The 57,671-nt window shown below is 64.1% G+C and carries 51 protein-coding genes, 1 tRNA gene, 1 pseudogene and 1 riboswitch (1 of these 54 running past the window's edge); of the genes and pseudogenes, 24 read left to right on the top strand and 29 right to left on the bottom strand.

All coding sequences use genetic code 11. From position 1 onward, the window contains the following. Together ACIPPQ_RS18340 and ACIPPQ_RS18335 are read left to right on the top strand one after the other, a co-directional pair. Window positions 1-391: the 3' portion of an SDR family NAD(P)-dependent oxidoreductase gene (locus ACIPPQ_RS18340; protein WP_446545501.1), read on the top strand. It extends 344 nt beyond the left edge of the window; 391 of the gene's 735 nt are visible here — the last part of the coding sequence; its start codon lies beyond the left edge, outside the window; the stop codon is at window positions 389-391. Window positions 392-451: 60 nt separating this feature from the next. After that, a complete protein-coding gene (locus tag ACIPPQ_RS18335; protein WP_446545500.1) occupies window positions 452-838 on the top strand; it encodes a hypothetical protein in 387 nt (128 codons plus the stop codon). 41 nt (window positions 839-879) lie between these two features. Here the strand turns inward: ACIPPQ_RS18335 and ACIPPQ_RS18330 are convergent, their stop codons facing one another. The 5 genes from ACIPPQ_RS18330 to ACIPPQ_RS18310 form a co-directional block, all read right to left on the bottom strand. Then, a complete protein-coding gene (locus ACIPPQ_RS18330) occupies window positions 880-2,055 on the bottom strand; it encodes a serine hydrolase domain-containing protein (RefSeq protein WP_446545499.1) in 1,176 nt (391 codons plus the stop codon). A gap of 19 nt (window positions 2,056-2,074) precedes the next feature. Then, on the bottom strand, window positions 2,075-3,355 hold the full coding sequence (locus tag ACIPPQ_RS18325) for a class I SAM-dependent methyltransferase (RefSeq protein WP_446545498.1): 1,281 nt from the start codon (window positions 3,353-3,355) through the stop codon (window positions 2,075-2,077). A 76-nt stretch (window positions 3,356-3,431) separates the two neighbouring features. Continuing rightward, a complete protein-coding gene (locus ACIPPQ_RS18320; RefSeq protein ID WP_446545497.1) occupies window positions 3,432-4,385 on the bottom strand; it encodes a metal-dependent hydrolase in 954 nt (317 codons plus the stop codon). Between the two features lie 12 nt (window positions 4,386-4,397). Then, window positions 4,398-5,435 carry a 2-oxoacid:ferredoxin oxidoreductase subunit beta gene (locus tag ACIPPQ_RS18315; RefSeq protein WP_327454321.1) on the bottom strand — a complete coding sequence of 346 codons (1,038 nt, stop codon included), beginning with the start codon at window positions 5,433-5,435 and terminating at the stop codon, window positions 4,398-4,400. After that, entirely contained in the window at window positions 5,432-7,294 is a 1,863-nt protein-coding gene (locus tag ACIPPQ_RS18310) for a 2-oxoacid:acceptor oxidoreductase subunit alpha (RefSeq protein ID WP_446545496.1), read from the bottom strand. Before ACIPPQ_RS18310 ends, ACIPPQ_RS18315 begins: the two co-directional genes overlap by 4 nt. A 185-nt stretch (window positions 7,295-7,479) precedes the next feature. On the opposite strand from ACIPPQ_RS18310, the gene ACIPPQ_RS18305 reads away from it, so the two are divergent. Then, on the top strand, window positions 7,480-8,427 hold the full coding sequence (locus ACIPPQ_RS18305; RefSeq protein WP_446545495.1) for an alpha/beta hydrolase: 948 nt from the start codon (window positions 7,480-7,482) through the stop codon (window positions 8,425-8,427). Further along, complete coding sequence (locus ACIPPQ_RS18300; RefSeq protein ID WP_446545494.1) at window positions 8,424-8,900, top strand: RNA pyrophosphohydrolase; 477 nt, start codon at window positions 8,424-8,426, stop codon at window positions 8,898-8,900. The genes ACIPPQ_RS18305 and ACIPPQ_RS18300 overlap by 4 nt, the downstream gene beginning before the upstream one ends. On the opposite strand, the gene ACIPPQ_RS18295 is transcribed toward ACIPPQ_RS18300, so the two are convergent. After that, a complete protein-coding gene (locus ACIPPQ_RS18295) occupies window positions 8,861-9,550 on the bottom strand; it encodes a uracil-DNA glycosylase (protein WP_446545493.1) in 690 nt (229 codons plus the stop codon). The genes ACIPPQ_RS18300 and ACIPPQ_RS18295 overlap by 40 nt on opposite strands. A gap of 23 nt (window positions 9,551-9,573) precedes the next feature. On the opposite strand from ACIPPQ_RS18295, the gene folK reads away from it, so the two are divergent. The 3 genes from folK (at window position 9,574) to galE (ending at window position 11,361) form a co-directional block, all read left to right on the top strand. Next, window positions 9,574-10,095: a 2-amino-4-hydroxy-6-hydroxymethyldihydropteridine diphosphokinase gene (gene folK, locus ACIPPQ_RS18290; protein WP_446545492.1), complete on the top strand. Its 522-nt coding sequence runs from the start codon at window positions 9,574-9,576 to the stop codon at window positions 10,093-10,095. Window positions 10,096-10,137: 42 nt separating this feature from the next. Beyond that, window positions 10,138-10,213, top strand: a tRNA-Lys gene (locus tag ACIPPQ_RS18285). A gap of 131 nt (window positions 10,214-10,344) precedes the next feature. Then, the gene (galE, locus tag ACIPPQ_RS18280) at window positions 10,345-11,361 is read left to right on the top strand and encodes a UDP-glucose 4-epimerase GalE (protein WP_446545491.1); all 1,017 of its coding nucleotides are present in this window, start codon (window positions 10,345-10,347) and stop codon (window positions 11,359-11,361) included. Here galE and ACIPPQ_RS18275 read toward each other — a convergent pair. From ACIPPQ_RS18275 to ACIPPQ_RS18245, 7 genes are all read right to left on the bottom strand, one after another. Then, window positions 11,358-11,930, bottom strand: a complete 573-nt coding sequence (locus tag ACIPPQ_RS18275; RefSeq protein ID WP_446545490.1) for a TMEM165/GDT1 family protein — start codon at window positions 11,928-11,930, stop codon at window positions 11,358-11,360. The genes galE and ACIPPQ_RS18275 overlap by 4 nt on opposite strands. An 11-nt stretch (window positions 11,931-11,941) precedes the next feature. After that, window positions 11,942-12,124: riboswitch (yybP-ykoY riboswitch) on the bottom strand. Further along, window positions 12,103-12,318: a hypothetical protein gene (locus ACIPPQ_RS18270; RefSeq protein ID WP_446545489.1), complete on the bottom strand. Its 216-nt coding sequence runs from the start codon at window positions 12,316-12,318 to the stop codon at window positions 12,103-12,105. It overlaps the preceding riboswitch by 22 nt. Beyond that, window positions 12,318-16,547: a translocation/assembly module TamB domain-containing protein gene (locus tag ACIPPQ_RS18265; RefSeq protein ID WP_446545488.1), complete on the bottom strand. Its 4,230-nt coding sequence runs from the start codon at window positions 16,545-16,547 to the stop codon at window positions 12,318-12,320. The genes ACIPPQ_RS18270 and ACIPPQ_RS18265 overlap by 1 nt, the downstream gene beginning before the upstream one ends. Beyond that, window positions 16,547-18,829: an autotransporter assembly complex protein TamA gene (locus tag ACIPPQ_RS18260; RefSeq protein ID WP_446545487.1), complete on the bottom strand. Its 2,283-nt coding sequence runs from the start codon at window positions 18,827-18,829 to the stop codon at window positions 16,547-16,549. Before ACIPPQ_RS18260 ends, ACIPPQ_RS18265 begins: the two co-directional genes overlap by 1 nt. Window positions 18,830-19,012: 183 nt before the next feature. Further along, a complete protein-coding gene (locus tag ACIPPQ_RS18255) occupies window positions 19,013-20,182 on the bottom strand; it encodes a nucleotide sugar dehydrogenase (protein WP_446545591.1) in 1,170 nt (389 codons plus the stop codon). A 115-nt stretch (window positions 20,183-20,297) separates the two neighbouring features. Further along, window positions 20,298-21,761 (bottom strand): protein adenylyltransferase SelO, encoded by a 1,464-nt coding sequence (locus ACIPPQ_RS18250; protein WP_446545486.1) that lies wholly within the window; start codon window positions 21,759-21,761, stop codon window positions 20,298-20,300. A 91-nt stretch (window positions 21,762-21,852) separates the two neighbouring features. Continuing rightward, entirely contained in the window at window positions 21,853-22,506 is a 654-nt protein-coding gene (locus ACIPPQ_RS18245; protein WP_446545485.1) for an acetyltransferase, read from the bottom strand. 233 nt (window positions 22,507-22,739) lie between these two features. Here ACIPPQ_RS18245 and rfbC point away from each other — a divergent pair, with 233 nt between their 5' ends. The 8 genes from rfbC to ACIPPQ_RS18205 are packed head-to-tail and all read left to right on the top strand — an operon-like array spanning window position 22,740 to window position 30,369. Beyond that, complete coding sequence (rfbC, locus tag ACIPPQ_RS18240; RefSeq protein WP_446545484.1) at window positions 22,740-23,312, top strand: dTDP-4-dehydrorhamnose 3,5-epimerase; 573 nt, start codon at window positions 22,740-22,742, stop codon at window positions 23,310-23,312. Between the two features lie 16 nt (window positions 23,313-23,328). Further along, window positions 23,329-24,402 (top strand): dTDP-glucose 4,6-dehydratase, encoded by a 1,074-nt coding sequence (gene rfbB, locus ACIPPQ_RS18235; RefSeq protein WP_446545483.1) that lies wholly within the window; start codon window positions 23,329-23,331, stop codon window positions 24,400-24,402. Continuing rightward, window positions 24,399-25,292 (top strand): dTDP-4-dehydrorhamnose reductase, encoded by an 894-nt coding sequence (rfbD, locus tag ACIPPQ_RS18230; RefSeq protein WP_446545482.1) that lies wholly within the window; start codon window positions 24,399-24,401, stop codon window positions 25,290-25,292. The genes rfbB and rfbD overlap by 4 nt, the downstream gene beginning before the upstream one ends. Continuing rightward, a complete protein-coding gene (gene rfbA / locus ACIPPQ_RS18225) occupies window positions 25,292-26,161 on the top strand; it encodes a glucose-1-phosphate thymidylyltransferase RfbA (RefSeq protein ID WP_446545481.1) in 870 nt (289 codons plus the stop codon). The genes rfbD and rfbA overlap by 1 nt, the downstream gene beginning before the upstream one ends. 33 nt (window positions 26,162-26,194) lie before the next feature. Further along, a complete protein-coding gene (locus ACIPPQ_RS18220; protein ID WP_446545480.1) occupies window positions 26,195-27,223 on the top strand; it encodes a polysaccharide biosynthesis protein in 1,029 nt (342 codons plus the stop codon). Beyond that, complete coding sequence (locus tag ACIPPQ_RS18215) at window positions 27,220-28,365, top strand: polysaccharide biosynthesis C-terminal domain-containing protein (RefSeq protein ID WP_446545479.1); 1,146 nt, start codon at window positions 27,220-27,222, stop codon at window positions 28,363-28,365. The genes ACIPPQ_RS18220 and ACIPPQ_RS18215 overlap by 4 nt, the downstream gene beginning before the upstream one ends. Further along, entirely contained in the window at window positions 28,362-29,516 is a 1,155-nt protein-coding gene (gene wecB / locus ACIPPQ_RS18210) for a non-hydrolyzing UDP-N-acetylglucosamine 2-epimerase (protein WP_446545478.1), read from the top strand. The genes ACIPPQ_RS18215 and wecB (ACIPPQ_RS18210) overlap by 4 nt, the downstream gene beginning before the upstream one ends. Window positions 29,517-29,529: 13 nt before the next feature. Further along, entirely contained in the window at window positions 29,530-30,369 is an 840-nt protein-coding gene (locus tag ACIPPQ_RS18205; protein WP_446545477.1) for a glycosyltransferase family 2 protein, read from the top strand. 29 nt (window positions 30,370-30,398) lie between these two features. Here the strand turns inward: ACIPPQ_RS18205 and ACIPPQ_RS18200 are convergent, their stop codons facing one another. From ACIPPQ_RS18200 to ACIPPQ_RS18185, 4 genes are all read right to left on the bottom strand, one after another. Then, window positions 30,399-31,625 (bottom strand): hypothetical protein, encoded by a 1,227-nt coding sequence (locus tag ACIPPQ_RS18200; protein ID WP_446545476.1) that lies wholly within the window; start codon window positions 31,623-31,625, stop codon window positions 30,399-30,401. Window positions 31,626-31,790: 165 nt separating this feature from the next. After that, a complete protein-coding gene (locus ACIPPQ_RS18195) occupies window positions 31,791-32,798 on the bottom strand; it encodes a class I SAM-dependent methyltransferase (RefSeq protein ID WP_446545475.1) in 1,008 nt (335 codons plus the stop codon). Continuing rightward, the gene (locus tag ACIPPQ_RS18190) at window positions 32,795-34,153 is read right to left on the bottom strand and encodes a hypothetical protein (RefSeq protein ID WP_446545474.1); all 1,359 of its coding nucleotides are present in this window, start codon (window positions 34,151-34,153) and stop codon (window positions 32,795-32,797) included. The genes ACIPPQ_RS18195 and ACIPPQ_RS18190 overlap by 4 nt, the downstream gene beginning before the upstream one ends. Continuing rightward, on the bottom strand, window positions 34,150-35,166 hold the full coding sequence (locus ACIPPQ_RS18185; protein WP_446545473.1) for a glycosyltransferase family 4 protein: 1,017 nt from the start codon (window positions 35,164-35,166) through the stop codon (window positions 34,150-34,152). Before ACIPPQ_RS18185 ends, ACIPPQ_RS18190 begins: the two co-directional genes overlap by 4 nt. A 211-nt stretch (window positions 35,167-35,377) precedes the next feature. On the opposite strand from ACIPPQ_RS18185, the gene ACIPPQ_RS18180 reads away from it, so the two are divergent. Beyond that, window positions 35,378-36,598 carry a glycosyltransferase family 4 protein gene (locus tag ACIPPQ_RS18180; RefSeq protein WP_446545472.1) on the top strand — a complete coding sequence of 407 codons (1,221 nt, stop codon included), beginning with the start codon at window positions 35,378-35,380 and terminating at the stop codon, window positions 36,596-36,598. 55 nt (window positions 36,599-36,653) lie between these two features. Continuing rightward, complete coding sequence (locus ACIPPQ_RS18175) at window positions 36,654-37,832, top strand: DegT/DnrJ/EryC1/StrS family aminotransferase (protein WP_446545471.1); 1,179 nt, start codon at window positions 36,654-36,656, stop codon at window positions 37,830-37,832. Between the two features lie 12 nt (window positions 37,833-37,844). Here ACIPPQ_RS18175 and ACIPPQ_RS18170 read toward each other — a convergent pair whose 3' ends face one another. From ACIPPQ_RS18170 to ACIPPQ_RS18145, 6 genes are all read right to left on the bottom strand, one after another. Next, complete coding sequence (locus ACIPPQ_RS18170) at window positions 37,845-38,465, bottom strand: sugar transferase (protein WP_446545470.1); 621 nt, start codon at window positions 38,463-38,465, stop codon at window positions 37,845-37,847. 1 nt (window position 38,466) lies between these two features. After that, window positions 38,467-39,735: a tetratricopeptide repeat protein gene (locus ACIPPQ_RS18165; protein ID WP_446545469.1), complete on the bottom strand. Its 1,269-nt coding sequence runs from the start codon at window positions 39,733-39,735 to the stop codon at window positions 38,467-38,469. Next, window positions 39,735-41,945 carry a GumC family protein gene (locus tag ACIPPQ_RS18160; RefSeq protein WP_446545468.1) on the bottom strand — a complete coding sequence of 737 codons (2,211 nt, stop codon included), beginning with the start codon at window positions 41,943-41,945 and terminating at the stop codon, window positions 39,735-39,737. Before ACIPPQ_RS18160 ends, ACIPPQ_RS18165 begins: the two co-directional genes overlap by 1 nt. 38 nt (window positions 41,946-41,983) lie before the next feature. Continuing rightward, on the bottom strand, window positions 41,984-42,754 hold the full coding sequence (locus ACIPPQ_RS18155) for a polysaccharide biosynthesis/export family protein (RefSeq protein ID WP_446545467.1): 771 nt from the start codon (window positions 42,752-42,754) through the stop codon (window positions 41,984-41,986). Then, a complete protein-coding gene (locus ACIPPQ_RS18150; protein ID WP_446545590.1) occupies window positions 42,751-44,088 on the bottom strand; it encodes an O-antigen ligase family protein in 1,338 nt (445 codons plus the stop codon). Before ACIPPQ_RS18150 ends, ACIPPQ_RS18155 begins: the two co-directional genes overlap by 4 nt. Before the next feature lie 74 nt (window positions 44,089-44,162). After that, window positions 44,163-46,145, bottom strand: a complete 1,983-nt coding sequence (locus ACIPPQ_RS18145) for a polysaccharide biosynthesis protein (RefSeq protein WP_446545466.1) — start codon at window positions 46,143-46,145, stop codon at window positions 44,163-44,165. A 327-nt stretch (window positions 46,146-46,472) separates the two neighbouring features. On the opposite strand from ACIPPQ_RS18145, the gene ACIPPQ_RS18140 reads away from it, so the two are divergent. Continuing rightward, window positions 46,473-47,477, top strand: a complete 1,005-nt coding sequence (locus ACIPPQ_RS18140; protein ID WP_446545465.1) for an NAD-dependent epimerase — start codon at window positions 46,473-46,475, stop codon at window positions 47,475-47,477. Between the two features lie 6 nt (window positions 47,478-47,483). Here ACIPPQ_RS18140 and ACIPPQ_RS18135 read toward each other — a convergent pair whose 3' ends face one another. Continuing rightward, complete coding sequence (locus tag ACIPPQ_RS18135) at window positions 47,484-48,263, bottom strand: metallophosphoesterase family protein (RefSeq protein ID WP_446545464.1); 780 nt, start codon at window positions 48,261-48,263, stop codon at window positions 47,484-47,486. A 253-nt stretch (window positions 48,264-48,516) separates the two neighbouring features. Here ACIPPQ_RS18135 and wecB (ACIPPQ_RS18130) point away from each other — a divergent pair, with 253 nt between their 5' ends. Genes wecB (ACIPPQ_RS18130) through hslU form a run of 5 tightly spaced genes read left to right on the top strand, consistent with a single transcriptional unit; the run spans window position 48,517 to window position 53,693 of the window. Then, window positions 48,517-49,632 carry a non-hydrolyzing UDP-N-acetylglucosamine 2-epimerase gene (wecB, locus tag ACIPPQ_RS18130; RefSeq protein WP_446545463.1) on the top strand — a complete coding sequence of 372 codons (1,116 nt, stop codon included), beginning with the start codon at window positions 48,517-48,519 and terminating at the stop codon, window positions 49,630-49,632. After that, window positions 49,622-50,917: a UDP-N-acetyl-D-mannosamine dehydrogenase gene (gene wecC / locus ACIPPQ_RS18125; RefSeq protein ID WP_446545462.1), complete on the top strand. Its 1,296-nt coding sequence runs from the start codon at window positions 49,622-49,624 to the stop codon at window positions 50,915-50,917. The genes wecB (ACIPPQ_RS18130) and wecC overlap by 11 nt, the downstream gene beginning before the upstream one ends. A gap of 45 nt (window positions 50,918-50,962) precedes the next feature. Continuing rightward, entirely contained in the window at window positions 50,963-51,769 is an 807-nt protein-coding gene (locus ACIPPQ_RS18120; protein ID WP_446545461.1) for a class I mannose-6-phosphate isomerase, read from the top strand. Between the two features lie 51 nt (window positions 51,770-51,820). Further along, window positions 51,821-52,387 carry an ATP-dependent protease subunit HslV gene (hslV, locus tag ACIPPQ_RS18115; RefSeq protein WP_446545460.1) on the top strand — a complete coding sequence of 189 codons (567 nt, stop codon included), beginning with the start codon at window positions 51,821-51,823 and terminating at the stop codon, window positions 52,385-52,387. 4 nt (window positions 52,388-52,391) lie between these two features. After that, on the top strand, window positions 52,392-53,693 hold the full coding sequence (hslU, locus tag ACIPPQ_RS18110) for an ATP-dependent protease ATPase subunit HslU (protein WP_446545459.1): 1,302 nt from the start codon (window positions 52,392-52,394) through the stop codon (window positions 53,691-53,693). Window positions 53,694-54,441: 748 nt separating this feature from the next. On the opposite strand, the gene ACIPPQ_RS18105 is transcribed toward hslU, so the two are convergent. The 5 genes from ACIPPQ_RS18105 to ACIPPQ_RS18085 form a co-directional block, all read right to left on the bottom strand. Beyond that, window positions 54,442-54,972, bottom strand: coding sequence for an antitoxin Xre/MbcA/ParS toxin-binding domain-containing protein (locus ACIPPQ_RS18105; protein ID WP_446545458.1), 531 nt, complete (start codon window positions 54,970-54,972; stop codon window positions 54,442-54,444). Between the two features lie 4 nt (window positions 54,973-54,976). After that, window positions 54,977-55,339 carry a hypothetical protein gene (locus ACIPPQ_RS18100; protein WP_446545457.1) on the bottom strand — a complete coding sequence of 121 codons (363 nt, stop codon included), beginning with the start codon at window positions 55,337-55,339 and terminating at the stop codon, window positions 54,977-54,979. Next, window positions 55,330-55,797: a hypothetical protein gene (locus ACIPPQ_RS18095; RefSeq protein ID WP_446545456.1), complete on the bottom strand. Its 468-nt coding sequence runs from the start codon at window positions 55,795-55,797 to the stop codon at window positions 55,330-55,332. Before ACIPPQ_RS18095 ends, ACIPPQ_RS18100 begins: the two co-directional genes overlap by 10 nt. Window positions 55,798-55,929: 132 nt before the next feature. After that, window positions 55,930-56,547, bottom strand: a complete 618-nt coding sequence (locus ACIPPQ_RS18090) for a hypothetical protein (protein WP_446545455.1) — start codon at window positions 56,545-56,547, stop codon at window positions 55,930-55,932. After that, entirely contained in the window at window positions 56,538-57,137 is a 600-nt protein-coding gene (locus ACIPPQ_RS18085) for a hypothetical protein (protein ID WP_446545454.1), read from the bottom strand. The genes ACIPPQ_RS18090 and ACIPPQ_RS18085 overlap by 10 nt, the downstream gene beginning before the upstream one ends. Window positions 57,138-57,543: 406 nt before the next feature. Between ACIPPQ_RS18085 and ACIPPQ_RS18080 the strand changes: the two are divergent. Beyond that, window positions 57,544-57,671: pseudogene (locus tag ACIPPQ_RS18080) on the top strand (ATPase); the annotation flags it as partial.

The raw sequence follows: 57,671 nt of genomic DNA, 5'->3' as shown, positions 1-57,671 counted from the left end.
GCTGACGCTGAACCTGATCGCGCAGCAGGCCCTGATCGCCAATTTCGACCCGCTGCTCCGCCGCGCAGCGAACGGCCGCCTGATCGCGCTGTCGAGCAGCGTCGCGCGCGAGCCGCGCGCCTATTGGGGCGCCTATGCCGCGTCGAAGGCGGCGTTCGAAACGATCGTCACCAGCTATGGCGCCGAAATGCGCAATATTTCGACCGTGCGCACCGCGATCCTCGACCCCGGCGGCACCCGGACGCAGATGCGCGCGCGCGCCTATCCGGGCGAAGATCCGCAGAGCATCAAGGACCCCGCCGCGGTCGGCGAATATGTCGCCGGGTTGATGGTCGAAGGTTTCGACAGCACCGCGTTCCACGCGCTGCCCAAGGTCATGGAAAAAGCTTAACGCCATCTTCGTTTTCCTGCGCTAAGACGCTCGCATAAGAGGGTTTGCAAGGGCGCGGGAATGACCAGGAATATTTTGCGCACGGCGATCGCCGTAGTGATCGGCATCGTCGTTGCGTTCGGGCTGATCTGGATCGCCCAATATGCCGGCAGCGAAATTTCACCCGACGTCTATGACCCCGCCAGCGGCGAAGTGCTGATCCCGGTCGGCTCGACGATCGCGCTGGTCGTCGGCTGGTTCATCGGCAGTTTCGGTGGCGGCTGGCTGGCGATGCGGATTTCCGCCGGTACCGGCGCCGGCTGGATCGTTGCCGGCGCGGTGATCGGCACGGCGCTTTACCGTGCCGTCACGCTCGCCGATACCTGGTGGATCATGGCGCTGGGCGCCATCGTTCCGCTTGCCGCGGTCTGGCTGGCCCAGCGCGCGGCAAGCGTCGTTACCGAATAAGAGCTCGCCGCCCCCACAAAAACGGAGGCGACGGCCGCTTTTTATTTTGCGGCTTCCTTGTCCACTGCGGCCTGCACGCTCTTGTAGAAGGCCTCGCGCGCCGCGCCGACGCCTTCGGGATCGGTTGCGGTCGGCCAGTTGCCGTTCGACGCGATCACCAGCTTGCGCTTCGGATCGATGAAGATCCCCTGCCCGAAGATGCCCTGCGCAGCAAAGCTGCCATCGTCGTTGGTCCACCACTGATAGCCATAGCCGCGGCCCGGTATCTCGATCCCCGCCTGCTTGGTGGTCGCCGAAGCGAGCCAGTCGTCGGGCAGCACCTTCTTGCCACCCGCAACCCCGCCATTCAGGATGAACTGGCCGAAACGCGCGTAATCCTTGAGGCTGGCCGACATGCAGCAGCCGCTGATTTCATGCCCCGTCGCGCCGAGCATCCACACCGCGTCCTGCTCCATGCCGAACGGCTTCCAGACCTTTTCGGACAGATATTGCGACAGCGTCTTGCCCGTCGCGCTCGACACGAGCACGCCGATCAAATTGGTCTCGCCGGTCTTGTATACCCACTTCGACCCCGCGGGTGCTTCGCGCGGCAAGGTCTTCATATAGCTGACCGTTATGTCCTCGCCAGCAACGGGCTTCTGCAGGTTGAACAGCGCGACATCGGACTTGGGATCGGTATAATCCTCGTTCCATTTTACGCCCGAGGTCATCGTCAGCAGTTGACGCACGCTAACATCGTCATACGCCGAGCCCTTGAGACCGGGGATATAGACTGTGACCTTGTCGTCGAGGCTCTTGATATAGCCGTCCTTCACCGCGGCGCCGACAAGCGTCGAGGTGAAGCTCTTGGCGACCGAAAAGCTGGTCCAGCGGCCCGCAGCGCCATAGCCGAGCGCATATTTTTCGAGCCGGACCTTGCCGTCCTGCACGATAATCAGCCCGGCATTGCGCTGCTTCGCCATATAGGCGTCGACATCGGCCCCGAGGTCGATCGGCTTGCCCTGCGGCAGCGGATAGACCGGCCCGCCCGCCTTCACCGTGTTGACGACGACCTTGGGAACCGTCTCCATCGTGCGGAAGGCGGCATCGCGTTGATCCTGGGTCCAGAACAGCACATTCAGATCCTTTGGCAGTTTGTCGGTTGTTTGCGTCGGTGCGGGCGCACTGCACCCCGCCGCCGCGGTGCACAGCAGCACCGCTGCCAAAAATCTTCGCATATGTTTTCTCTCCCTGTTTTCAGGCTGTCTTTTCGAGCGTGACCTGCGCGACGTCGATGCCGCCGCCGCGAAAGCCCCCCTCGCAATATTGCAGATAATAGCGCCAGAGCCGGACGAAACGCTCGTCGAATCCCGACGGAAGCTGGTCGGCCGCGACCGCCGCGTCGAAGCGTTCACGCCACTGGCGCAGCGTTTCGGCATAGTCGCCACCGAACCGCCGGACGTCGCGCCAGGCGAGCCCACGCGCCTCGGCCAGCGCGCGAAAGCGGCTTTCCGAAATCAGGCAGCCGCCGGGGAAGATATAGGCCTGAATGAAGTCGCTGCTTGCGGCATAGCGCTCGAACAGGGCGTCGTTGATCAATATATACTGGATCGCGGCCTTGCCGCCGGGGCGGAGCAGCCGCGCGATCGCGTCGAGATAGGCGGGCCAATAGGCCTCGCCCACCGCTTCGACCATCTCGACGCTGGCGATCGCGTCATACGGCCCCTGCGCATCGCGATAGTCGCAGATTTCGATGCGCGAGCGTCCCGAAAGGTCGACCGTGTTCAACCGCGCATCTGCGATATCGGCCTGTGCGGGCGACAGCGTGATACCGGTGTAGAGCACGTCGTGACGCTCGACCGCGCGCTCGGCGAGCGCGCCCCATCCACAGCCGATTTCGAGCAGCCGGCTTCCCGAGCGGAGGTCGAGCCGGTCGAGGATCGCATCGACCTTCGCCGTCTGTGCTTCCTCGAGCGACTGGCCGGGATCGGTGAACAGCGCACTCGAATAATTCATGCTAGGGTCGAGCCACAAACGGTAGAAATCATTGCCCAAATCATAGTGAGCATGGATATTGCGCCGGGCACCGCGACGATCGTTGCGGTGCAGCGCATGGATCGCCTTGTTGAGCCAGCGCCACGGGCCGCGCGCGCGTCCGACATTGCCCAGCGCCTCGCCGTTGCGCATGAACAGGTCAAACAGCGGCACCGGGTCGCGCGACGACCATTCGCGCGTTTCCCACGCACGATACCATCCCACCGAGCCCGAAAGCGCGAGCCGGGCGAGCGCTGTCCAGCTGTGGAGATGCACGATCGCCACCGGCCCCTTGCCGCGCCCGCCGAGCAGCCGCACGCTGCCGTCGGGTAAATGCCCCTCGATCGTGCCGAGCATCAGCCCCGCGTCGATGCGGTCGAGGATCCGGTGAAAAAAGCCCGCTGGGGCCAGCGCCATCAATCTCGCCAGCCCCCCGCCCGTGCGATAGGCACGGTCGGCGCGGAGCAGTTCCTTGCCGCGGCGCGGGCTGACATGCGTGTTCATAGGCACCTTCCTGCCTTAAACGCATCGCGCTGACAATCGGTTGAAACGCGCGACATCATGACGTCACGCGGGCCGGTCATTCGGGATGACTCGCGGTGTCGGGCGCGGTCAGGCGGACCTCGAAACGATCCTGCGCGAGCGGATGCATGAAGCGCTGGTCGCGCAGCCGGATCGCTTCGCCATCGCCTTGTGCGACGGGCATACGCGACCAGAACAGGAAGGCGCGCGCTGCAGGATCGGCCTTGACCCAGGTCGCGAGGCGCGGATCGTCCATGCCGGTCGGTGCACCCGTCAGGTCAACGTCGCCGCCCACGCCCGGAACGAAGCTTGCGGTGCCGTAGCGATCGGCGGTCCGCCAGAAGATATCCCGTTTCCAGAAAGCCAGCGGCGGCGGGCTCGCGACGACGAGCGCGTCCTTCCGACCGCCTGCCTCCAGCGCGCTCGATGCCATACGTTCGGCGGCGCCGGTGATGAGGCCATTGGTGAAGATATAAGCGCACACCGCTGTGAATCCGATCCACGCCGGCCGCCGCCAATTGGCCGCACCGCGGCGTTCACAACGCAGCGACAGCCACACCGACACAGCGAGCGCAATCCATATCCACAGGTCGATGATGAAGATGCTGTCGCCATAGAACCAGCGATGGCTGAACGGTTCGAGCAGGCGGATACCGTAATTGTTGAGCCAGTCGAGCGCGGGATGGCTGAGGCAGCCGATATAAGCGAGCGCGAGCAGCCAGCCCTTGTCGATCGGGAGCCGCTCCGCGGGCCGCTTACCGCGCCGCTCCTGCCAGCGATCGAACACGATCATCAGCCCCCACAGGATCACGGGCAGCAGGACCAGCGCGATCGGCCCGTGGGTGATCCCGCGCCGCATCGCGAGCGATTCGATGCCATAGATCGCGCAGCCCGCGTCGATATCGGGCAGGTTCGCCGCGATGATCAGCGTCGGCATCGCCAGACCGGTCTTCTTCTTGAGCCCCATTTGCCCAAGAAGCGCGCCGACGAGGCTATGCGTCAGATTATCCATGACGGCGGAAGGTCAGAGTTCGGGGCCGCCTTCGGTCACTGTCCAGGTCTGCCCCTTCTTGAGCAGGCCCTGCAGATCGGCTTTCTTGCCTTCGGACGCCGCCTTGTTCTGGCGGACAACATCGGCCTCGAAGGTCGGGCGCGGGTCGTCATAGAGCACGCCTAGCGCCATCGGGAATTCGCCGAAGCGCATTTCGACGAGCATATGCGCAACGCTGCGGTTGGTCACGTCGTGGACGATCACCCCCGCCGCCTGCCAGTCGCCATCGACGACATCTACGGTCTTGAGATGCAGCGCTTCGGCGTCGAGCGCGATGCCCTTGGTGCCCTTGGCATAGAGCATCGGCTCGCCCTGCTTGAGCCAGAGCTGGCGGTCTTCGGCGCCCTTCGGTGCCGCAAAATCCTCGAACACGTCTTTATTATAGACGATACAGTTCTGGAAAATCTCGATAAAAGCCGCGCCCTTGTGGGCGTGCGCGGCCTTGAGCACATTCGGCAATTCCTTCGACACGTCAAAGCCGCGCGCGACGAAACGCGCGCCGGCGCCGAGCGCGAACGCGGCGGGCTGCGCCGGGCGGTCCACCGAGCCATAGGGGGTCGACGGACTCGTCGTGCCGACACGGCTCGTCGGAGAATATTGCCCCTTCGTAAGGCCATAGATCTCGTTGTTGAACAGCATGATCTGGCAATCGAGGTTGCGGCGAATGAGGTGCATCGTGTGGTTGCCGCCGATCGACAGCCCGTCTCCGTCGCCGGTGACGATCCACACGTCGAGGTTCGGGTTCGCGAGCTTCAGCCCCGTCGCGAACGCCGGCGCGCGGCCGTGGATCGTATGGAAGCCATAGGTTTCCATATAATAGGGAAAGCGCGACGAGCAGCCGATGCCGCTGATGAACACGGTATTCTCGGGCGCGGTGCCGATTTCGGGCATTGTGCGCTGCACCGCCTTCAGGATCGCATAGTCGCCGCAGCCGGGGCACCAGCGGACTTCCTGATCGGTTTCCCAATCCTTGAGCGTCGTCGGGCGCGCGATGGTCGTCATCTCGTTCATGCGAGCGCTCCTTCGATAGCAGCTTCGATTTCGGCGATGGTGAAGGGTTGGCCCGACACCTTGTTCACCGGTTTCGCGTCGACCAGATACTGGTCGCGTAGCACGGTCTTGAGCTGGCCGGTGTTCATTTCGGGCACGATCACCTTGTCATAGCTCTTGAGCAGCTCGCCGAGATTGGCGGGCAACGGCCAGATATGGCGGATGTGCACATGGCTGACGTCGGCCCCTTCGGCGCGCTTGCGGCGCACCGCCTGATGGATCGGGCCGAAGGTCGAACCCCAGCCGACGACCGCAAGCTTGCCGCCCTCGGCGCCAAGTTCGACGACCTGATCGGGGACGGTGATGCCGTCGATCTTGTCCTTGCGGATATCCGTCATCGCCTGATGGTTGCCCGGCGCATAGTTGATGTGGCCGGTGTCGATTTCCTTCTCGATCCCGCCGATGCGGTGGAGCAGGCCCGGTGTGCCGGGCTTGACCCATGGACGCTTCAGATTTTCGTCGCGGCCATAGGGCTTGAAGCCGCCTTCAGGCACCTCGGTGAGGAACTCGACCGGGAAGGCCTCATAGGTGGTGAGGTCGGGCACCGCCCACGGCTCGGCAGCATTGGCAATATAACCGTCGGTGAGCAGCATCACCGGGGTCATATATCGCACCGCGATGCGCACCGCCTCGATCGCGCATTCGAACGCATCGCCCGGCGAGCGCGCTGCGATGACGGGCATCGGCGCGTCGCCGTTGCGGCCATAGACCGCCTGATAGAGGTCCGACTGCTCGGTCTTGGTCGGCAGGCCCGTCGAGGGGCCGCCGCGCTGCGAATTGACGATGACGAGCGGCAGCTCGGTCATGATCGCGAGGCCCATCGCCTCGCCCTTCAGCGCGATGCCGGGACCCGACGAGCTGGTAACGCCGAGCGAGCCCGCATAGCTCGCGCCGATCGCCGAACAGATGGCGGCGATCTCGTCCTCGGCCTGGAAGGTCGTGACGTCATATTCCTTGAGCCGCGACAGGTGATGCAGGATCGCCGATGCCGGGGTGATCGGATAACCGCCGAAAAACATCGGCAGCTTAGCAAGCTGCGCGCCCGCAACGAGGCCGAGCGCGATGCCTTCGGCGCCCGTCAGCGTGCGGTAGAGGCCGGGCGCGACCGGCGCGGGATCGACATGATGCTGCTTGAGCGGACCCGCAAGCTCGGCGGTCTCGCCATAGGCGTGGCCGGCGTTGAGCGCCGCGACGTTCGCCGCCGCAAGGTTCGGATCCTTGGCGAACTTCGCGTTGAGCCAGTCGATCAGCGGCTGGCGGTCGCGGTCGAACATCCAGAGCGAAAGCCCCAGCGTCCACATATTCTTGCAGCGCAGGGCTTCCTTGTTGCCGAGCCCGAAGGGCTTCACCGCGTCCATGGTAAGCTGGCTGATGTTGAGCTTCAGGAGCTGCCATTTGGCGAGGCTGCCGTCCTCGAGCGGGTTCGCATCATATTTCGCCTTGGCGAGGTTGCGGTCGTTGAATTCGCCCTCGTCGGCGATGATCAGCCCGCCCTGCTTCAATTGCGGCACATTGGTCTTGAGCGCCGCGGGGTTCATCGCGACGAGCACGTCGGGCGCGTCGCCCGCGGTGTCGATCGCCGACGATCCGAAATTGATCTGGAAGGCGGACACGCCGAACAGCGTGCCCTGCGGAGCGCGGATCTCGGCAGGAAAGTCGGGAAAGGTCGCAAAGTCGTTGCCCGCGAGCGCCGACGACAAGGTAAATTGCCCGCCGGTGAGCTGCATGCCGTCGCCGCTGTCACCGGCAAATCGAACCACCACTGCATCCGAAAGAGGGGACTGCCGTTCGTCGGCCTGGTCCACTGCCGCTGTCGCCATTTTCTGTATCTGCCTTTGAATCTTGCGAACCTGTGACATCGGCCTAGGCCCGTGTGCGCCAAGCCGCAATTGAGAAAAAATTGTGCGCTGCAAAGGGCAAGCGACAGGTCGGTTTCGATTTGCGATTGAATTTGCCCCGCCGATGCCGAATAGCATGGCGAAAACATCGATCAGGGAGAGACTGGATGACCGACGGCACCACTCATCAAGCGCGCGCCGATGTGGCGGCGTTTCTCGCCTTCCTCAACGCGCAGGAAGGCCCGAAGATGGAGGAGATGCCGCCCGAAGGTGCGCGCGAGATGTTCCGCGTGATGGGCCAGCTCGCGGACGTTCCGCGCGGCGAGATCGCGAAGGTCGAGGACCGGAAGATTGCCGGGCCCGCGGGCGAGATCGCGATCCGCCTCTATGACAATCGCCCCGACCGCGAGCCGGGGCCCGTCATGGTCTTCTACCACGGCGGCGGCTGGGTGATCGGCGATCTCGACACCCACGACGCCTATTGCGCGCAGGCCGCGCGCCTGCTCGACATGCCCGTCGTCGCGGTCGACTATCGCCTAGCCCCCGAACACCCCTTCCCCGCCGCGCCGATCGATTGCGAAGCGGCGACGCGCTGGGTCGCCGACAACATCCCCTGCACCGGACTGGTCCTCTCCGGAGAAAGCGCCGGCGGCAATTTGACGATCGTCACCGCGCTCACGCTCCGCGACAAGCCCGCGTCGAAACCGGTGATCGCGATCCACCCGATCTACCCCGCCGTCACGACTCACGACGACTGGCAAAGCTATCGCGATTTCGGCGAAGGCCATTTGCTGACGCAGGGCAGCATGACCTGGTTCGGCAATCATTATGCCGCCGATCCCGCCGACTATCGCGCCTCGCCGCTCGATTTCCCGGCCGAGGGGCTGCCGCCGACGCTACTGATCACCGCGGGGCTCGATCCGCTGCGCGATCAGGGCCGCGCCTATGCCGCCAAGCTGATCGAAGCGGGCGTCCCGACCACCTATCGCGAAGCGAAGGGTACGATCCACGGCTATATCAACCTCGCTCAGGGCATTCCGAGCGCACAGAAAGATATCCGCGGGGCATTGACCGTATTGAAGGCGATCGTCGCCGAAGCTAACGGGGCGGCATGATCGATCATAGCAAACTCCCCTACCGCCCCTGCGCGGGCGTCATGCTCGCCAACCGCGAGGGCCGCGTCTTCGTCGGCCAGCGGCTCGATACGTCGAGCGAAGCCTGGCAGATGCCGCAAGGCGGGATCGACGACGGCGAGGACGCCGAGGAAGCCGCGATCCGCGAACTGGGCGAGGAAACCGGCGTCCACGGCGGGCTCGTCGAGATCATCGCGCGCAGCCGTGAGGAATATTTCTACGACCTGCCCGATCATCTGATCGGCAAGATGTGGGGCGGCAAATATCGCGGCCAGCGCCAGCACTGGTTCCTGATGCGCTTCATGGGCGCCGACAGCGACGTCGACATCCATACGAAGCATCAGGAATTCCGCGCGTGGAAATGGGCCGAACTGAACGAGATCGAAAAGCTGATCGTGCCATTCAAGCGCGCGCTCTATCGCGGGCTGGTCGAGGAATTCGGCCCGCTCGTCTGATCCTTCAGCGCCAGCGCGGTGCGAAAGACGTCGCGGAACATGTCGGCGGTGAGCCGTCCGGTGTTCGTGTTATAGCGCGAGCAATGATAGCTATCGACGAGATGCCGTCCGTCCGGCAGCGCGTGCACCGCGCCATGCGCGAAAGGATGCGCTGCGAGACGCGCCTCCGCCGCGCGTAGCGCCGCATCATGGGCGATCCGGCCGAGCGCGATGATAACGCGCACCTTCGGCAACGCGGCCATCTGCGCCTCGAAGAAGGGCCGGCAGTTCGCGATTTCGGCGGGAATGGGCTTGTTCTGCGGCGGCAGGCATTTGACGCTGTTGACGATGATCGCACCGTCGAGCGCCAGCCCGTCGTCGATCCGTGCGTCGTACCGGCCTTGGCTCAGGCCGAATTCGGCGAGCGTCGCGAACAGCAAGTCGCCCGCATAATCGCCGGTGAACGGTCGCCCCGTCCGGTTTGCACCATGCTTGCCGGGCGCCAGCCCCGCGAAGGCCAGCCAGCCGCCGGGATCGCCGAATGCATAGACCGGCGCGTTCCACCAGTCGGGATGCTCCGCCTGACATTCGCGCCGCAGCGCGACGAGCCGCGGGCATCGCGGACAATCGCGCGGCGGCTCGGTGCCGGGCAACGGGCTGTCAATTTCCACGCGTCTGCGATAGGCGCGAGGACATGAGCAAAGCAACGCCGCTTCCCCTCTATGCCATCGGCCTCGGGTCGAATCGCCGCCATGCACGCTTCGGCGATCCGCGCGCGGTGTTGCTGGCCGCGCTCGCGGCGCTGGAGGCCGACGATATCGAGCCGGTCGATGCGAGCCCGATCATCGCGAGCGAGCCCCTCGGCCCGTCGCGGCGGCGCTATGCCAATGCCGTCGCGCTCGTGGCGTCGGCATTGTCTCCGCCCGAAATGCTCGAACGATTGCAGGCGATCGAGGCGCGCTTCGGCCGCCGTACCGGCCAGCGCTGGAGCGCACGGACGCTCGACCTCGATATCCTGCTCTGGTCGGGCGGGGCCTGGTCCGACGGCGCGCTGACGATCCCGCATCCGGCGATCGAACAGCGCGCGTTCGTGCTCGGCCCGCTCCGCGCGATCGTCCCCGACTGGCCGCATCCGCTGACCGGCCGCAGCGTCCGTCAACTCGCCGCACGCCTGACGCGTCCGAAGCCGGTTGACCGGGGCGCATCTGCGCACTAGGGCGACGGCTCACTTTCGCGCGCCGCTTCGCCGGCGCCGGATGGGCCCTTAGCTCAGTCGGTAGAGCAACTGACTTTTAATCAGTAGGTCGCTGGTTCGAACCCAGCAGGGCTCACCACCTATCCCATCGACATAAGCCGACCGGCGGATGGCCAAGGCACTGGTTGCCCACAATCTCTTGGTAGTATCTCGCGGATAGAATAGGCAGCCGAGGACGGGCGACGGAGCCCGGTAGAGGCAGGTCGAGGCATGAAGATTCTACTGACAGGCGGGGCGGGATATATCGGCAGCCACGTCGCCGCCGCGCTGGTCGCCGAGAAGCATGAGGTTGTCTGTTTCGACAATCTGTCGAACAGCGACGCGTCGGTGATGGATCGCCTCGAAGCGATCACTGGGACCGCGGTGCCGCTGGTCGAGGGAGATATCCGCGACGGCGACGCGCTGCGCCGCGTGATGCGCGAGCATGCGATCGAGGCCGTCATTCATTTCGCGGGACTGAAGGCGGTCGGCGAATCGGTCGCCGAGCCTATCAAATATTATGACAACAACGTCCGCGGCACGCTGTCGCTGCTCGAAGCGATACGCGATTGCGACGTGAAGACGCTGGTCTTTTCGTCGAGCGCGACGGTCTATGGCCAGCCACAATATCTGCCGCTCGACGAGAATCACCCGACCTCGGCGACCAACCCCTATGGTCGCACCAAGCTGATGATCGAAGAAATGCTCGCCGACGTCGCCGCCGCTGATCCCGAATGGCGCATCGCGATCCTGCGTTACTTCAACCCGGTCGGCGCGCACGACAGCGGGCTGATCGGCGAGAATCCGAATGGCATCCCGAACAATCTGATGCCCTTCATCAGCCGCGTCGCAGCGGGCCGGCTCGCCGAATTGTCGGTGTTCGGCGATGATTACGACACCCCCGACGGCACCGGGGTGCGCGACTATATCCATGTCGTCGACCTCGCGGGCGGCCATGTCGCCGCGCTCGATGCGATCGCGAAGGCCGACCAGCCGCTGTCGACGTGGAACCTCGGCACGGGAACGGGCTATTCGGTGCTCGACATGGTCGAGGCGTTCGAACGCGTGAACGGCGTGCCCATCCCCTATCGCATCGCGCCGCGCCGCGACGGCGATGTCGCGAGCTGCTTCGCCAGCCCCGAACGCGCGGCGCGCGAGCTAGGTTGGTCGGCGGCGCGCGACCTCGACGCGATGTGCTCATCGAGCTGGAATTTCGAACGAACCCTCGCGGGACGCAACGCCGACTAGCCGAGCCAGCCCGCGGTCTGCGCCAGCACCCACAGGCCGATCACGAGGAACAGACCCGCAGCAACCATGCGGACCTTGGCAAGGTCGACGCGCTTCAGCAGTTCGTGACCGAGAAAGATCGCGGGCACGTTGGCGATCATCATGCCGAGCGTGGTGCCCGCGGTCACGGTCACGACATCATGATATTGCGCCCCGAGCGCGATCGTCGCGACCTGCGTCTTGTCACCCATCTCGACGAGGAAAAAGGCGACCAGCGTCGTCAGGAAGGCACCGAAACGCGGTTTGGGGGCTTCGTCGTCGTCGAACTTGTCGGGGATCAGCGTCCACGCCGCCATCGCGACGAATGACAGGCCAATCGCATAGCCGAATACCGGGCTGTCGAGGAAAGCCGCCGCCGACGCGCCGAGCAGCGCGGCGAGCGCATGGTTGGCGAGCGTCGCGACCAAAATGCCGAGGATGATCGGCACGGGACGGTTGAAGCGCGTCGCGAGCAGGATCGCGAGCAATTGCGTCTTGTCGCCGATCTCGGCGAGCGCGACGACGGCGGTCGAGGTGAACAGGGCTTCCATGGGGTACTCCGGGGCCGGACGGCTTCGCGATTCCAATAGACATCAAACCCGCCGCCCGGCCCGGACGAAGGTCGATGCCATTGGTCTCGCCCAAGCGGTTTCCCGCTTCCACCGCACCACGACCTCTCGGCCGAGTATGTTGACACGGTGGCCCGCCCCAAAGGACGGCTGGCTACTCCCCAGATGACTTTGGCGCGTTAGACGGCGCAGCCGGTTCTGGCAAGTCCGGCGTAGCGGCGTCCGCCTTTTCGGATTCGGCGATGTCGGCGTCCATCGCTTTGGCGCGCGCCTCGATCTCCTTGGCCGCCTTGTCATAACGTTCCTCGAAGCGCGGCTCGTCCTTACACGCGGCGAGCAACAGCAGCGGGACAAGCAAGACGGCGCGCATCAATAATCCTTGCGATAGCGGACGCTGAGGTTCGTCTGGCCAGAACCGCCCGCCTGGCTGAGCAGCGACAGCGCGGGGGTCAGGCTGATCTCGAGCTGCGTTGCGGTATAGCCGCGCGCGTCGGTGATCACCTCGATATAGATATCCTTGGTGATATATTGCCCGGCGGCGAGCGCGGCGCCGCGCCCGACGGTGTCGTCGGGGCCAAGGACGCGCAGCCGGTCGATGCCCGTCGCCGACTGGAGCGCGCCGAGCGGACTCAACCCCCCGCCGCTACCGCTGAGCGTGTTGAGCGACGACGCGAGCTGGACCGCCTGCAACGGCGACAGGGTCGTGATCGAATCGCCGAACAAGATACGCGAGACAATTTCGTCCTGCGGCAAGCCGGGGACGCTCGAGAAGGCGATCTGCGGATTGCTCGCACGGCCGGTGACGCTGACGCTCACCGTCACCGTCTCTATCGTATCGCTCGCGAGCAGGCGGATCGCCGGATCGAAGGCATCGCCCGTCGGGAAGGTCACCCGGCCTTCCTGAAGCTCGAACGAACGGCCCGCGAACCCAAGCGTGCCGCGCACCAGTTCGATCTCGCCCGTCACACGCGGCGCCTCGGTCGTGCCGCGCAGCACGATATCGGCCTTCCATTCGGATTCGAGCCCCATGCCGGAGACATAGATTTCGTCGGGTGCCTTCAACGCGATGTCGAGGCGGATGAGGTCGAACAGGCTGCCACCCACCGCCGCCAGCCCGTCGCCGGCGACCCGTGGGCGCCCCGCGGGCGGCTTGCGCCGCACGCCGGTCAGCACCGGCACCTGCGCCGCGCCTTCACGCACGATCTTGTAGCGCGTCTCGGGAAGACGAAGGCTGCCCGAAAGCAACGCTGTCTGCCCCGCAACCTTTTCCAGCGTCAGATTGCCGGTCGCACGCGCGGCGATATTCTCGCTCTTGGCAAGGCGCGCATTGTCGAGCGTCGCGGAAATGTTCATCGGGTAGCCGTCGGCGGACGCGAGGCTGATAAAGCCCTTCGCTTGGACGGTGCCGTCGCCGGCCTTTGCGGTCAGCTGCTCGATCTCCAGCCGGTTGCCGGTAAAGCGTCCGGCGACCACCATATTGGTCAGGCGCGTGCCATAGGTCTGATTCTCGTAGACCATGTCCTTGCCGCGCACGACGCCCTGCAAACAGGGGTCGGAAACCGAGCAGCTGAAATCGGCGGCGACCGCGACGGGCCCCGACACATGCTGGTTGGCGGGGCCGAAGAAGGAATAGAGCGTGTCGGCAGGGCCGTTGTAGCGGATGCCGCCGCCGAGCGGCGCCGCCATCAGCCGTTCGGTCCAGCCGCCCGCGCCGGGACCCAGCGGGCGCAGCGACGCCTGCATCCGCCCGATCACGCTGCCGCGCTTGCGCATCACCGCGCGCGCCTCGCCGCCGTCGGCGAGCAGCTTGCCGGCGAAATTGACATCGACCGGCTGGCTGATCGACACGGCGGTCGTGCGCGTGAAATCGTGAATCGTCAGCCGCGCGTCGGCGCGCGGGAAGCTGTCCGAATTGGCCTGCTCGAAATCGAGGCTCCCCGATGCCCGGCCGCCCAATCCCATGTCGGGATAGACGGCGTTAAGGATCGCCATGTTCACGCGGTCGAGCCGGCTCTGGAGCATGATCCCGTCGCCGAAGCGCCCGGCGATCCGCGCGCTGCTGCCGCGGCCGAGGCTGACCGTCGTCGGCAGCAGCTCGTAACCGTCGGCGCCCGGGATGATCCGCGCGGGTGAGGTGGTACGGAAATTGATGCCCGTCGCGCGGCCCTGCACCGATGCGCGCCAGAGATCGGGTTTGAGATCGGCATTGGCAGCGATCCGGAACGGCACGCCGCTGGTGCCCTCGACCAACGCCTGCGCCTTGCCGCTGCCGTCGCGATAATCGATCTTCACCCGCGCGACCGCGATATCATATTCGCGAATCTGCGTTTCGGCGACCTGGATGTCGGCGACGATGTGCGGCCGGTCGTACAGGGTAACGTCGGCATCGACGATCGCCGACCCCACCGCGAGCTGCGCCGGTCCGGGGAGAACGACGTCATTGGCGCGGACGTTGATCGCCGCGGCCTGATATTTCCCCGCAGCGGTCAGCCGGACGAGGCCGCCGAGCCCCTGCCCCGACGCATTGAGCTGACCCTCGAACGGTCCCGCCTTGCTCTGCACCAGCCGCCCGTTAAAGCCGATCCCCGACAGGTCGCCGCGCTCGACATCGATCGTCAGCGGTCCCTTTGCCATCAGCAGCACGACGTCGGCCGACAGCGGCCCATAGTCGGTGTCGCCGGTCGCCGCGAGACGATAGCCGTTCGGCGCGCCGTTGATCCGCGCGACGAGGTTGGCGAGCCCGATCCCGAGCCCCGGCCGCGCGGCGGTCACCACCGCGCGCGGGTCGCTGATCGTCCCCGCAAGCTCGACCCCGACGGGGCCATAATCGGTCGAGTTCGCGCGCGCATTCAGGCGGATCTGGCCGTTCGGGGCATAGCTCCCCTGCCCGCCGGTGACGCGCAGGCGCGGCGCCGAAAGCCGGAGGTTCGCAAAGCGGACGATGCCGTCGGTGCCATAGCGCACATCGCTCGACGCGGTCGCATTGCCGCCGAGGAAATCGCGCACCCCCGAATTGAACAGCTTCGTCGATCGCGCGCGAACGCGCCCGACGATCTCGAACCCACCGCGCGGCGCGGTTTTCAGGTCGGCGTCGGTGTCGATGTCGAAGATGCCGACGCTTTCGATGCGGTAATCGTTGATCCGCCCATCGATCGCGCCGGTGTAGAAACCCTTGTTGAGGTCGGCGATGATGATCGCCTTAGCGTCGATGCGCGGCGAGCGCAGGCGCAGATTGTCGCTGAGGATGCGGCCGTTGCTGTACGCGAGGTCACCGTCGAGCCGCACCTGCACCAGCGTGCCTCCCGCAACGGTGTCGAGCCCGCGGATGCGCGACGCGCGGCCGGCAACCGGAATGACGATCTGGTCGGCGTCGACGCGCGCCTTGCCCGCAAGGCTGAGCCCCTCGACGACGATGTCATTGACCGCGAGGCTGTTGGCGTTCGCCTGATATTCAACCGTCGGCAAATCGAATGCGCCGTCGAGCGTCGCGGTCGCGCGCAAGCCATTGGCGCGCAACGCGGGGGCAATCGCCCCGGGGCGCAGGATATTGGCGGCGAGTTGCAATCCATCGTAGCGGCTGGCGCCCAGATCGACGCCGCCACTGACCCCGAGCCGCGCGGCATCGGACGACAGGCGGCCGTCGATATCGGCCTTGCGTTCGTTGAGCCGCGCGGTGAGGTCGATCGCGGTCTCGGTACCCAGCATCTCGGCCATCGGCCCGGTCAGCAGCCGCGACGCCTGCGCGCTTCCCTTCGCGGTGAAGGTGCCGTCGCGACCGGTCAGCGCGACGCGCGCGAGCGGCGCGGCGCCGAGGTTTGCGGTCAGATTGCCGTTCCACGCCTTCCAGTCGCCGCGTCCGTCGAGCTTTGCGGTCAGCGGTTCCTTGAACCCGCCCATCGCGGCGAGAACGCCGCCTTGCGGTGCGTTTACGTCGAGCGTCACCGCCAGCCGGTTTTCCTCGGGCACCGCGTCGAGCAACAGTTTCAGCGTGTCGCCCTTCGCCTTCGCCCCGATCGTTTCGGCGTTGGCGGTCACCTGCGCACGTCGGTCGGCGATCGCGATCTTGCCAGCGATCTTCGCTTCCTGCCGCTCGCCCGCAACCGGCGCCTCGAAGATAAAGCGATCGATGCGAAGCGTGCCGACGTCGATGTCGAGATCGGGCAGCAACGGCTCGCCCGTATCCGGGACGACCTTGAACTCGGGCAATTTCCGCATCGTCATCGTCGCGGCGGTGGCCGATCGAACGTCGACATGGTTCGCGAGATAGCGGATCGGCCGCCAGTCGACGCGCACCTCGGGCGACGCGAGGAAAACGCCCTTGGGGTCCGACAGGGTGAAATCGCGGATGACCATCCGGCCGTACAGCGACCCGTCGAGCCGGCCGATGCCGATCTTCATCCCGTTTTCGAATTCATATTTCTCGATCTGGGTGACGACAAAACGCCGCCCCGCATCGCTGTTCAACCCGACGAGGAACAGCGCAAAGAGCAGGACGAGCCCGAGCAAGGTCAGCCCGATCCAGCGCAGGATCGTGAGCGGCCACGAGCGTGTCTTGCCCGGCGCGGCGCCTTCGGTGGCGAGGGGTTCGTCCGCGGCCATCAGAAGGCCTGACCGATCGAGACATAGACGCTCACGCGCGATTCGCCCGGCTTGCGGCCGATCGGGGTCGCGATATCAAAGCGCATCGGGCCGAAATTGGTATAATAGCGCGCGCCGATCCCCGCGCCGAAGCGCAAATTCTGGAAGGTCGGCGCCGACGACCGATAGACCTGCCCCGCATCGACGAAGCCGACGACGCCGAAATTACCGAAGCGATAGCGTGCCTCGACCGCCATCTCGTTGACGCTGCGGCCGCCGATCGGATCGTCGTTCGGGTCCTTCGGCCCGAGCTCCTGATAACCGAAACCGCGTACCGAGCCGCCGCCGCCGGCGTAGAAGCGACGCGACGGCGCGAGGCGTTCGCGTGCCGCACCGAGGATCGACCCGACGCGGACGCGCCCCGCGAGCACGATGCTGTCGGTTACCGGATAATAGCCGCTGATGTCGGTGCGCAGCCGCGCATAGGGCGAGAAACGCCCCGCCAGCGAGCCTTCGGGCTGGATCAGCGAGGTGATGCGGAACCCCTTGGTCGGATCGAGCAGGCTATCGGTACGGTCCATCCCGACCTGCCCGGTCAGCCCGAGGATCGTGTAGAAGTCATATTTGCGCTCGCCCGCCGCGAAATCATAATCATCCTCGCGCGACGCGAGCAGTTCGACGCCATAGGCATAGGTGAATTTCTTCTGCCAGATCGGCGTCGAGTCATAGCTGACGCGCGCGGCAACGCGGCCGGTGATCGCCTCGAACGCATTATAGTCGTTGCGGGTCACCTCGGTGACGAGCTCGAGGGTGCGATCGCGCTGCCCCGCGTTCGATCGGCGAAGCGTCGCGCCGATGCCCTGCTCCTTTGTCCCGAGCACCCCGCGGAAGGTCAACGCGCCTTCGGGCGGCAGGAAATTCCGGTGCGTCCAGCTCCCTTCGAGCCGGATCCCCTCGCCCGTGCCATAACCCGCACTGGCCGCGATCGTCCGCGGCGGCCCCTTCTGCTGGGTCACGAGCATCGTCACATATTCGGTGTCGTCGCCCGCGCTCTCGCCCGTCGGCTGCGGCTCGGCCGCGACGGTCGAAAAAAGCCCCGTCGCAACGAGCGCCTGCCGCAGGTCGTCGACCTTGCGGCTGTCGTACAGGTCGCCGCGTTTGAACCGCGCGAGGACCTCGACATGCTTGGCATCGAACGCGAGGTCGCCCGTCGTTTCGATCCCCCCGAAGCGCGATCTTTTGCCGATATCGACCGGCAGCGTGTAGACGCCGTCGCCGGTCGCGCCGTCGAGCAGGATGTCGCGCTGCCCGACCTTGGCGAACGGATAGCCTTCCTGCGGCAGCTTGAGCGCGATCGCCGCCTCGGCGCCCTGGATGCGCTGCGCGACGATCGGCTCGCCCACGCTCAGCGGGAAATTGTCTGCGATGAGCGTCGGCGGGATCGTCGGCGCCGCATCGACGATGATATCCGCCAGCGTATAGCGCTTGCCGGGCTTTACATCGATGATCGCGGTCAGCGGCTGCCCGGGCTGGCGCGCCTGCCCTTCCTCGCGCGCGCCCCGGTCGATGCGCGTATCGACGACCGCGTCATAATAGCCCTCCGATGCGAGGATGCGCTGCATCAGCTCGCCGTCCACGGTAAGGCGGGCGCGGACCATCGCCGTATTGTCGGCCTTGCCGTCGCCGTCGTAGAGCGCCGAGAGATCGCCGAACAGATCGGCGAGATCGGCATCGGTGCTGTCGTCCGCGGGATCGAGACCGTTGACCTTCACCAGATAGGCGACGCTGACATTATCCTTCTCGTCCTCGGCCTCGGCGAACTGGACCGGTTCGACGTCGAAGTTCTCGAGCGGCGGCAACGGCGCCGCAAGTTCGCTGTCGCTGATCGGCGCGTCGCCGATCGCTTCGACGGCATCGCCATCGGCCAGCGCCGGAACCGGCACGCCATCGACCTGCGGGGACTGCGTTTCCACCGTTCCGTCGGCGGTCGCCTGCGCGCGCTTCGCCGCTTCGGCCGCCTCGCGCTTTTCAAAATCGGCGATCGATTCGAGCGGCCGATCGAGTTCGGGATCGTCCTCTACTCCGATCGAGGGGATCGCCTTTTCGAACTCCTCATCGCTGATGATTGGCGCGACTTCGGGCAGCACGACGTCGGGCGGCGGCGGCGAAGGCGCCGCGATCGGCTCCGTCGCCGTGGTTTCGAGTGTCGGCACGACCTTCGGTGGCTCGACTTGCTGGGCGTGTGCTGCCCCTGCCCATGCGAGACACAGGAAGGAGGTTGCGCCGATCAGCAGGGGGCGCATGCGCGCGGACGGGCGCCATGACAATACACAGGAATTTTCAGATTTTTGCATCTGCTGGCCACCGATGCACGCTTGTGGCTTGCGAGATATGGCTGTGCAACCCGTTTCTCCCCGTTTGATAGGCTAACTCTCCGACAATGGGACAGTTCCCGGCAATGCGTCGAACTGCGTCGGGGGAGATAATCAGGAATCGGCGCCGAAAAGATCGCGGCTGTAAACCTTGTCGGCGACGTCGGCGAGATCGCCCGTCACGCGGTTCGCGATGATGACATCGGCCTCGGCCTTGAACGCATCGAGGTCGCGGATCACGCGCGAATTGAACAGCCGGTCTTCCTCGACCAACGGTTCATAGACGATCACTTCGATCCCCTTCGCCTTCACCCGCTTCATCACGCCAAGGATGCTGCTGGCGCGAAAATTGTCGGAGCCTGCCTTCATCGCGAGGCGATGGATGCCGACCACGCGGGGCGCGCGTTTGATGATTTCGGACGCGATGAAATCCTTGCGTGTCGTATTCGACGCGACGATCGCCTGAATCAGGTTCTGCGGCACTTCCTTATAATTGGCCAGCATCTGCTTCGTGTCTTTCGGCAGGCAATAGCCGCCGTAACCGAAGGAGGGATTGTTGTAGAATTGTCCGATACGCGGATCGAGGCACACGCCTTCGATCACCTGACGCGAATCGACGCCATGCAGCGCGGCATAGGTGTCGAGTTCGTTGAAGAAGGCGACGCGCATCGCGAGGTAGGTGTTGGCGAAGAGCTTGATCGCCTCGGCCTCGGTGTTGCCCGTGTGCAGGATCGCGGTCTCGGGCTTCAGCGATGCGTCGAGCAGAAGCTGCGCAAATGCCGCGGCGCGTGGATCGGTGTTGCCGATGACGATCCGCGACGGGTGCAGATTGTCGTACAATGCGCGGCCTTCGCGCAGGAATTCGGGCGAAAAGACGATCGCGTCGGTCCCGTGCAGCGCGCGCATGCGCTCGGTGAAACCCACCGGGACGGTCGACTTGACGATGATCAGCGCCCCCGGGGCCAGTTTCAGCGCATCGGCGATCACGGATTCCACCGACCCCGTGTTGAAATAATTGGTGTCGGGGTCGTAGTCGGTCGGCGTCGCGACGACGACGAAATCGGCACCGTCATAGGCGCTTTCCCTGTCGATCGTCGCGACGAGGTCGAGTTCGCGCTCCCCCAGATACGCCTCGATCTCGGGATCGGCGATCGGCGAAATACCAGCGTTGATCTGATCGACCTTGCGGCTGTCGATATCGAGCGCAACGACGCGGTTATGCTGTGCGAGCAGCACGGCGTTCGAAATCCCGACATAGCCGGTACCGACAATTGCAATCTTCACCGGGGTGTGCGGCACGATATCTGTTCCTCAGTCAGGCAAGCGCCGCTCCTAACAGGCGCGTCCCGATCGCTCAACTCCATCCGCGCCGCATCGCCACGGACGGGCATCGCGGAGCTCAGGTTCCGCAGAAGGTTGTATAGGGAGCGGAATCCGCCGGTGCCGGCAGCGCATATTCGGACCATTCGGGGCGCTCGCCGAATGGATTCCTGACGACCTCGAGAAGCCGGAGCCACGCCGCTAGATCGCCCTCCTCGGCGGCCGCGAGCGCGGCTTCGACCTGGTGATTGCGCGGGATGTAGAGCGGGTTCACGCCGTCCATCGCCGCGGCAAGCTCGATCGGCCCCGCCCCATCCTGCACGATCCGCCCCCACCATTCGGCGATCCAAGGCGCCATCGCGTCGGGGGCCGGCAACAGGCCTTCGAGCATCGTTCCGTCGCCGCGCAGCAGCATCGCGAGCGCGCGGAAGAAGGAGATATAGTCGACCTCATGCTTTTCGAGCTCGTCGAAGAGCGTGTCGATCAATTCGCTATCGTCGCCCGCGCCGTTCACGAGGCCCAATTTCATGCCCACCCTCGCATGCCAGATCGCCCGGAACCGGGCGGGAATCGCGTCGACGACCGCCTTCGCGGCCTCGACATCGTCGGGCGAAACGCGGTGGATCGCCGGCAGCAGCGCTTCGGCGAAGCGCGCCATGTTCCAGTGCATGATCTGCGGCTGCCGGCCAAAGGCGTAACGCCCGTTCGCGTCGATCGAACTGAACACCGCATTGGCCGAAAAGCGATCCATGAAGGCGCACGGCCCATAATCGATCGTCTCGCCGCTGATCGCGACATTGTCGGTGTTCATCACGCCGTGGATGAACCCCGCGCCCAGCCAATGCGAAACCAGTTCGCATTGCAGGCCCGTCACGCGGTCGAGCAAAGCCAGATGCGGGTTGTCAGCCCCGGCGAGGTCCGGAAAATGCCGGCGGATGCTGTAGTCGGACAGCTGAGTCACATGGTCGGCGCCGAAATGGGCGGCAAAGAACTGGAAGGTACCGACGCGGATATGGCTGCTCGCGACGCGCGTCAGCACTGCGCCTGGATGCGCGCGTTCGCGCTGGACGCGATCGCCCGTCGCGACCGCAGCGAGCGCACGCGTCGTCGGCACGCCCATCGCCGCCATCGCCTCCGAAATCAGAAATTCGCGCAAGACGGGGCCGATCGCCGCCTTGCCGTCGCCGTTGCGCGAAAAGGCGGTCGGCCCCGAACCCTTGAGCTGGATATCGAAACGCGCGCCGTCCGGCGCAACGATTTCGCCGAGCAAGAGCGCGCGGCCGTCACCGAGCTGCGGCGAAAAATGCCCGAACTGATGCCCGGCATAGGCAAATGCGAGCGGTTCGGCCCCATCGGGCATCTCTTCACCCGAAAACAGGCGCGCCAGTTGCTCGTCGGGGAGGTCCGCCGTGTCGAGTCCGAGCTCCTTCGCCAGCTTATGGTTGAAAATCAGAAGCTTTGGCGCTGACGGCTTCGCGGCTTCGGCGGGCGCGTAAAAGCCCTCCATCGAATCGTGAAAACTATTGTGAAACGCAAAATCCATGGCGGTCTATGTCGAGCCGTGACACCGCAAATGCAAGCGCACCCGTTGGTCGCCCCATCGAAAGCCAGCGTTCGCAGGCCCGGCTTTTCCTTTACTTCTTTTCCAATAAGCGGGCCGGGTTTCCGACGACTGTAACGCCCGGAGGCACGTCCTTCGTAACGACGGCACCCATGCCTACGACGGCGCCGGCTCCGATCACCAGCGGCTTGTGCGGCGTTCCCTGGCGAAGGATGGCGCCGGCCCCGATATAGGCGCGGTCCCCGATGTGGATATTGCCATTGCACCTGACCCCAGGCGCAAAGGTCACGAAATCGCCGAGTACGCAGTCATGCGAGACAGAACTGTATATATTTGCGTGGAAACCCCGACCGATCCGGACATCGGACGTCAGCGTGACAAAGGGTTGCAGGATCGCGCCATCGCCGATCGTCACATTGTCTCCGACGACCACATTCGCGGCCCGAATATGGCAAGCCGCAATACCCGCTTCGATGCAGCGGGCCGTCAATCTTTCGCGCACGGCCGCGTCCGCAATCGCGATCGCAACGGCAGCGCCGTCTCCGGCCAGCTCGACAAATGCCGACCATGCCAGAACGTCCTGGCCGTTGATCCGGTCGCCGGAACCGAAGGCATTGTCGTCGATGAACACCAGTCTTGCATCATCGTGCGCATACTGCTCGCGCGCCACCGACATGATTTCGCGTCCATGGCCGCCCGCTCCATAAATGCCGATCAATCGTGTCATTATGTCTTCCATTCCCTTGGATCCGGCCGATGCGACCCTTGGCAGAGATCGCGGCGCAAGGCCGCTTTTGCGGACGAATCCCGATGGATCGGGTGATTGCATCATCGAGCGCCATTCACAACCGCGCTGCGCTCGCACGCAAGGCCGAACCGACCGAAGCGTTAGTTTTCACTGGCCTGTGCGGATGGCTGCGTTAAAGGGCCTTGGGTGTCTCAAGCCCGGATCCATTCTTCATGACAGTCATCCTGCTGACCCCCAGACGCTTCGCAGACGAGCGGGGATGGTTTATGGAAACCTTCCACGCCCAGCGCTATCGCGACCTTGGCGTTGACGCGGCCTTCGTCCAGGACAACCACAGCTATTCGGCGCCGCCGGGAACGATCCGCGGCATCCATTTCCAACGCACCCCGCACGCGCAGGCGAAACTGGTCCGTTGCGTTCGCGGTCGTATCTACGACGTAGCCGTCGACCTTCGCCGCGATTCCCCGACCTTCGGCCAGCATGTCGGCGCCGAGCTTTCCGCCGACAACGGCCATCAGCTCTTCGTCCCCGCGGGTTTCGGCCATGCCTTCATGACCCTCGAAAGCGATTGCGAGGTGGCGTACAAGGTCGACGACTTCTATGCACCGGAGACCGAAGGCGGGGTGCGCTGGGACGATCCGGCGCTCGGCATCGACTGGCCCTTCGCCGCAGCCGGAGCGACCGACGCCGTCCTGTCCGCAAAGGATGCGATCCTGCCGCTGCTGGCCGACGCCGAACTCGACTTTGCCTATGACGGCTCGCCCCTGTTGCCGCTTCACCCCTGACGAACGGTTCCTCCCTATGACCTCCCCCCACACCATCTTGATCACCGGCGGCGCCGGTTTCATCGGGTCGGCGCTCGCGCGTCACCTCGTCGCCGACAGCGACTATCGCGTCGTCGTGCTCGATGCCCTGACCTATGCGGGCAACAAGGCATCGCTGCCCGCAGCCGAAGGGAACAACCGCTTCGAGTTCGTCCACGGCAATATCTGCGATCGCGCGCTGGTCGCCGATTTGCTTGCCGAGGTCCGGCCCGACGTCATCACGCACCTCGCCGCCGAAAGCCATGTCGACCGGTCGATCGATGGCCCCGGCGCCTTCATCGAAACCAACATCGTCGGCACCTTTTCGATGCTGTCCGCGGCGACCGACTATTGGCGCGGGATGGAAGAAACGCGCAAGGCGCAGTTCCGCTTCCACCATATTTCGACCGACGAGGTGTTCGGCGCCTTGGGACCAGAAGGCTTCTTCACCGAGGAAACCGCCTACGACCCGCGTTCGCCCTATTCGGCGTCGAAAGCGGGATCGGACCATCTGGTGAGCGCCTGGCACCATACCTATGGCCTGCCGACGCTCGTCACCAACTGTTCGAACAATTACGGCCCCTATCATTTCCCCGAAAAGCTGATCCCGCTGATGATCATCAAATGCCTCTCGGGCGAGGCCTTGCCGGTCTATGGCCGCGGCGACAATGTCCGCGACTGGCTGTTCGTCGACGATCATGTCCGCGCGCTCCGCGCGGTGTTCGAGCGCGGGAAGGTCGGCGACAGCTACATGATCGGCGGCAACAGCGAACGCACCAACCTGCAGGTTGTCGAGGTCATCTGCGACACGCTCGACCAGCTTCGTCCGCGCGCCGACGGGCGCAGCTACCGCGAGCAGATCAATTTCGTCGCCGATCGGCCGGGGCACGACTTCCGCTATGCGATCGACGCGGGGAAGCTGAAGCGCGAACTCGGCTGGCAGCCGGCGGAAAGCTTTGAAACTGGTATTGCGGCGACAATCCGCTGGTATCTCGACAATGAAGGCTGGTGGCGGGATATCCTGTCGGGCAGCTATCGCGGGGAAAGGCTGGGCGCGGCGGTTTCGGTATGACCGCGGCGCATCCCCTCCTGGTCACCGGCGGCAGCGGACAGGTCGGCGGCGCCGTCGCCGCGCTGGCGAGCCGCAACGGCGTGGCCGTCGTCGCGCCCGACCGGGCCGAATGCGACCTGACCGATCCCGCCGCGCTCCGGGCATTCGTCGGTCGGGGTCCCTGGCGCGCGATCGTCAACTGCGCCGCTTATACCGCGGTCGACCGCGCCGAAAGCGAAGCCGGGCTTGCCCACGCCATCAACGCCGAGGCTCCCGGAATCCTCGCCGAGCTGGCCGCCGCCCGTGATATCCCCATCGTTCATGTATCGACCGACTATGTCTTCGACGGCACGAAGGACGCCCCCTATCTGGAATCCGACCCGATCGCGCCGCTCGGCGTCTATGGGTCGACCAAGGCGGCGGGCGAAGCGGCGGTGCGGCAGGCCGCGCCCGGCAGCCACGCAATCGTCCGCACCGCGTGGGTCCTCAGCGCGGGCGGCGCCAATTTCCTGAACACGATGCTGCGGCTCGGCGAAGAGCGCGACCTTGTCCGCGTCGTCGCCGATCAGCACGGCTCTCCGACCAACGCCGCCGACCTCGCCGAAGTGCTGCTCGCCATCGTCGATCGCGATGCGGCGACCGGCGAGACCTGGCATGCCGTCAACGGCGGCGACGCGAGCTGGTACGATCTCGCCCGGCATATTTTCGACCGTAGCGCGGCGGCAGGCCGAAAGACGTCGCGGCTCGAACCGATTACGACGCAGGACTATCCGACGCCCGCACAGCGTCCGGCCAACTCGCGGCTGGCGACCGAAAAGCTGCGCGCCGGCCTCGGCCTCACCCTTCGCCCATGGCGCGACGCCGTCGATGCCATATTGGACGAACGACTGAATTCAGGAGAGCATCGATAATGCGCGGAATCATTCTGGCCGGGGGCTCGGGTACCCGTCTCCATCCGGCGACGCTGGCGATCAACAAACAGCTGCTGCCCATCTATGACAAGCCGATGATCTATTATCCGCTGTCGGCGCTGCTGCTCGCCGGGATTCGCGAGATACTGATCATCTCCTCGCCCGAATATATCGACAATTATCGCCGGCTTTTCGCCGACGGCAGCCAATTGGGGCTGCGCATCGAATATGCCATCCAGCCGAAGCCCGAGGGGCTTGCGCAGGCCTTCCATATCGGTGCCGACTTCATCGAGGATCAGTCGGCGGCGCTCGTACTTGGCGACAATATCTTCTATGGTGCGGGTTTCCAGACCCTGCTCGGCAATGCGCGGGGCCGGCAGGCGGGCGCCACCGTCTTCGCCTATGAGGTCGCCGATGCGCGGGCTTATGGCGTCGTCGAGCTCGACAACGCCGGCCGCGCGCTCAGCATCGAGGAAAAGCCTGCGCAGCCCAAGTCGAACTTCGCGGTCACCGGCCTCTATTTCTATGACAATCGCGTCGTCGAACTCGCGCGCCAGATCAAACCGTCCGCACGCGGCGAGCTCGAGATCACCGATCTCAATCGCCTCTATATGGAATTGGGTGAGCTTTACGTCGAGCAGATGGGCCGCGGCTACGCCTGGCTCGACACCGGCACCCACGACAGCCTTGTCGAGGCGTCGGAATTTGTCCGCGTGATCCAGAACCGCACCGGCCATATGATCGGCTGCCTCGAGGAAATCGCCTTCCGCCAAGGCTTCATCGATGCCCACCAATTGCGCAAATCTGGCCAGCTGATGGAAAAGACGGCATATGGCCGTAGCATCCTCGCGCTGGCCGACCAGCACTGAACCACGCCGATACCTCACAGGGAGTGACAATCATTGTCCGACGATAGCAGCCCGATTCTGATTACCGGTGGCACCGGTTCGTTCGGCAAGACGATCTTGCGCGAACTGCTCGCAGTGAGCGACCGCGAAATTCGCGTACTCAGCCGCGACGAGGAAAAGCAGGATGCGCTGCGCAACGACCTGCGCGACCCGCGCGTGCGTTTCTTCATCGGTGACATCCGCGACCGCGGCAGCGTCGACCGCGCGGTCAAGGGCGTCGGCGCGATCTTCCACGCCGCGGCGTTGAAACAGGTCCCTTCGTGCGAATTCTTCCCGCTCGAAGCTGTGCGCACCAATGTGCTGGGATCCGAAAATGTGATCCGCTCGGCGGTCGAACACGGGGTAGACAGCCTCGTCTGCCTGTCGACCGACAAGGCGGTCCATCCGATCAATGCGATGGGCATTTCCAAGGCCTTGATGGAAAAGCTCGCCCATGCGGCGGCGCGCGAGGTTGGCCCCGATGCAAAGACGACGATCAGCTGCGTCCGCTACGGCAATGTGATGTATTCGCGCGGATCGGTCATCCCCCTGTTCATCAAGCAGATCAAGGAAGGCCGCCCGATCACGGTGACCGAGCCCGAGATGACGCGCTTCCTTATGCCGCTGCGCGATAGCGTCGCCCTTGTGCGCTTCGCCTTCGCCCATGCGCGTCAGGGCGACCTGTTCGTCCGCAAGGCGCCTGCTGCGACGATCGCCGACCTCGTCACCGCGCTCAAGGAGCTGTTCGGCGTTCCCGACCATCCGGTCGAAGTGATCGGCTGGCGCCACGCCGAAAAGCTCGCCGAGACGCTGGCGAGTGCGCAGGAATTGTCGACCGCTGAAGACCTCGGCGACTATTGGCGGATCCAGCTCGACGGCCGCGACCTCAACTATTCGGCCTATTTCAGCGAAGGCGATGACATCAGCCCCGTGCAGGAGGATTTCCACTCGCACAACGCCGAGCGGCTCGATGTCGAAGGCGTCAAAGCGCTGCTACTGACGCTCGGCGAAGTCGAGGCCGAACTGGCGTCGTGGCGCGCATGACGGGCCGCAAGGTCGTCGTCACCGGCGCAGCCGGACTATTGGGATGGCATGCGGCCGCGCGCCTGCACGCCGCCAATTGCGCTGCGCGCTATCGCGGCGAGGCCGAGCCGTTCCAGCTCGTCCAGCTGGGGCGCGAGGCCTTTGGCGACGATGCGGCCCGCGACGCCGCCATCGCCGATGCCGAGGTCATCCTCCACTTCGCGGGGGTCAACCGCGGCGAAGAAGCCGAAGTCGAAGCCGCCAATCCCGCGATCGCGACGGCGCTCGCCGACAGCATCGCGCGCACCGGCGCGCAGCCGCATATCGTCTATGCCAACAGCACCCACGCCGCGTTCGAAACGCCCTATGGCCGGTCGAAGAAGCGCGCGGCGGAAATACTGGAAGCCGCGGGCGCCGGGTTCACCAACCTGATCCTGCCGCACATCTTCGGCGAATGCGCCCGTCCCTATTACAACAATGTCACCGCGACGCTGATCGACCAGATCTGGGCGGGACAGGAGCCGACGATCAATCCCGAAGGCAAGGTCGCGCTGTTCCACGCCGGCGAGGCGGCGAACCTCGCCATCGCCAAAGGGCTTGCCGGGGAATCGGGTACGATCGCGCCGGCGGGGCGTGAGATGTCGATCGTCGCGCTCTATGAGCGGCTCGCGGCCTTTCACCGCTCCTATCAGGCGAACATCTTCCCCGACCTCGGCGATCCCTTCGATCTCGCGCTGTTCAACAGCTACCGGACCGGTGGGTATCCGGCGCATTATCCGATGCGCATGAAGCTCAACAGCGATGCGCGTGGCGGCCTCTTCGAATCGGCCAAGTCGCTTGCCGGTTCGCAAACCTTCCTTTCGACCACGCGGCCGGGGATGCGTCGCGGCGATCATTTCCACACCGATCTCGTCGAACGCTTTCTCGTCGTGTCGGGCAAAGCGACGATCCGCATCCGCAAGGTGCTGACCGACGAAGTCCACAGCTTCGAAGTGTCGGGCGACGAACCGGTCGCGATCGACATGCCGCCGCTGCACACCCACCATATCGTCAATGACACCGACAGCGAGGTCGTGACCTTTTTCTGGTCGCACCGGCTGTTCGACCCCGCGAACCCGGACACTTATGCCGACGCGGTGCTTTTGGAGACCGAAAAACAGTGAGCAAGCTCAAGGTCACGACCATTCTCGGCACCCGGCCCGAGATCATCCGCCTGTCGCGCGTGATGGCGCGTCTCGACACGCTGACCGATCACCGGATCGTCCACACGGGGCAGAACTGGGATTATGAACTCAACGAAGTCTTCTTCAGCGACCTTGGCGTGCGCAAGCCCGACAATTTCCTCGGCGTCGACACATCGAGCCTCGGCGCCGTGCTCGGCGGCATTTTGATCGAGACCGAAAAAGAGCTGAAGGCGCACCGCCCCGACGCGCTTCTCGTGCTCGGCGATACGAACAGCGCCATCGCCGCGATCATGGCGCGCCGAATGAAGATCCCCGTCTATCATATGGAAGCGGGCAACCGCAGCTTCGACCGGAACGTTCCCGAGGAAACGAACCGCCGCCTCGTCGACCACATCAGCGACTTCAACCTCGTCTATACCGAACATGCCCGTCGCCATCTCTTGAGCGAGGGAATGCAGCATCGCCGCGTCTATCTGACCGGGTCGCCGATGAAGGAGGTGCTCGACCATTACCGCCCGCAGATCGAGGCGTCGGACATCCTGTCGCGCCTTGGCCTGACGCGCCGCGGCTATTTCATCGTCTCGATGCACCGCGAAGAGAATGTCGACAGCAAGGAGCGACTGGCCGCGCTCGTCGGCACGCTGAATGCGCTCGCCGACACCTATGACCAGCCCGTCATCGTCTCGACCCACCCGCGCACCCGCAACCGGCTGGAGGCGCTGGAAGGCATCACGCTCGACCCGCGCGTCCAATATATGAAACCGTTCGGCTTCCACGATTACAATCACCTGCAAATGCATGCGCATTGCGCGATTTCGGACAGCGGCACGATCGCCGAGGAAAGCTCGATCCTCGACTTTCCCGCGATCACCCCGCGTGACGCGATCGAGCGCCCCGAGGCGATGGACACCGGCAACATCATCGTCACCGGGCTCGACCAGCAGGCGATGCTCGAATCGATCGCCGCCGCGGTGAAGCTGCACGCCGAGCGCGTGGCCGCGGGAATTCCGCCCGTCGTCCCGGCCGACTATCAGATCGCGAACACCAGCGAACGCGTCGCGAAGTTGATCCTCGGAACCGCACGGCTGTCGAACCAGTGGGACGGCATCCGGATGCACGACTATATCTGATCGGTTCGCCGTAGTGCCCGAAGCCAGCGTCTCCGTCGTCATCGTCAACTGGCGCGCACCCGCCGAAACGCTGGCCGCGGTCGGCAGCCTGCAGGCGCAAACACTCGCCCCGCGGCGTATTTATGTCGTCGACAATGGCAGCGGCGACGATTCGATGGAGCGGATGCAGGCCGCTCTGTCGGGCGACGCGCGCGTCGTGCTGCTGGCCAATGAGCAGAATCTGGGGTTTGGTGGCGGCTGTAACCGCGCGCTGCGCGAGGCGGTAGGCGACGGGTCGGACTTCATCTGGCTGCTCAACAACGACGCCCGCCCCGATACTGATTGCCTCGCCGCGCTCATCGCCCGGGCGGACAAGGATGGCGCGGCGTCGGGCATGGTCGGATCGTGGATGACCGACCCCGACCATCCCGAACACGACCATTCGGGAAGCTGGATGCGCCCCTGGCTGATGAGCTGCGGCACCGTCTTCGGCCCCGCCGATCTCGCCGCGCACCGCTATAGCTGGGTGACCGCCGCATCGGTGCTGATCCGCGCCGACGCGCTGCGCCGGGCCGGGCTCTTCGACGAGGATTTCTTCATGTATTGGGAGGACGCCGACCTCGCGATGCGCATCAGGGCGGCAGGCTTCGAAATCGCGATCGCGCCCGAAGCACGCGTGGTGCACCGCGCGGGGACCAGCTCCGCCGACATTCCCGTCCAGCGCTACCTCTGGCATTATCGCTCGCAGGGACTGTGGCTCCGCAAGCATCACTCGCACCCGGCGATCGCGCTTATGCTGTTGCGGCTGAAATTCCTGGGCAAAGCGCTGATCGACAGGGATTTCGCCCGCTACCGGGCCTTGAAAGCCGCCTAGACCAGGCTAGCATCGGTCGGACAGCGCTATTACGCGGGTTGCGGCGTCAATTCGCTGTCGCTCTTGCTGGATTTTCGCGCGATCAGCAGCCTGCTCACCGCTTCGGTCGCGATCACGCCTGCCAGCATTGTGACGAAATCGACCCAGTACCAAGCGCCCTCCATCATGATGCGCAGGATACCGTACACGAACGCGGCGGATGCGGCGGCGCTGAAACGGAACCGGTCCATCGTCGAGCAAATCGATTTGGCAGCGAACAAGAACCCGAGAACCATCGCCACCCCGCCCCACAAACCCGTCAGCAGGACCGCGCCGCCAACGAGCCCGGGTGAACGGAAATCGTTCGCCCACTGGACGCGAATAATATCGTAAGTGAAGATATCGGCCGCGGATCGCGCGAGCGAGGGTAGATGAAATCCGGGAAGCGTGTCGCAATCGATCCCGCACGAAAGGGCCAGCCCCTCCACGCCCGGGATGCGGTTGGCGATAAGCCCGACGACCTGAAACAGTGTGTCGGCAAAATGCCCGTCCTTAAGCGACACCCATATCGCAGAATCCCCCGCGCCCAATGCCTGAGCGCGAAGCTGCGAGCCGATGATAAAAGCCAGGACGCCAGCAAGCCCACCCAATGTGATGCGCATCGGATATTTCAGGAGATTTTGCCCGGTCAGATACATGAGCATGATGAGCTGGGCGAGAAAGAAGACCATGCCCGCCTTGCTGGTCGTGATCGCCGACAGGATGATGAAGAAGGCCGCCAGGGTTGCAATACCAAGGTAATATTGGACCTTGTCCTGATGCCGCCATGCCACTTCCATGACGAGCAGGATCAATGGCGGGATCAGGTCGGATTGGATGCGATAGTTGAGCGTCCCGAAAATGAAGCCCGCATCGGCCGCGGCCTCCTGTCCGAGCGCCGCCCCGTATTGCGCGCGGACCGCGAGGCTCGCAACGATGAACCCGCCCAGCGCCGCGAACGCCCAATAGGGCAACCTGATATAGTTAGGCGGTTGGCGGTCGACCGATCGCGTAGTCGCGACATGGATGATGAAATAGGTTGCGAAGATCGCCGAGCATATCATCATCGCAGACCCCAAAGGGGCGATGTTGACGTTTTGCCAGTCGAGATATTCGGGCGGCAGCGAGCTGTTGCTGCCCAGATAGTGCGACAGGAAAAAATATCGAAACACATAGCCCATCGCGAACAGGGCGAGTGTCACGAACAGAAACAGGCGCGTCGACGAGCGGTAGGTCATGCGGCGGGTTAGTCGCCCGGGGCGGTCCTGTGCAAGCCGAAATGGACCCGAACGCGATTCAGGACCGGGCGCCCCTGCAACAAATGCGACGAATTTCGAACGGCGGGGCAGAGCCATGCCGGCACGGCCCAAGGACGGAGCCAAATTCAAGGCAGGGTTTTCAGCCTATTTCTCGCAGAACAGTACAATTTCATCGGATGCCTTGGGTCGAACCAGGTGAATGGCACTCGCGATGATCGCCCAGAACAATTGAGCAATCCGCCCTGCAGGGCCGGCAGGTTTGCCCCGTCGGATTTGCACGCTCTGTTGCAATATCCCCCCACCCAACGGCGTGCCAAACAGCTTGACGGTCCGAAATCCGGCCCGCTCAGCATGGCGGATCAGCGAACCCGACGTCTGAATCGTCAGGTGCCGCGGCGTTTCCAGGCCGCGCCAGTCTGCGCCCATCAACCGGCATCCCAGCGACTTGCCATTGGGCGTGATCAGGACCATCCGTCCTCCGGGCGCCAGTTTGTCGTGGATGGCGGCAATCAACTCACCGGGATCGGGAACATGCTCGATCACATGGCTGCCAACGACGGCATCGAGACTGCCATCGGCATAATTCTGGGCGAGGAAGTCCCCTTCCCCCACGCGAAGTCCCAATGCCCGGGCCTTGTCGACACAGACAGTGTCGAACTCAATACCTTCGACATCCCAACCGAGGTCGTGCATTTGCAGCAGAGTCTGCGCATTTCCAAAGCCGATTTCGACCAGCTTGCCGTTGGCGACATAGGGTAGCCAGAAAACCCGCAACGACGCCATGTGACGCAGCAGGGGGATCAGGCGAAAGAAGCGCGCCAATACCGAAGTCGCGGTCGAAGCATCGGGGCGGCGATAGCCCAGATTCCGATGCAGGAACCATTCGATCGCCTGCCGGAAGCCACGCTTGGCGCCGCTTACGGTCAGCACCGGGTCGCTATGGGTACTGTATGTCGCGTAGAAGCTTCCGAGCTGTTCGCCGGTCAGGCGAGCGTCGAGATATGCCGCGGCACATGCGGCATTGCCACACCGGAACAGGTCCCAGTCGCCGCCCACGCCATACACTCTGTCGCGGACGCCCGACAGCCAGGGGTGCAATGGGGCGCCGCACGCGCCGCACTGATTTGGCCGGGAATAAACGAGGTCAGTCATTGTTGCGCACGCACCAGCTTGGGAACGAACAAATCGTTCCATCTTATTGGAAAAACATCTCGATTAAGTCCGATATCATGGCACAGCGTCATTGCTAGCCGGAGCGCAGCAGAAAGTGTCAATGCCAACGCGATACCTTCTATCCCCATCACGGGCGCAAGGAGGAAGCTCGCCAAGGTTGCGACAATCGCCTCGATCATCGGACTCAACCACAGCGTCGCCTGTCGACCGACGCTCATCACGAACAGCGTGAAGCACATTGTCTGCAACCGCAAAACAGTCGCCGGAAGCAACAGCAGCAACATCGCCCGAACGGACCCCGCATATTGGGCCCCGACCCAGAGTTCGTAAATCCGTGCAGGAACGAGCAGCACGAACAGGGCCACCGCCACGATGTAGAGGATGAAATAGCCATTGAACCGCCGAAACGCGGCGACCCTTGCCGCGGTATCGTCAAGCGGGATCGACGCGACCCGCGACGCAATCGGCGCCGATATGGCGATCAATCCGCCCGACAACAATCCGATAAGGCTGAATACCATGCCGAAAGCGACGACATCGCCGGGCAAGGTCAACGCGACCACCGCGACGGTGATCGACGTCGCGAAATAGGCGGTCAGGTTCCACCACCCCACCGAGGCCGACGACACGGCGAGGAAGCGAAAAACGGCATTCGGGGTCAACCGATCGGAAACAAGCTTCGTTCCGGTCTGGCTGGTGTCGAACCAACGCCCCACCGCGCCATGATAGCGAAGCATCAACCACCCTGCCAACGGCCAGGGGCTCACGGCAACCGCCGCGAATATCCACCATAGCTCGTCGTCCGGCGCAACGATGAAGACTGCGATGAGGAGCGCCAGCAGAAGTGCCGGCGGAGCAAGTTTGAGCAGGTTTTCGGGCACGAAGTCCTGGCTGGCGGTCGCGGGCCCGGTGACGAGAAGCGAGAAACCGATACCCGAAACATTGATCAGAACGCAGTAGACGCCGAAGCGGAGCAGCCCTTGATCGAGATCTCCGACCAAAGAGAAGAACCGCAGAAACTCTGTGACCAACACGCCCCCGGCAAGGACAAGGCCCGTCACCAGCAGAACGATACGACGATAGGCGCGCGCGACATCGGCCCCTTGCGCCCGTTGCATGGCGACGATCAATGCACTGCCGGCGCAATTTCGCAAGGACTGCGAGAGCAGCAGCGCGAGCGGCAGAAACGCCATCGCCGTCGCATAGACCTGATAGTCCGATGCGGTGATTGATCGGGCGAGGACCGCGGGCATGGCCAATGTAATGGCGAACACCCCGCCGCTCGCGAAAAGGCTGGACAGCGAATTGGCTCGAAGGCTGCGCTCGCGGATCATCGGCAGCCAAGCGCGTCCAATATCGCGTTCGCACGCCGGTCGACGCCGAACTGCGCCATATGCTGCTCGAATTTGGGCCAGTCGCCGATCGTGTACGGCGCCATGGTGTCGAATTCAGCGATCCCGTCGAGCGGCAGGACCAGGCCATAGCCGGCGACGCTGTCGCGCAAGCCTCCCACATTGCTGTGGACGACCTGGCACCCCATCGCGAGCGCCTCGAGCGCCCCGATGCCGAACCCCTCATATTCGGACAATTGCACATAATAGCGCGATGTCCGCAGCAGCCGGATCTTCTCTTCCTCCGAAACATAGCCGACGAAATCGACGGCATCCTCACAGGAAAGGCGCGCCGCATGATCGCGGGCGAGATGCGCGCAGGTCGTGCGGCCGATCACCACGAGGCGGGCATCGGGATGCCGTTCGCGCACCCGCGCCAACAGGTCGATGGCGCGCAACAGCCCCTTGCGCCGGATATTTTCCGCGGTGTCCATCCCGCAGATGGTGACCAGCGAACCGGGCGACCGCTGGACCGAAAAGTTCGCGGCATCGATGCGGCCGACGGCATCGGCGCCATGAAAGCTCAACCGGATTGCCGACCGGCGGAACCAACCGATCTTGCGCATCTGGCGATAGTCGGTCGACGATGTCGCGAGGATGCGATTGGCGAACAGCAAGGTGAAACAGAACAATATGATGCGCACGAGGAACGTCGACAGGCTGGGTGCCATCGAGCGGAAGACCTGTTCTGCGCCCCCGGTCGCGACGACGGGCTTGCCGCGCAGACGCGCAAGAAGCGCAGCCACCGCCGAATAGGAATAGAAATAGCAGACCAGACCGTCGAAAGGCATGCGCCAGACATCGCCGAGGCGATTGGTCACATGCACCTCTGCCACCGAAGGCTGTCGCAACAGCCCCTCGACCTCGGCGGCATAAAAGCCCTGCTTCAGCATGGCGGGATCGGGAACGGCGGCATAGAGGAGGAGACGCGCACCGCCGTCCGCATCGCTTGGCACGCCCGTCGTTCGCCCTTGAATATCTGGATTGGTCATGGGCGGGAATTCTGGGCCATTGTTGCGTGTCGCTCGCGAGTGGCGCCCATAGCCATTCGGGAAGAGCGCGCCAAGCAATGATTGACACGCCGCCGGCGGCGAGCGGCTATCGGTTGCCAGCGCCCGACCGAAAAGCTAGGCACGCGGCACTGACCCAGTTGCAAAGCCCCTCCCCGTGCGCGTCCTTTTCCTTACCCAGTGGTTCGAGCCCGAACCCGCCTTCAAAGGCGCGTCATTCGCCGCCGCCCTTATTGCCGAGGGCATGGAGGTCGAGGTCGCAACGGCCTTTCCCAATTATCCGGGTGGAAAATTGTACCCGGGATACCGGATCAAGCCCTATCAGCGCGACCGGCAATGGCCCTTCCCTGTCCATCGCCTGCCGATCTGGCCGTCACACGATCGTTCGTCGATCGGACGCATCCTGAACTACGCCAGCTTCTTCCTTTCGAGCCTGATCTTCGGTCTTTTCACCGCGCGGCGTTTCGACGTGATCTATGTCTATCATCCGCCGGTGACCCCGGCGCTCGCGGCGGCGCTGTTCGGCGCGGTCCACCGGCGCCCGTTTATCGTCGAGATACAGGATTTGTGGCCCGACAGCGTGCTGGCATCGGGCATGGGCGGTAAGGCGATCCCGTCGATCCTCGGGAAGATTTGCGATTTCGTCTATCGGCGCGCGGCACTCGTGATCGCCCAATCGGACGGAATGAAGGCGCGACTGGCCGAGCGCGGGGTTCCTCCGGAGAAGCTCCACCGCCTTTATAACTGGTCGACCTATATCCCCGCGACGCCGACCGAGCCGCCGGTTGCGATCGACGGATGGGACGATGACGCCATCAACTTTGTCTATGGCGGTAATCTGGGACAGGCGCAGAGCCTCGGCTTTGTCGTCGACGCCTTTATCCGCGCGCGTTCGGCGAACGACAAAGTCAGGCTGCACCTGTTCGGCCACGGCATCGAACGCGACCGCCTGGCGCAGCAGATTGCCGCCGACGGATCGGGCCATATACTCCTGCACGGCCCGGTCGGCCGCGCGAAGATGGATCGCATTTTCGATCGCGCCGACGCGCTGGTTCTGCACCTGAATGGCGAAAGCCTCTACGACATCACGATTCCGTCGAAATTGCAGCACTATCTTTCGGTCGGCAAACCGGTCCTCGCCGGGATTTCGGGTGAAGCCGCCGGGATGTTGCAGGAATCGGGTGCGGCCATCGTCTGCCCGCCCGAAGACGTCGATGCCATGGCAGCGGCGATCGCCAGAATCGCAGCACTACCTGAAGAAAATCGAGCCGAGATGAGCCGACAGGGGCGCGCGTTTTACGACCGGAATCTCGCGATGGAACGCGCCGTCGACGAGACCGCCGGATGGCTGCGCGCGGTGGCGGCTCCCAATCGCTGACCGCACGGCGATCAAGTCATTGGCAGCAAGTCATCTTTGCCATAAGAGACGCGCCATGCTCAACGCCCCCATATCCCCCTGGCCAAGCTTTTCCGACGAAGAAGCCGACCGGGTCCGCGACCTCCTCCTCTCCAATCGCGTCAATTACTGGACCGGTGACGAGGGGCGGAATTTCGAGACCGAGTTCGCGCGCTGGTGCGGCAGCCCCAAAGCGATCGCGCTCGCCAACGGCACGCTGGCGCTGGACCTGGCGCTGAAGGCGCTCGATATCGGACCGGGCGACGAGGTAATCGTAACCCCCCGCACCTTCATCGCATCGGTATCGACCGTGGTGAATGCCGGCGCGACTCCTGTCTTCGCCGACGTCGATCTCGACAGCGGCAACATTCATCCCGCCAGCATCGCGGCGGTACTGACCGATCGCACGCGTGCGATCATTCCCGTCCATCTCGGCGGCTGGCCGTGCGACATGGACGGTATCATGGACCTGGCCGCCGATCGCGGCATCCACGTCATCGAAGATTGCGCACAGGCGCATGGCGCCAAGGTCGGCGGGCGAAGCGTCGGAAGCATCGGCGATGTCGGCGCATGGTCCTTTTGCCAGGACAAGATCATGACCACCGGCGGCGAAGGCGGCATGGTCACGACCGCCGACGAACGTTTGTGGGACGTCATGTGGTCGTTCAAGGACCACGGCAAGAGCTGGGACGCTGTCTATAATCGCCAGCACCCCCCCGGTTTTCGCTGGGTTCACGAAAGCTTCGGCACCAACTGGCGGATGCTCGAAGTCCAGGCGGCGATCGGCCGTATCCAGCTCACGCGGATGGAGGCATGGACGGCCCGGCGGACCGCGATTGCCCGCGCGATCGCTTCGGCCCTGGCGCCGTTCGGCGAAGCCGTTCGCGTACCCGCCCCTTCGGAAACGATGACCCATGCCTATTACCGGCAATATGCCTATGTCCGGCCCGATGGTCTGAAAGCTGGCTGGTCGCGCGATCGCATCGTCGCCACCTGCGTCGAGCGCGGCGCGATCGTGATGCACGGAAGCTGTTCCGAGGTCTATCTGGAGCGGGCTTTCGACGATGCGCCGTTCCGGCCCACGCAACGCTTTCCGATCGCGCGCGAACTCGGCGAGACGAGCCTGATGTTTCTTTGCCACCCGACGATCACCGACGAGGAACTGGCGCGAATCCTGGCCGTGGTTACCGCGGTGTTCGAGGAAGCCAGCCGGTAAGCGCCTGCGCGGTCAGTCGTCCGGGCCGCGTCGCGGATCGCCCGCGCTCCCGGTAAAGACCGGCATCGTCGCGTCGCCGGCGGCACTGATGCCGTCGCGCCCGACCACCCGTTTGACCGTCAGAAACAGGATCTTGAGATCGATCCACAGATTGTGATGATCGACATACCAGACGTCGAGCGCGAATTTTTCATCCCAACTCAGCGCGTTGCGCCCGTTGACCTGTGCCCAGCCCGTCACCCCGGGCCGCACATGGTGCCGCCGCCACTGTTCCTTTGAATAGAGCGGCAGATATTGCATCAGAAGCGGCCGGGGGCCGATCAGGCTCATATCGCCGCGCAACACGTTCCAGAGTTCGGGAAGCTCGTCGAGGCTCGTCGCGCGCAACCAGCGTCCGAACGGCGTCAGCCGATCGGCATCGGGCAACAATCGCCCGTCGGCATCGCGGCGATCGGTCATCGTCCGGAATTTGATCATGCGAAAGGGTTTGCCCATCTTGCCCGGGCGTTCCTGCCGAAAGAGGACCGGCGCACCGAGCCTCGTCCGGACGAGCAGCGCGACCAGGAGCAGAATGGGCGACAAGCAGATCAGCGCCAGTACGCTACCGGCGATGTCGATGAAGCGCTTGATCACGTCAATTCGCCGCCGCGGCTTTTCCCAACGAAAGGCCGCTCACGATAAGGCTGGCCGGGTTCGTGCCGATGCCGCCGACGATCCGCATGTCGAGACGAACGATGTCGCACCCCGCGGGCAGCGACATCACCATATCGCGATTGGCGGGCGTCTTTGTGTCGAGCAGGTTGACCGAAACCGCCCGTGCACCTTCATTCGGCCCGGACAGGCAAGTTGCCACCCACGTCGCCGAACTCTGAAGATTGGGCGTCCGCTCGCGAACCCGCCAGCGGAACTGCGTCGATCCGTTCGGGGCGACCAGTTTTGAGGCCGCTACCCCGACGGTGCCCGATGCGCCGTAAAACTCCATCCCCGCTCCGCCCGAGCCGACGCTTACCAGCGTCGCGCCATAGGCCTCGTTGCCGAATTGCCACACGAAGGGCGGATATCCTTCGACCGTCTTTCCATCGACGATACCGCTGACGTCCGAGAGCACCACCTTGTTGCCGCGCGGCAGCAAGGGATAAAGCTGGAGCGCCACGTCATCCGCGCCCTGCGAAACCAGCTTTGACACCAGCTGGGCATAGACGGCGTCGAGTTGACGCAGGTCGGGCGCCTTCGCTTTTCGTTCGATCAGAAGCCGGCCGACGGGTTCGGCCTGCGGCAAGCGATCCACCGCCACGGCGAGGAGTTCGGGGAACCAGGGATTGCTCTGGCGAACATAGGGCTGAAGATATTTCCGGCCCTCCGGCGCGACCATGATCGCAGCGAGGCGCGGCAGGATTTCTTGCGTTGAGTCCGGCCTCGACCGGATGATCAGGTCATAGTGGCGCAGGCCCGCCTCGATCTTTTCGCGGCGCAAGGCATCTTCGGCGAGCCAGAGCTGCACCGAGGCCTCCCGCCGCGTGATCCGCTCGGCGCGCAACATGGCCTGGCGCGCGCGCGGCAGATCGGCCTTCGCCTCATACCCCTTGCCGACCATCCAGAGCGAGCGCGCCGACAGCGGCGCATAGCCGAGGCCGGTGCGGCCTGTCGCGAACAGCAATTTGGCGTCGACCTTGCCGCGATTGTCGTAGAGCTTTTGCGTCAGCTGGTTCTGCCCGCTTCTCCACGAGAAGAACCCTCCGCCAAGCGGACGGAAGGTGTCGATGACGATTCCCGTCGAAGCGGCCGCCTGGGAAAAGGCCAGGATTGCGGCGAGCAAACCCGCAAACAGCGCGACGATGATGCCCGGCGTCAGGCTCTTCGCCAGCTCGTCGCGCGTCGATCGCCGCCGTTCCGCCGAACGCATCAGTTACGCGCTCCGTCGACGCCGCCATCCTCCGCGCCGTCGCGGCCATAACCATAGCCATAGCCATAGCCATAGCCGTAGCCCGACTGCTTTGCGCGATACTTGGTGAGCAAGGCGCCAAGGAGGTGTGCGCGCGAATCGCGAAGCCGCTGAATTGCCGCCTGCGACGCGCGAACCGCCGTGCGGTCGGCCTCGATGACATAGACGACGCCTTCGACGACATTGGCGATCAGGGGGGCGTCGGAGAGGCCCAGCATCGGCGGGCTGTCGAGGATGACATGGTCATAACGGCTTGCCAGCTTCTGAACGAACAGCGCCAGGCGCTCGCCGCTGAGCAGTTCCGACGCGCTCGGCGGCGTCGGCCCTGCAGCGATGAAATGAACGTTCGATTTGCCCGTGTCCTGAACCAGCTGTTCCCAATTGTCGTCGCCGGCGAGGAAGTTCGAAACGCCGCGTATGTTCTGCAAACCCAGTCGCGAGGCGAGGATCGGCCGGCGCATGTCGACGTCGACGAGCACGACCGAGCCCGAGGTCCGGCCAAGCACCAGCGCGAGCGAGTAGGCCGACGTCGATTTGCCCTCCGCAGGCGACGTACTGGTAAGGGCCATCGTTTTCGGGACGCCATGATCGGTCGAGAAGCTGAGGTTCGTCCGGACGGTCATATACGCTTCGGAGAGGATCGATTTCGGATCGTCCAGCTTCTCGAGCGCATCGTCGTCGACCACCGGGATGGCCCCGAGCAAAGCCACATCCAGCTTGTTCGAGACCTGACCGGGTTCACGCAGGCTTTCGTCGAGATTTTCGAGCACGATGACCGCGATGGCTGCGAGCATGAGGCCGGCAAGAAGCGCCATGATCACATTGATCAGGAGCTTCGGCGACGACGGCTTTTCCGGCATGGGAGCGGAATCGACCACCGAGATATTGTTGGTTCCGACACCCGCGACCCCGATTTCCTTGTAGCGCTGCAGCAAGGAATCATAGAGCTGGCGGTTCGTATCCACTTCGCGCTGGTATATATTATACTGGATGTTCGAACGGCTTTCGGTGTCGAACTTGTCGAGCAAGCCGTTCACGCGCTGCCGCAGGTCCTGCTCGCGCTGCGACGCGGCGTCGAATTCCGACAGATAGGCATCGCGGACACGGCGTTCCTCGGCAGAGATCGCGCGATCGAGCGCAGCCACTTGCTCACGCCCGGCCTTGGCTTCGGGATATTCGGGTTCGAAGTGGACGAGCAGGTCCTGATATTTGGCCTGCGCTTCTGCGCGTTTCTGGCGCAGCAGGTTCAACGATTGGTTCTGAAGCGCCAATTCGGTGCTGCCCGGCGATCGCGCCGCGCGCAGCTTCGCTTCGGCGGCCGTCCGTTCGGCCGTCGCTTCGATGAGCACGCGGTTCAGCTGTTCGAGATTGCTCGACGCCAGCGTCTGCGTGGTCTGCGTCCGCCCCTCGCCGCTCTTCGTTTCCGAAAGTCTCACAATCCCTTGCCGCGCGGCATAGTTCACCAGGTCGCGTTCGGATTGTTCGAGCCGTTCGCGCAGTCCCTGCAGGCGCGTTTCCAGATAGACGCGCGCATCCGAAGTGGACGCAAATCGACGATCCATGCTCTGCTGCGCGAACTCGCCGACCCAGGTGCGAGCGACCGATTGCGAGATAGTCGGCGACGCGCTGGTATAGCTGATGTCAATGAGCGCCGAACCGCGCAGCGGCGAAATTGCGACATTCTTCAGCAAGAGATCGACGGCCTGCCGCTGGCGGCCGCGCATGCGCTCCACCGAGACGGGGGCGCTGCCTTCGGACGAAAGAAAGCCCTCGCCTTCGGGCGTCACGCCATGGGCCGCAAAGAAATCCTTGTTCGACGACAGGCGGAGGCGCCGCTCGACGCGCTCGGCCAGCGAGCGCGCGTTGAGCAGCGAATATTGCGTCAGATAGAATTCCTGGTTCGGCGTGCTATCCTCGCGCTTCAATCCCTCCACATTCGTGACATTGGCCTGTTCGCGGGCAATCTCGATCCGCGAAGTCGCCGTATATTGCGGCGTCATCAGCAGCGTCAGAATGACGCCGATGACGAGCGTCACCGCCACGATCGCACCCGCAAGCCAGACGTGCCGTTTCAGCGCGTTCCAATATTCGAGAATCGTGGGCGCCGACCAGAACTGGCGCGTGTCCGCCGAGCCCCCGTCTTGGCTGAACGTCTGTGCAGGAGATTGCATGTTGGACATAAATTTAAGAACTCACCCGAACAGGAAGATCAGCGATTGTCGAGGACCGCGACCAGCGGCGAAACGAGAAGCGGAGCGACCGAAATGAACTGCTGGAACATGCGGCGTCCCGGCGATTCACCGACCACGACCACGTCATTGGGATAGAGTATGGGGTCGGCATATGCGCCGCGACGGATAGCGGCGAGATCATAGAGCGCGACCATCTGCCGGCCCTGCACATTACGATGGATCACCACCTCGCGCAGCTTCGCAAATTCCGTCGCGCCCTTCGCCGCGGCAACCCCGCGCATCAGCGTCATGCCGCCGACAACCGGGTAATTGCCCGATTGCTGGACTTCGCCGTCGATCGTCACATAGCGGCTGACGGTTTCTTCGAGGTTCACCGCGACCCTGGGGCTGCGCATATGGCCCGCGCGCAGCTGCTGCGTCACACGGTCCGCCGCCTCGCCGATCGTCAGATTGTTGAGATTGACGACGCCTGCAACGGGAAGCGTGATGTTCGCGCCGCCATCGGCGGTGACGCGGCGATCGGACAATTGTTCGATGCCCATCACGTCGATGATCAGCTTGTCATACGGGCCGATCCGATATTCATAGCCTTGCGCGGCACCGACCTCGCCGTTCGGCCCCGGCAATTCGCTGGTGTCGACAAGGGTCACGGTCGGCCCGCCAAGTCCGCCCTTTGTCAGGCTGTTGCCGGCGCAACCCGACGTTGCCATCAGGATGACGGCCATTGCACCGACGAAGCCCTTGCGGGTGCGTTGCTTGAAACTCGCTTGCAGCATAAACCTCTTCACTTCCGTGCCGCCTTATAGGCCGCTGAGCACCAAGCCGCCGCCACTGCAACCAGCAGCATAAGCGAAGGAACGCGGAGCGGATAGTCAGCCGCGCTATAGAGTGCAAGCATGGCGATGATCGAAAACCCGGCACGCCCCAGAACCTGGGCCTGAAAACCCCGTTCGCCGGGCTTCTCGCCTCGTGAGCGAAAAAGCGATCGCAGCGAAGCGAGGCCAAGGAACGCCGCCCAAATGATCAGCGCGACGCCCGGCAGACCGGTCGTCAGCAGCAATTCGGCAAAATCATTGTGCGCATGGTTGAAATAGAAGGCCGTGACGAACTTGTTCGGCTCGAAAATCTGGTACACTTCGACGAAGGTGCCCGCGCCGCTTCCGAACGGGAAAAATCGTTCGATCGCCTGCACGATGATCGGCAAGGCGCTGAGGCGCAATTCGTCAGCGGGATCGGTTTCAACTAGACGCTGGAGCGCCGGCGTGCGCATGGCGACGATGATCGAAAAGACGAGAAGAACCCCCGCGAGACCGAAACCGATCAACCGTTTGCGATTGTCGGTCTTGCGTTCCGCCGAACGAACATGCGCCACCGGCGACCGGAAAACCCACCAGGCCGAGGCGATGCCCACGATCCCGAGCACGATCCCGGCCCGCGACCCCGTCATCAGGATGAGCGGCACGAGCAAAAGCCCCCCCGCAATCGCGATCGCCCGATGGAAAAAAAGCTGTTCGGGCTTACCCTTGAACAGCGACAGATTGGCCGCGATCAGCGGGAACATGGCCGCGAGGAAAGCCGCCTGGTGATTACGGTTCGCGAACAGGCCGACGCTGACGCCGTTGTTCGTGATGCGATAGAAATAGAGCGGCCCCTGCGCCGGCCCCAGAGCCTGCAGCATTCCGATGATGCCGCTCACAAAACCCAGCGCGATCAACGCCAGCATCAATTTGCGCTGACCTTGTGCGTCGAGGTTCAGGACAAGGATAAGCGCGGCGACCGGCGCAGCCAGCGAAAAAAGCGCGTTCCAGGTGCGCGCCTGCGCGACCGACAGCGGCTGCCAGGGCAGCGCCATCCCGGCATCGCGATAAATCGACACCAGAATGTCCCGCCCCGGCAGCGCGGTCCAGATCGCGGGCGGAAGCGGGACGAGATGCAGGGCGGTAAGCCCCACGACACTCAGGGCGAGCGCCACCACCGCGCGGCCGTTCAGCCACGCAGCACGCCAGCCGACGACGAGCGCAATCGCCAGGACGACCATCGAAAGCGGACGCCAGACCAACAGCGACAACAGGTCGTCCCGCGCGCCCCCGGCAAAGAGGAAGCCCGCGACGAGCAATAGCATCAAGACGAGGTAAGCGATCCGCGAAGGATTCGCCCCGCCCCCTTGCTTTGAGTCCATGGTGTTGAACGATATTTTCATCGGCTTGCGACCCTGTTGTCGTTGTCATCATTCGGCTCCGCGGCCGGCGAAGCGCTCTCCCGGGAGTTCGTCGGCGCGTAGCCCGGCACCAATGTACGGACGACCAGCATCGCGCCATCGGCGTCACCGGACTCAAGCGCTCGCCGCATATTGTCCAACCACTCGGACAACTCGGACCAGCCGAGCCGTTCCTCCTTTGCTCTCATGATACGGCTGTGACTGGTCGGCTCGGGATTATCGCCGATCAGCAGTTCCTCATACATTTTCTCGCCGGGACGCAAACCGATTTCTTCGATGACGATATCGCCGTCGAGGTTCCGTTCGTCCCGGACCGTCCGGCCGGACAATTGGATCATCGTCCGCGCCAGATCGACGATGCGCACGGGCTGCCCCATGTCGAGCACGAAAACCTCGCCGCCCTTCGCCATCGCACCCGCCTGCAACACGAGTTGCGCGGCCTCCGGGATGGTCATGAAATAGCGGGTCACCTCGCGGTGCGTCAGTGTCACCGGCCCGCCCGCATTTATCTGTGCCTGGAAGCGCGGGACCACCGATCCGCTGGAGCTGAGCACATTGCCGAATCGCACGATCGAGAAAATCGTTTCGCCATCGCCCTCGTCCGCCCGCGCCTGAACGATCAGTTCGCAAACGCGCTTCGACGCGCCCATGATGTTCGTCGGGCGAACCGCCTTGTCGGTGCTGACGAGGATGAAGCGCGACGCGCCGACGCGTTCGGCTTCGACGCAGCAATGATAAGTGCCGAAGATATTGTTCCGCAGGCCCGAAACGGGGTTCTTTTCCACCAGCGGCACATGCTTGTAGGCCGCGGCATGAAACACGCTTTGCGGGCGATATCGCTCCATGACGCGGCGGATCGATGCGGCGTCGGACACGTCGGCAAGCTCGGGGATGATGACAGCCGAAGCGTCTTCGTCGCCGGCTTCCTCCAATTCCGAAAGAATGCTGTAAAGTGCGAATTCCGACCGTTCGACAAGGACCAGGCATCGCGGCCCGCGCGCCATGATCTGGCGGCATAGTTCGGAACCGATCGATCCCCCTGCCCCCGAAACCAGCACGATCTTGTCGGCGATCGCCTCGCCCAGCAGTAGTTCGTCCGGGGGGACGGGGTCGCGCCCCAGCAAGTCTTCGACCTTCACGTCCTTGAGGTCGCGGATCGACACTTCGCCGTCGATGATATTGCCGATGCTGGGCAGCGAGCGGACGCTGACCTGGAATTTCTTCAGGCTTTCGACGATCTCCGCGCGCCGCGCCCGCGTCGTGCTCGGCAGCGCCAGCAGGATCTCGTCGATCGCGAGTTCGCCGACCAGCGGGCCGATATCATAGGGCGGATGGATGCGGATACCGTCGATCCGGTCGCCGATCAGGCTCTCGTCATCGTCGAAATAGCAGGTGAGGACGAGGTGCCCTTCGTGACGCAGCGCCAGCCCCAGTTGCTGGCCGGCACGCCCCGCACCGTAAATCGCGACGCGCTGCTGGCGTCCGCGATGCACGAGGTGGAGCACATCGACCAGCGCATAGCGAATAAGGACGCGGCTCGTCGCCAGAAGGATCAGGAGGATCATCGGCTGGAGGATGCTGACGGTGCGCGGGATGCCTTCCAGTCCGAGAAAGGTGAAGATCGTCACCATCGGCAACGACATGAGCAGGCACGCCACCGCGATATTTGCGATCGTCCGCCCCCCCGCCGACCGGATGATCGAACGATAGGTCCCGCACCACCATGCGGCCAGGAACCAGCTCGGGAGTGCGACGGCGATCACCGTCAGCACCGGCGGACTGACAAGCTCCCATTGCCCCATCCGGATCGAGAAGGCGAGCCACACCGAAAGGACGCACAGCGCCGCGTCCATGGCGAAGGCGGTCAGCCGGCGGAGCGGGCGCGGAAGGTCCGCCAGCCGCCGCAGCACATTCATGAAAAGCGCGATCAGGGCGCTGGGGATTTCGTTGTCGGATTTCATCGCTTCAGAAACCAATGATCGGGGCGGGCCAAATTACCAGTCGTGCCCGAACGGCCCGTTCTTGACGATCCTCTACGTCTTCAAAAGACCAAGGCGAACAACCGAAGGATTCAAGCGGCATAATGAGGCGCGGTATTAGTGTTGCATCGCAATACAATCAATCCAAAACCCGGCGGAGCGCGGTTTTCGTCCGGCTGCGAGCACGCCGTACCGACGCCGGCCGAGCGCTTCGACTTGGCCGCCCTCCGGTGTTAACGTGCGAAAAAGGCGGACCTTCTATGTCCGGCATCGAATCGCGCCTATCAGCGACAACAACGAAAGAAGGACATGACGACGATATTGGTGACCGGCGCGGCCGGCTTTATCGGCATGAACGTCGCAAGGCAGCTGCTCGCGCGCGGCGATACCGTCATCGGGATCGACAATGTGAACGATTATTACAGCCCGGCGCTCAAACGCGATCGGCTGCGCCTCCTTGCCGACGCGGGGAGCCGGAATTTTCGTTTTCACGAGATCGATTTCGCCGACGCCGCCAAACTCGAAGCCGCCCTGAAGGAGGAAAAGATCGATCGCATCATCCACCTGGGCGCCCAGCCCGGTGTCCGCTATTCGATCACCAATCCGCACGCCTATGTCCAGTCGAACCTCGTCGGCCACCTGAACATGCTGGAAATCGCGCGCCACCGCGGCGTTGCGAATATGGTCTATGCCTCGAGCTCCTCGGTATATGGCGCGAACAAGAGCCAGCCCTTTCGGGTGAGCGACCGGGTGGACCACCCCGTGTCGCTCTATGCCGCCACCAAAAAGGCGGACGAGCTGATGAGCGAAACCTACGCGCATCTTTACCGTCTTCCCCTCACCGGCCTCCGTTTCTTCACCGTCTATGGTCCGTGGGGCCGGCCCGACATGGCGATGTGGCTGTTCGCGGAGCGCATCCTGAACGGCCGCCCCATCGACGTCTTCAACAATGGCGAGATGAAGCGCGACTTCACCTATATCGACGACATCGTGGCCGGGGTCATTGCGTGTATCGACAACCCGCCCCCCGACGACAACCAGCCCAAGGCGGGCGGCAGCGTTTCACCGCACCGCATCTACAATATCGGGAACAACCGGCCCGAACAGCTCATGCGGCTGATCGAGGTTCTGGAAGACGCCTGCGGCCGCAAGGCGGACAAGCGCTTCCTTCCGATGCAAGCGGGCGATGTCCATGAAACCTATGCCGATATCGACGCCATCCGCGACGAGCTGGGCTACCGGCCCGCGACGAGCATCGAGGTTGGCGTGCCGCGGTTCGTCGACTGGTACAGGGATTATTGCGGCATCGGCTGACCGCGGTCAGGCAGCTTCCGCCAAGCCCGCGGTCTGGAGATAGCGCCGGTCGGTTCCTTCGAGCGCGATCGCCGTCAGGACGCCCGATTTATAGGCGCCGGTGTCGATCCCGATGCGGTTGGGGCATTCATCGACCTCGTCCTGGATCGTGTGGCCATGGACGACCATGACGCCATGATCGCGCGCGTCGCCCAGAAATTCGTCGCGGATCCAGCGCAGGTCAGCCAGCGCCTGCCGTTCCAGCGGCACGCCCGGCCGAATACCGGCATGGACAAAGACATAGTCGCCGATCGCGATCACGTCCTCGCCATTGCCGAGAAAATCGACATGCGCCTGCGGGACCATCGGCGGCAATTGTTCCGCGACCTCTTCGAACGTCGCGTCGGCGAGATTGGTATCGCCCTTCCAATAGCTTTGGACCGTCGCTTCGCCCCCGATGCGCATAAAATAGCGCAAACGGCGAACATCGCCCGTCAAGGCCGCCAGGAAACATTCCTCATGATTGCCGATAAGCAGCCGCAACTCGTCGAATTCGCCGCGCAGGCCGAGCGCGCGTTCGACCACTTCGGCCGACCGGGGGCCACGGTCGACCAGGTCACCGAGCAGGATCAGGCTGACGCGCGCCGGCCCGAGCGCGGCATTGTCGGCGCGGATCAGCGCGATCAATTCGGCGAACAGGTCGTCGCGCCCGTGGATATCGCCGATCGCATAGACGCGCTGCCCTGCCGGGATGGAGAAGCTGGCCGGGGGCGGCGGAACCGGCTTGCTCTTACGCTTCCAGAACATGAAAAACCCAACTTCCAAATATATATATCGAGCGCGGGAATAGCGGCCGGCGCGTCGCGGACGCCCCTAGCCTCCGCCGTTCCGCGAGACAATATACAGCTTTATCGCGCAAATGTTGCATCGATGTCGTCTATCCGGAAAATCGGCCGCGATCATCGGCGCTTAAGGGTGTTGCAAGCTTTGCCGGCTATGGCGCGATGGCGTATCGATACCCGCCGCCGGTCGCGGCCGGGCGTTCGGTCAGGAGATTGATATGAAGGTGATGACCGTTTTCGGCACGCGTCCGGAAGCGATAAAGATGTTTCCGGTTGTCCACGCGCTGCGTGCGCAGGGCGGCCTCGACGCGCGCGTCTGCGTCACCGCGCAGCATCGCGAAATGCTCGATCAGGTGCTCGACATCGCGCGTATCGTGCCCGACATCGACCTTGACGTCATGCAGGCCGACCAGACGCTCGACGGGTTGCTCGCGCGGCTGGTGGTCGGACTCGGCGAAACTTTCGACGCCGAAAAGCCCGACCGTATCCTCGTCCACGGCGACACGCTGACGACGATGGCGGCGACGCTCGCCGCCTATTTCCGCAAGATCCCGGTTGGGCATGTCGAGGCCGGGCTGCGCAGCGGCAACATCTATCACCCCTGGCCCGAAGAGGTGAACCGCAAGGTCGCCGGCGCGGTCGCCGACCTTCATTTCGCGCCGACCGAGACCGCGGCCGCCGCGCTCCGCGCCGAAAATGTGCCCGCCGATCGGATCCACGTCACCGGCAACACCGTCATCGACGCGCTGCTCGCGACCACCGCACGGATCGACGAAGAGCCGTCGCTCGCGGCCGGGCTTGACCCGTTGCTCGCGCGCTTCGCGGGCCGCCGGATCATCGCCGTGACCTCGCACCGGCGCGAGAATTTCGGCGACGGGATGAAGGCTATCGCCGATGCCATCGCCGCCATTGCCGCGCGCGACGACGTCGCGGTGATTTTCCCCGTCCACCCGAACCCGCACGTTCGCAGCGCGATGGAGCCGATCCTTGGCGGCCTTTCCAATGTCGCGCTGATCGACCCCCTCGACTATCCGCACTTCGTTCGCCTGCTCGGCGCATCGGAACTGGTGTTGACCGACAGCGGCGGGGTGCAGGAAGAAGCCCCCTCGCTCGGCAAGCCGGTGCTCGTGATGCGCGAGACGACCGAGCGCCCCGAAGGGATCGAAGCCGGCACCGCGCGGCTTGTGGGGACCGACAAAGCGCGTATTGTTTCCGAAATTTTCAAGCTTTTGGACGACAAGGACGCCTATACCGCCATGGCCCGCGCCCATAATCCGTTCGGTGACGGCACGGCGGCAAGACAGATTGCGGAGATTGTAGCGCGTGCCCATTGATACGGAACAGAAGGTCACGGTCCTCGGGCTCGGCTATATCGGGCTTCCCACCGCGGCGCTGATCGCGCGATCGGGCTGCAAGGTCACCGGCGTCGATGTGAGCCAAAGCGTCGTCGACACCGTCAACAGCGGCCGCGTGCATATCGAGGAAGTCGATCTCGACGGCCTCGTCCAGGGCGTCGTCGCGCGCGGCGCGCTCGTCGCGTCGACCGAGGTTGCGGCCGCCGACACTTTCGTCGTCGCCGTGCCGACCCCGCACGACGAAGAGCATCGCCCCGACATCAGCCACGTCCTGTCCGCGGCGCGCGCGATCGCGCCGAAGCTCGAGGCGGGCAATCTTGTGATCCTCGAATCGACCTCGCCCGTCGGGACGACCGAAAAACTCGCCGAACTGATCGCTGAGCTGCGCCCCGACCTCAAGGTTCCGGGCGCGTGCAGCGGCGCCGCCGACATCTTCATCGCCTATTGCCCCGAACGCGTTCTGCCGGGCCGCATCCTCGTCGAGCTGATCGACAACGACCGCTGCATCGGAGGAATCACGCCGCGCTGTGCGCGCCGCGCGATGACCTTTTACCGCCAGTTCGTGCGCGGCGCCTGCGTCACCACCTCGGCGCGCGCCGCCGAAATGGTGAAGCTGGTCGAGAACAGCTATCGCGACGTCAATATCGCCTTTGCCAACGAGCTGTCGATGATGGCCGAACAGATTGGGGTCGACGTGTGGGAGGTGATCCGCCTCGCCAACCGCCATCCGCGCGTCAACATCCTCCAGCCCGGCCCCGGCGTCGGCGGTCATTGCATCGCGGTCGACCCATGGTTCCTCGTCCATGGCGCCCCCGACCACAGCCGGCTGATCCGTACCGCGCGCGAGGTCAATCTCGCCAAGACCGCGCATGTCATCGGCGCCGCCGAAATGCTCGTGTCGCAGCACCCCGACGCGCGCGTCGCGTGCCTCGGCCTCGCGTTCAAACCCAATATCGACGATTTTCGCGAAAGCCCCGCGGTCGAGGTTGCCGCCGCGCTCGCACGCCGCTTCGGCAAGCGGATCGAGATCGTCGAGCCCTATGCGCGCGGGCTGCCGATGGAGTTCGCGGGCACCGGCGCCGAACTGATCGACCTCGACACCGCACTGGCGGATTGCGACCTGCTCATCGTCCTCGTCGACCACGATTTGTTCAAGTCGATCCCGATCGAGGAGCGCAGCGACAAGATCGTTTATGACACGCGCGGCCTGTGGCTGGACCAGCCGAACGGCCGCAACGGCAGCCGCCTCCACCGCGCGGCCTGACGCTCATCGCTTGACGCCCCTATTCCCCTCCCGCATTTGGGGAAGATGTTGACACGCCTTGAAACTATCGTCGTCGAAAAACCCTGGGGGCGTACGGATATCCCGCAGGAATTCGGCGACTTTGGCGACCGGCGTATCGGCGAAATCTGGTTTTCCAACCCCGCCGGCGATGATGCGCCGATCCTCGTCAAATTCCTCTTCACGTCCGAGCGTCTGTCGATCCAGGTCCATCCCGGCGATGCCGCGGCGCGGGCGGCGGGATATCCGCGCGGCAAGGAGGAATGCTGGCTCGTCCTGTCCGCTGACGACCGCGCGGAACTCGGCGTCGGGCTGGACCGGGACACCACCCGCGCGGCGCTGCACGAAGCGGCGCTCGACGGCTCGATCGTCGACCTGCTCGACTGGCGCCCCTCGAAGGTCGGCGATTTCGTCTATAACCCCGCCGGAACGATCCACGCCATCGGCGGCGGGCTCACCATCGTCGAGGTGCAGCAGAATGTCGACTGCACCTATCGCCTCTATGATTACGACCGCCCGCGCGAACTGCATCTCGACGCGGGGCTCGCCGTCGCGACGCCCGGCCCGGTTCACGATCCGCGCGACACCGTCGTCGATCCGGCCGCGAACCGAATGCTGGTCGATGGCCCGTATTTCCGCCTCGCGCAACTATCGGCGCCGGTCGACCCCGCGCTCCTCGACCGTGCGACCGGCGAGTTGACGTTCGTCCCGCTGTCGGCGGGGTGTCGTGCGGGCGGCGAAGATGTGGCGCTCGGCGAAGCGGTCTTGCTCACCGACGCATCGACGATCGAAATCGACGACGGCGGCCGCGCGCTTTTGACCTGGCCCGCCTGACCCATCGCCCTCCCCTTGCGGGCCCGCCCGTCCTCTCCCATATCCCGGCCCATGACCAATCCCCATGCGCAAAGTGCCTCGCCTTGGCACGGAACCACCATCCTTTCCGCCCGCAGCCGCGACAAGGTCGTCATCATCGGTGACGGCCAGGTGTCGATGGGCCAGACGGTCATGAAGCCCAACGCCCGCAAGGTCCGCCGCCTCCACGACGGCAGCGTGATCGGCGGCTTCGCGGGCGCGACCGCCGATGCCTTCACGCTGTTCGAGCGGCTCGAGGCCAAGCTCGAACGCCATAACGGCCAGTTGCTCCGCGCGGCGGTCGAACTCGCCAAGGACTGGCGCACCGACAAATATCTCCGCAACCTCGAGGCGATGATGATCGTCGCCGACAAGGAGGTAACCCTCGTCATCACCGGCAACGGCGACGTGCTCGAACCCAAGGGCGGGATCGCCGCAATCGGTTCGGGCGGCAATTTCGCGCTCTCAGCGGCGCGTGCGCTCGTCGACTATGAAAAGGACCCGGCGGTACTCGTCCGCAAGGCGATGGAGGTCGCCGCCGACATCTGCGTCTACACCAACGACCAGTTCACCCAAGAAACCATCGAAATCCAGGCATAATCATATGAACAAGGACCTGACTCCCAAGGCGATCGTCGCCGCGCTCGACACGCATATCATCGGGCAGAACGCCGCCAAGCGCGCGGTCGCGGTCGCGCTGCGCAATCGCTGGCGCCGCCAGCAGCTTTCGCCCGACCTCCGCGACGAGGTGAGCCCCAAGAATATCCTGATGATCGGCCCCACCGGCTGCGGCAAGACCGAGATTTCGCGCCGTCTGGCGAAGCTCGCCGACGCACCGTTCATCAAGGTTGAAGCAACCAAGTTCACCGAGGTCGGCTATGTCGGCCGCGACGTCGAACAGATTGCGCGCGACCTCGTCGAGGAAGCCGTGCGGCTCGAGAAGGACCGCCGCCGCGAGGCCGTGCGCGCCGCCGCCGAAGAGGCCGCGATGGAGCGGCTGCTCGACGCGCTGACCGGCAAGGGCGCCAGCGAGGCGACGCGCCAGAGCTTTCGCCAGCGCATCCGCGAAGGGCATCTCGACGACAGCGAGGTCGAGATCGAGGTCGCCGACGCGCCGAATATGCCGTTCGACCTGCCCGGCCAGCCGGGCCAGATGAACATGATCAACCTGTCCGACATGCTCGGCAAGGCGATGGGCGGCCTGCCCAAGAAGCGCCGCAAGCTAAAGGTGATCGAGGCCGCAACCCGGCTGATCGAGGAGGAGCAGGACAAGCGCCTCGACCAGGACGATGTCGCGCGCGTCGCGCTCGCCGACGCCGAGGCCAACGGCATCGTCTTCCTCGACGAGATCGACAAGATCGCGGTCAGCGACGTCCGCGGCGGATCGGTGAGCCGCGAAGGCGTCCAGCGCGACCTGCTGCCGCTGATCGAGGGCACGACCGTCGCGACCAAATATGGCCCGATGAAGACCGACCATATCCTCTTCATCGCCTCGGGCGCCTTCCACGTCGCCAAACCGAGCGACCTGCTTCCCGAATTGCAAGGCCGCCTGCCCATCCGCGTCGAACTCGGCGCGCTGACCGAGGAAGATTTTGTTCGCATCCTCAGCGAGACGAAGGCCGGCCTGCCCGAACAATATGTCGCGCTGCTCGGCACCGAAGGCGTGACGCTGAACTTCACCTCCGACGCGATCGCGCGCGTCGCGAGGCTGGCGGCCGAGGTCAACGAGAAGGTGGAGAATATCGGCGCACGCCGTCTCCAGACGATCATGGAACGGCTCGTCGAAGAAATCAGCTTCACCGCCGAGGATGCACCCGGCACGACGCTCGATATCGACGCCGCCTATGTCGACCGCCAGCTCGCCGAGGTTGTCGGCGACACCGACCTCAGCAAATATGTGCTTTGATCATCGGGTGTCGCTAGGACGCTTGTGGCTGAGCGGCCCCGGCAGACGAGGCCATCGCGCTCGTGCGGCAATATCCGGCTGACCAGCTGGTTGTCGATCGAACGGGTGATCCGTGGTTCAAACGAAGATCGACTCAGCCATAGGGGCCCACACTCGTTTGAGCTTGCCCCGCTACGCTGGGTCGCTAGCGCAGCGGGTCGAGCGGTAATTACAGCGAGACAATGAGCATCGGGTGAAAATCAGATCATGTCCGATGCCCTCCCGGTGCGCCTTTGAGCGTATCACCGGCGTACGCTTACAAATGGCCCAAGTTGATCAGCGTTTCGGATCGGCAAGTTCACCGTGCTCCCCATCCTCCGTCGACGGTGCTACCGGTGGACGAACGATAAATGGAACGCCCAGCTTCTCGGCGATCTTGCGAAGAGATTTATATGCTGTCTTTCGACGGTTCGGCGGAATTTTTGCCATATGAATCTTCACGTTGCTTCGGTGAGGAGGATTCTTGCGTGACTTAGCTAATCGTTGATTTGACCATGATATCAGGCTGGACATGGAGCCTGAACGCGACGCCGTCTGTTATGAACAGCTAGCCCGTGTCGCCCGCCTGAAAGCCAGCGCGACCGACGATCCGTTTCTGGCGGTCCGGCTTCGCGAGGCCGCAATCAGGCATGAACGGATGGCGCGAAAACTTCGTCGCGATTTAGCATGGTGCGGTCAGCGAACGAGGGGCAGTATAGAGGATGCGTCCTCAATCGTCCGTGCCATCGAATATGATCTCGCTATCGTCATAGGGCGGCGTATCGCGCTCATCCGAGGAGGGGGCCATGTAGAGTCCGTCGCAGGCGGCATCAACGAAGCGCCGCACGGTCATCAGCGCATCTTGAGTTCCGCTGGTGACGAGTTCGATCGGCGGCGCGCCACCGAAAACGCGCGCTTTATGAGGCCTCTGAAGCCATTCGACACCTTTATCCTCGTCTGCGAAGAGAATTCTAAGCCCTTTGTAAATGCCGAGGACCGCCGAAATCCGCATTAAAACATCGAGATCCAGGGTGATGCCCTGACCCTTGCGAGCTTTCTTCACCCAGCCATGATAGGTCGATCGAGCCGGATAACCGAGGATCAGCCGGCGCTGCTCCTCGGTCAGTCCCCAAAGGTCGGCGATAGCGAGGAAGGCGCGCAGGCCAGGCCCGCTTAGTCGGCGCCGGTTAGCTATCGCAAACCGTGCAATATCAGTCCTGCCGGCGGAGCCAGAGCGCGGGGAACCGGGGGGCCTATCCATCGCCTCACCCCTCCTTCGAGGTTGACTCGGTCCCAGCACCAGCCTCGCCGGAACTTTCTTCGGTAGGTGGCACGGCAATCAGCAGCGCGTCACGAATGAGCGCCAATGCGCCCGCGCGGCGGTCGTGATCGGGAAGCAGGAATTCTTTATCGATCGCGGGTACGCTTTCAGGCTCGTAACCCGCCTGTTGAACGCGAACCTCGTAGCTCGAGATTCGGCCGCCTGCGATATTCCCGGCGGTGATCTCGCCGATCTTGTACTTCCTCTCCTCGCGGCCCCAAGGCCAGATCTCGACATTTACCACCAGCATGACTTCTTCCTTTTCATATTCGTCGGTGCGACCCCACTCTTCGCGGGTCAGAGCCACTCAGAGCTCAGGGCGTCGAAGTCCGCCGCCCGCTCCAGGCCGTGCTTGGTCAGTTTGAATGCGGGTTTGCTTGCATCCTGATCGGGCACGAAATGGAGTGCGCGTTCGATCAGGCAGGGTCGATACTCCCGGAACCAGACGGGAACGAGGCCGTCGATCCCGATGTCTACGAGCACTCGCTTCTCGCCGGTGCTCGGGCGTGCGACGCGTACCAGCAGGGCGTCGCAGCGCGACAAGCACATGATGTCCTCGACGACATGATGATCGCCAGCGGCCGAGGGTTTGGTAGGAACGATGAGCAGATCGGCGTCGGCAGCGATCAGATAATGGGCGCATTGCACGGGCAGAATCGGCGGCTTCTCGTCGAGATCGAGTTCGGCGACCTGGATGATGGCGAGCGCCGCCATCAGCGTTTCCATTTCTTCGGCCCGCTCGGTCGCGGTGGGGTATTTTGACATGTACAATCCATTCGTTGGCAGCGCTGGCTGGGCAGCGGCTGCTTTCCTTCATCGCTCCAGCCATAGCTGGACCTTTTTCTTTCGAGACACTTTGCGACGTCAGTCGCCACGCGCTGGCAAGAGGCCGCTTCGTCAGGCGCCGTCGGCGCCGCGTCCTTGCTGCGCTTGCCATTCCGCCCACTCCGCGGCGAAGATCGCCTTGCCGGGATCTGCCGCCAACGGCCGGACAAAGTCGGTGAAGCCGTAGCTTTTGAGCTCTCTGGCAAGCGCCATCAAATGGATGTGCGGTGGGTTGGTCGAGCCGATCTGGACCGGGAGGTGGAAGGCGGCGATGACGGCGAGATTGCGTTCGCGGCAGAGGCGGTCGCGAGCGAAAGCTCGGACGTCTTCCCAGATGGCATGGATACGGTCGGCGTCAGGAAAGCGGATCGTCATCATGACCAGCAGATCCTTCAATCCTTCACAGGCTTGCTCCTCGTACTTCTCGCACAGGCGTCTGGGATCGAGGCAATCGTCGTGCGCCATCGGCGGAAGCAGGACGTCCCAGCGGTAGCAGGTAGGCTCCCATGGTGCGGCCACATCGGCCTTGCGCCCCGGCGAGAGACGACGCAGCACGGAAGCAGGAGCGGTCTGGATCGCTCCCTTTCCAATCCGGCGTCGGACGACCCCGAATACGAGATTGGGATCGCTACCGCCCTCTACGGGTACAAAATCGAGGCCGTCTGGCGCCGGTCGCTTTTTCATCTCCATGACCAGCCTCCATGCAAATGGGCATCGAGATGCGCGCTTGCGCGCTCGATGCCAGCCGTTCGATCCCAGTCGTCGACGTAAGGCGCGTGCTCAGTCAGGAAGAGCCCGTGAGGCAGCAATCGGACGGAGGGGCCATCGCCATAGGGCACCAGCCAACTGTCGCCCGAGAGGCCACGGAACAGCCGATAGTCTTGAAGCCACCGGAGATCGCCGTCGTCGGGCATCACGAGATCGATCGTTACATCAGTCGCGGCCTGCCTCTGCGAATGCCGCAGCAGCACGACCGGATGCCGGGTTGCGATCGCCTCGGCTTCCATCTCGCTGAGGAACAGCGGCGCAGCGCAGGCCGTTGCCCGCACGATGACGGAGGGAGTCTCGATAAACAGGCTGTCGGCCAGGAGGCCCGCCATGTTCAGCACATCCTGGCACGCGTGGCTGTGCATTACCGATGCCAGATAGCGCATCAGCTTGCTGTCGGTGCGCGTCACGGTCGGCAGCGGGATGCCACCTTTGATCACAAGGTCGAGCATGGTCGGGCGCGGCTCGATCATGAGGTCGATTGCGCCGGTCGGTGGATAGAAGTTCGTCATTAGGCTTACTCGTTTTGAACGAGCCCTTGGGCCGGGGCTCGCGGCAGCCCCGGCGTCAGATGTTTTTCATCCTTCTCGCAGGGCCAACCTGCGCCTTTTCTTCTGTTAGAACTTCGGCGCGTGATCGCGCCGCACTTCTTGTCCTAGGTCGCGACAATACCTAGGTCACCGATCGGTGGCGGCGACACGCGCTTTTACACGTGGCAGGCTTGGAAATGACGCCGCATGATATCCGAAGCTCTATCGCTCGCGTCGATCATCGCATCGGGCCAGTGAGATGACTGCACGCCGGACGCCATTCGTGGCGGCGACGGTCCAATTTCGCGCGCGCCGTCCTAAGCGGAAGGAAAAATGCCTGCGCAGGGGCGACTCTTGGACGGCCACTGTCCAACTCGCAACAAGAGGGGTGGTGACACGCCTCGAAGAGGAGACCCGGATCGGCAAAGGCGGGACCCTGGCGGCGCAGCTGTCGCGGCTCGATCTGATCGTGCTCGACGAGCTTGGATATCTGCCGTTCGCACGCTCGGGAGGGCA

Source organism: Sphingopyxis sp. LARHCG72 (assembly GCF_052871675.1).
This window is presented reverse-complemented; position numbering and strand designations above follow the sequence as displayed.

Coding starts and splice junctions, on each gene's coding strand:
- ACIPPQ_RS18335 (WP_446545500.1), top strand. CDS start 452: ATGACCAGGAATATTTTGCGCACGGCGATCGCCGTAGTGATCGGCATC.
- ACIPPQ_RS18330 (WP_446545499.1), bottom strand. CDS start 2,055: ATGCGAAGATTTTTGGCAGCGGTGCTGCTGTGCACCGCGGCGGCGGGG.
- ACIPPQ_RS18325 (WP_446545498.1), bottom strand. CDS start 3,355: ATGAACACGCATGTCAGCCCGCGCCGCGGCAAGGAACTGCTCCGCGCC.
- ACIPPQ_RS18320 (WP_446545497.1), bottom strand. CDS start 4,385: ATGGATAATCTGACGCATAGCCTCGTCGGCGCGCTTCTTGGGCAAATG.
- ACIPPQ_RS18315 (WP_327454321.1), bottom strand. CDS start 5,435: ATGAACGAGATGACGACCATCGCGCGCCCGACGACGCTCAAGGATTGG.
- ACIPPQ_RS18310 (WP_446545496.1), bottom strand. CDS start 7,294: ATGGCGACAGCGGCAGTGGACCAGGCCGACGAACGGCAGTCCCCTCTT.
- ACIPPQ_RS18305 (WP_446545495.1), top strand. CDS start 7,480: ATGACCGACGGCACCACTCATCAAGCGCGCGCCGATGTGGCGGCGTTT.
- ACIPPQ_RS18300 (WP_446545494.1), top strand. CDS start 8,424: ATGATCGATCATAGCAAACTCCCCTACCGCCCCTGCGCGGGCGTCATG.
- folK (WP_446545492.1), top strand. CDS start 9,574: ATGAGCAAAGCAACGCCGCTTCCCCTCTATGCCATCGGCCTCGGGTCG.
- galE (WP_446545491.1), top strand. CDS start 10,345: ATGAAGATTCTACTGACAGGCGGGGCGGGATATATCGGCAGCCACGTC.
- ACIPPQ_RS18275 (WP_446545490.1), bottom strand. CDS start 11,930: ATGGAAGCCCTGTTCACCTCGACCGCCGTCGTCGCGCTCGCCGAGATC.
- ACIPPQ_RS18270 (WP_446545489.1), bottom strand. CDS start 12,318: ATGCGCGCCGTCTTGCTTGTCCCGCTGCTGTTGCTCGCCGCGTGTAAG.
- ACIPPQ_RS18265 (WP_446545488.1), bottom strand. CDS start 16,547: ATGGCCGCGGACGAACCCCTCGCCACCGAAGGCGCCGCGCCGGGCAAG.
- ACIPPQ_RS18260 (WP_446545487.1), bottom strand. CDS start 18,829: ATGCGCCCCCTGCTGATCGGCGCAACCTCCTTCCTGTGTCTCGCATGG.
- ACIPPQ_RS18250 (WP_446545486.1), bottom strand. CDS start 21,761: ATGGATTTTGCGTTTCACAATAGTTTTCACGATTCGATGGAGGGCTTT.
- ACIPPQ_RS18245 (WP_446545485.1), bottom strand. CDS start 22,506: ATGACACGATTGATCGGCATTTATGGAGCGGGCGGCCATGGACGCGAA.
- rfbC (WP_446545484.1), top strand. CDS start 22,740: ATGACAGTCATCCTGCTGACCCCCAGACGCTTCGCAGACGAGCGGGGA.
- rfbB (WP_446545483.1), top strand. CDS start 23,329: ATGACCTCCCCCCACACCATCTTGATCACCGGCGGCGCCGGTTTCATC.
- rfbD (WP_446545482.1), top strand. CDS start 24,399: ATGACCGCGGCGCATCCCCTCCTGGTCACCGGCGGCAGCGGACAGGTC.
- rfbA (WP_446545481.1), top strand. CDS start 25,292: ATGCGCGGAATCATTCTGGCCGGGGGCTCGGGTACCCGTCTCCATCCG.
- ACIPPQ_RS18215 (WP_446545479.1), top strand. CDS start 27,220: ATGACGGGCCGCAAGGTCGTCGTCACCGGCGCAGCCGGACTATTGGGA.
- ACIPPQ_RS18200 (WP_446545476.1), bottom strand. CDS start 31,625: ATGACCTACCGCTCGTCGACGCGCCTGTTTCTGTTCGTGACACTCGCC.
- ACIPPQ_RS18195 (WP_446545475.1), bottom strand. CDS start 32,798: ATGACTGACCTCGTTTATTCCCGGCCAAATCAGTGCGGCGCGTGCGGC.
- ACIPPQ_RS18190 (WP_446545474.1), bottom strand. CDS start 34,153: ATGATCCGCGAGCGCAGCCTTCGAGCCAATTCGCTGTCCAGCCTTTTC.
- ACIPPQ_RS18175 (WP_446545471.1), top strand. CDS start 36,654: ATGCTCAACGCCCCCATATCCCCCTGGCCAAGCTTTTCCGACGAAGAA.
- ACIPPQ_RS18165 (WP_446545469.1), bottom strand. CDS start 39,735: ATGCGTTCGGCGGAACGGCGGCGATCGACGCGCGACGAGCTGGCGAAG.
- ACIPPQ_RS18160 (WP_446545468.1), bottom strand. CDS start 41,945: ATGCAATCTCCTGCACAGACGTTCAGCCAAGACGGGGGCTCGGCGGAC.
- ACIPPQ_RS18150 (WP_446545590.1), bottom strand. CDS start 44,088: ATGCTATTGCTCGTCGCGGGCTTCCTCTTTGCCGGGGGCGCGCGGGAC.
- ACIPPQ_RS18145 (WP_446545466.1), bottom strand. CDS start 46,145: ATGAAATCCGACAACGAAATCCCCAGCGCCCTGATCGCGCTTTTCATG.
- ACIPPQ_RS18140 (WP_446545465.1), top strand. CDS start 46,473: ATGACGACGATATTGGTGACCGGCGCGGCCGGCTTTATCGGCATGAAC.
- ACIPPQ_RS18135 (WP_446545464.1), bottom strand. CDS start 48,263: ATGTTCTGGAAGCGTAAGAGCAAGCCGGTTCCGCCGCCCCCGGCCAGC.
- wecB (WP_446545463.1), top strand. CDS start 48,517: ATGAAGGTGATGACCGTTTTCGGCACGCGTCCGGAAGCGATAAAGATG.
- ACIPPQ_RS18120 (WP_446545461.1), top strand. CDS start 50,963: ATGTTGACACGCCTTGAAACTATCGTCGTCGAAAAACCCTGGGGGCGT.
- hslV (WP_446545460.1), top strand. CDS start 51,821: ATGACCAATCCCCATGCGCAAAGTGCCTCGCCTTGGCACGGAACCACC.
- hslU (WP_446545459.1), top strand. CDS start 52,392: ATGAACAAGGACCTGACTCCCAAGGCGATCGTCGCCGCGCTCGACACG.
- ACIPPQ_RS18105 (WP_446545458.1), bottom strand. CDS start 54,972: ATGGATAGGCCCCCCGGTTCCCCGCGCTCTGGCTCCGCCGGCAGGACT.
- ACIPPQ_RS18095 (WP_446545456.1), bottom strand. CDS start 55,797: ATGTCAAAATACCCCACCGCGACCGAGCGGGCCGAAGAAATGGAAACG.
- ACIPPQ_RS18090 (WP_446545455.1), bottom strand. CDS start 56,547: ATGGAGATGAAAAAGCGACCGGCGCCAGACGGCCTCGATTTTGTACCC.
- ACIPPQ_RS18085 (WP_446545454.1), bottom strand. CDS start 57,137: ATGACGAACTTCTATCCACCGACCGGCGCAATCGACCTCATGATCGAG.